The organism is Terasakiella pusilla DSM 6293 (assembly GCF_000688235.1).
Classification (GTDB): domain Bacteria; phylum Pseudomonadota; class Alphaproteobacteria; order Rhodospirillales; family Terasakiellaceae; genus Terasakiella; species Terasakiella pusilla.
The window spans coordinates 57,672-115,113 of the sequence record NZ_JHYO01000013.1; the positions used below are offsets into that span (position 1 = coordinate 57,672).

The 57,442-nt window shown below is 51.9% G+C and carries 58 protein-coding genes and 1 other RNA gene (2 of these 59 only partly in view); 25 read left to right on the top strand and 34 right to left on the bottom strand.

Annotated features, from left to right (window positions below; all coding sequences use genetic code 11):
• The 5 genes from Q397_RS0110395 to Q397_RS24110 all read left to right on the top strand — a co-directional run.
• On the top strand, positions 1–264 hold the end of the coding sequence (locus Q397_RS0110395) for a hypothetical protein (protein ID WP_028879371.1). Its footprint begins 267 nt before the window's first position; only the last 264 of its 531 coding nucleotides appear in the window; its start codon lies off the left edge, out of view; the stop codon is at positions 262–264.
• A gap of 119 nt (positions 265–383) precedes the next feature.
• On the top strand, positions 384–1,334 hold the full coding sequence (locus tag Q397_RS24105; RefSeq protein WP_051609912.1) for a sensor domain-containing diguanylate cyclase: 951 nt from the start codon (positions 384–386) through the stop codon (positions 1,332–1,334).
• Positions 1,335–1,427: 93 nt separating this feature from the next.
• A complete protein-coding gene (locus Q397_RS0110405) occupies positions 1,428–3,053 on the top strand; it encodes a hypothetical protein (protein ID WP_028879372.1) in 1,626 nt (541 codons plus the stop codon).
• Positions 3,050–3,574 carry a hypothetical protein gene (locus Q397_RS0110410; RefSeq protein ID WP_028879373.1) on the top strand — a complete coding sequence of 175 codons (525 nt, stop codon included), beginning with the start codon at positions 3,050–3,052 and terminating at the stop codon, positions 3,572–3,574. The genes Q397_RS0110405 and Q397_RS0110410 overlap by 4 nt, the downstream gene beginning before the upstream one ends.
• Positions 3,574–4,827 (top strand): hypothetical protein, encoded by a 1,254-nt coding sequence (locus Q397_RS24110; protein WP_028879374.1) that lies wholly within the window; start codon positions 3,574–3,576, stop codon positions 4,825–4,827. The genes Q397_RS0110410 and Q397_RS24110 overlap by 1 nt, the downstream gene beginning before the upstream one ends.
• Positions 4,828–4,835: 8 nt before the next feature.
• Here Q397_RS24110 and Q397_RS0110420 read toward each other — a convergent pair whose 3' ends face one another.
• The 4 genes from Q397_RS0110420 to glmM all read right to left on the bottom strand — a co-directional run bounded on the left by Q397_RS0110420 (position 4,836) and on the right by glmM (position 8,884).
• Entirely contained in the window at positions 4,836–5,603 is a 768-nt protein-coding gene (locus Q397_RS0110420; protein WP_028879375.1) for an NAD kinase, read from the bottom strand.
• Between the two features lie 51 nt (positions 5,604–5,654).
• On the bottom strand, positions 5,655–6,644 hold the full coding sequence (gene moaA, locus Q397_RS0110425) for a GTP 3',8-cyclase MoaA (RefSeq protein WP_051609913.1): 990 nt from the start codon (positions 6,642–6,644) through the stop codon (positions 5,655–5,657).
• A 96-nt stretch (positions 6,645–6,740) separates the two neighbouring features.
• A complete protein-coding gene (gene thiD / locus Q397_RS0110430) occupies positions 6,741–7,544 on the bottom strand; it encodes a bifunctional hydroxymethylpyrimidine kinase/phosphomethylpyrimidine kinase (RefSeq protein WP_028879377.1) in 804 nt (267 codons plus the stop codon).
• Positions 7,541–8,884, bottom strand: a complete 1,344-nt coding sequence (glmM, locus tag Q397_RS0110435) for a phosphoglucosamine mutase (protein WP_028879378.1) — start codon at positions 8,882–8,884, stop codon at positions 7,541–7,543. Before glmM ends, thiD begins: the two co-directional genes overlap by 4 nt.
• 110 nt (positions 8,885–8,994) lie before the next feature.
• On the opposite strand from glmM, the gene Q397_RS0110440 reads away from it, so the two are divergent.
• A complete protein-coding gene (locus tag Q397_RS0110440; protein ID WP_028879379.1) occupies positions 8,995–9,558 on the top strand; it encodes an IMPACT family protein in 564 nt (187 codons plus the stop codon).
• Positions 9,559–9,595: 37 nt separating this feature from the next.
• Here the strand turns inward: Q397_RS0110440 and Q397_RS0110445 are convergent, their stop codons facing one another.
• The 15 genes from Q397_RS0110445 to Q397_RS0110515 all read right to left on the bottom strand — a co-directional run bounded on the left by Q397_RS0110445 (position 9,596) and on the right by Q397_RS0110515 (position 23,594).
• Positions 9,596–10,447, bottom strand: coding sequence for an AraC family transcriptional regulator (locus tag Q397_RS0110445; protein WP_028879380.1), 852 nt, complete (start codon positions 10,445–10,447; stop codon positions 9,596–9,598).
• A 59-nt stretch (positions 10,448–10,506) separates the two neighbouring features.
• A complete protein-coding gene (folP, locus tag Q397_RS22005; protein ID WP_038013474.1) occupies positions 10,507–11,589 on the bottom strand; it encodes a dihydropteroate synthase in 1,083 nt (360 codons plus the stop codon).
• An 87-nt stretch (positions 11,590–11,676) separates the two neighbouring features.
• Positions 11,677–13,599 (bottom strand): ATP-dependent zinc metalloprotease FtsH, encoded by a 1,923-nt coding sequence (gene ftsH, locus Q397_RS0110455; protein WP_028879381.1) that lies wholly within the window; start codon positions 13,597–13,599, stop codon positions 11,677–11,679.
• 79 nt (positions 13,600–13,678) lie between these two features.
• Positions 13,679–14,896 (bottom strand): tRNA lysidine(34) synthetase TilS, encoded by a 1,218-nt coding sequence (gene tilS / locus Q397_RS22010; RefSeq protein ID WP_051609914.1) that lies wholly within the window; start codon positions 14,894–14,896, stop codon positions 13,679–13,681.
• Positions 14,887–15,894: a tol-pal system protein YbgF gene (gene ybgF, locus Q397_RS0110465; protein ID WP_156950688.1), complete on the bottom strand. Its 1,008-nt coding sequence runs from the start codon at positions 15,892–15,894 to the stop codon at positions 14,887–14,889. Before ybgF ends, tilS begins: the two co-directional genes overlap by 10 nt.
• Before the next feature lie 130 nt (positions 15,895–16,024).
• Entirely contained in the window at positions 16,025–16,525 is a 501-nt protein-coding gene (pal, locus tag Q397_RS0110470) for a peptidoglycan-associated lipoprotein Pal (protein ID WP_038013476.1), read from the bottom strand.
• A 115-nt stretch (positions 16,526–16,640) separates the two neighbouring features.
• A complete protein-coding gene (tolB, locus tag Q397_RS22015; protein ID WP_051609915.1) occupies positions 16,641–17,951 on the bottom strand; it encodes a Tol-Pal system beta propeller repeat protein TolB in 1,311 nt (436 codons plus the stop codon).
• Between the two features lie 186 nt (positions 17,952–18,137).
• Complete coding sequence (locus Q397_RS0110480) at positions 18,138–19,028, bottom strand: cell envelope integrity protein TolA (RefSeq protein ID WP_028879384.1); 891 nt, start codon at positions 19,026–19,028, stop codon at positions 18,138–18,140.
• Positions 19,029–19,034: 6 nt separating this feature from the next.
• Positions 19,035–19,493 (bottom strand): protein TolR, encoded by a 459-nt coding sequence (gene tolR / locus Q397_RS0110485; RefSeq protein ID WP_028879385.1) that lies wholly within the window; start codon positions 19,491–19,493, stop codon positions 19,035–19,037.
• 5 nt (positions 19,494–19,498) lie between these two features.
• On the bottom strand, positions 19,499–20,230 hold the full coding sequence (gene tolQ / locus Q397_RS0110490) for a protein TolQ (protein ID WP_028879386.1): 732 nt from the start codon (positions 20,228–20,230) through the stop codon (positions 19,499–19,501).
• Complete coding sequence (gene ybgC / locus Q397_RS0110495; RefSeq protein WP_240475054.1) at positions 20,220–20,660, bottom strand: tol-pal system-associated acyl-CoA thioesterase; 441 nt, start codon at positions 20,658–20,660, stop codon at positions 20,220–20,222. The genes tolQ and ybgC overlap by 11 nt, the downstream gene beginning before the upstream one ends.
• On the bottom strand, positions 20,657–21,712 hold the full coding sequence (ruvB, locus tag Q397_RS0110500; protein ID WP_028879388.1) for a Holliday junction branch migration DNA helicase RuvB: 1,056 nt from the start codon (positions 21,710–21,712) through the stop codon (positions 20,657–20,659). Before ruvB ends, ybgC begins: the two co-directional genes overlap by 4 nt.
• A gap of 12 nt (positions 21,713–21,724) precedes the next feature.
• On the bottom strand, positions 21,725–22,348 hold the full coding sequence (gene ruvA, locus Q397_RS0110505; RefSeq protein WP_028879389.1) for a Holliday junction branch migration protein RuvA: 624 nt from the start codon (positions 22,346–22,348) through the stop codon (positions 21,725–21,727).
• Positions 22,345–22,839 carry a crossover junction endodeoxyribonuclease RuvC gene (ruvC, locus tag Q397_RS0110510; protein ID WP_028879390.1) on the bottom strand — a complete coding sequence of 165 codons (495 nt, stop codon included), beginning with the start codon at positions 22,837–22,839 and terminating at the stop codon, positions 22,345–22,347. Before ruvC ends, ruvA begins: the two co-directional genes overlap by 4 nt.
• Positions 22,840–22,844: 5 nt before the next feature.
• On the bottom strand, positions 22,845–23,594 hold the full coding sequence (locus Q397_RS0110515) for a YebC/PmpR family DNA-binding transcriptional regulator (protein ID WP_028879391.1): 750 nt from the start codon (positions 23,592–23,594) through the stop codon (positions 22,845–22,847).
• Positions 23,595–23,946: 352 nt separating this feature from the next.
• Here Q397_RS0110515 and Q397_RS0110520 point away from each other — a divergent pair, with 352 nt between their 5' ends.
• Together Q397_RS0110520 and Q397_RS0110525 are read left to right on the top strand one after the other, a co-directional pair.
• Positions 23,947–26,109, top strand: a complete 2,163-nt coding sequence (locus Q397_RS0110520; protein WP_028879392.1) for a methyl-accepting chemotaxis protein — start codon at positions 23,947–23,949, stop codon at positions 26,107–26,109.
• 98 nt (positions 26,110–26,207) lie between these two features.
• Positions 26,208–27,122 carry a DMT family transporter gene (locus Q397_RS0110525; protein WP_028879393.1) on the top strand — a complete coding sequence of 305 codons (915 nt, stop codon included), beginning with the start codon at positions 26,208–26,210 and terminating at the stop codon, positions 27,120–27,122.
• Here Q397_RS0110525 and Q397_RS0110530 read toward each other — a convergent pair.
• The 5 genes from Q397_RS0110530 to Q397_RS0110545 form a co-directional block, all read right to left on the bottom strand.
• The gene (locus Q397_RS0110530; protein WP_028879394.1) at positions 27,119–27,931 is read right to left on the bottom strand and encodes a TIGR00282 family metallophosphoesterase; all 813 of its coding nucleotides are present in this window, start codon (positions 27,929–27,931) and stop codon (positions 27,119–27,121) included. The two genes, Q397_RS0110525 and Q397_RS0110530, sit on opposite strands and share 4 nt — an antisense overlap.
• Before the next feature lie 18 nt (positions 27,932–27,949).
• Positions 27,950–28,495, bottom strand: coding sequence for a 5-formyltetrahydrofolate cyclo-ligase (locus tag Q397_RS22020; RefSeq protein WP_038013481.1), 546 nt, complete (start codon positions 28,493–28,495; stop codon positions 27,950–27,952).
• Between the two features lie 53 nt (positions 28,496–28,548).
• A non-coding RNA gene (gene ssrS / locus Q397_RS24675) (6S RNA) lies at positions 28,549–28,709 on the bottom strand.
• 33 nt (positions 28,710–28,742) lie between these two features.
• On the bottom strand, positions 28,743–29,126 hold the full coding sequence (locus Q397_RS22025; protein WP_051609917.1) for a cell division protein ZapA: 384 nt from the start codon (positions 29,124–29,126) through the stop codon (positions 28,743–28,745).
• Positions 29,126–29,545: a hypothetical protein gene (locus Q397_RS0110545; RefSeq protein ID WP_028879395.1), complete on the bottom strand. Its 420-nt coding sequence runs from the start codon at positions 29,543–29,545 to the stop codon at positions 29,126–29,128. Before Q397_RS0110545 ends, Q397_RS22025 begins: the two co-directional genes overlap by 1 nt.
• A 197-nt stretch (positions 29,546–29,742) precedes the next feature.
• Here Q397_RS0110545 and gap point away from each other — a divergent pair, with 197 nt between their 5' ends.
• The 9 genes from gap to Q397_RS22035 all read left to right on the top strand — a co-directional run bounded on the left by gap (position 29,743) and on the right by Q397_RS22035 (position 39,053).
• Entirely contained in the window at positions 29,743–30,753 is a 1,011-nt protein-coding gene (gene gap / locus Q397_RS0110550; protein WP_028879396.1) for a type I glyceraldehyde-3-phosphate dehydrogenase, read from the top strand.
• A gap of 9 nt (positions 30,754–30,762) precedes the next feature.
• Positions 30,763–31,383, top strand: coding sequence for a thiamine phosphate synthase (thiE, locus tag Q397_RS0110555; protein ID WP_028879397.1), 621 nt, complete (start codon positions 30,763–30,765; stop codon positions 31,381–31,383).
• Positions 31,384–31,463: 80 nt separating this feature from the next.
• Positions 31,464–32,033: an elongation factor P gene (efp, locus tag Q397_RS0110560; RefSeq protein WP_028879398.1), complete on the top strand. Its 570-nt coding sequence runs from the start codon at positions 31,464–31,466 to the stop codon at positions 32,031–32,033.
• A gap of 138 nt (positions 32,034–32,171) precedes the next feature.
• A complete protein-coding gene (locus Q397_RS0110565) occupies positions 32,172–33,245 on the top strand; it encodes an EAL domain-containing protein (protein ID WP_028879399.1) in 1,074 nt (357 codons plus the stop codon).
• A gap of 119 nt (positions 33,246–33,364) precedes the next feature.
• Complete coding sequence (locus Q397_RS0110570) at positions 33,365–34,168, top strand: inositol monophosphatase family protein (RefSeq protein WP_028879400.1); 804 nt, start codon at positions 33,365–33,367, stop codon at positions 34,166–34,168.
• A gap of 162 nt (positions 34,169–34,330) precedes the next feature.
• Complete coding sequence (locus Q397_RS24115) at positions 34,331–35,443, top strand: OmpA family protein (RefSeq protein WP_169737989.1); 1,113 nt, start codon at positions 34,331–34,333, stop codon at positions 35,441–35,443.
• Positions 35,444–35,477: 34 nt separating this feature from the next.
• Positions 35,478–36,608, top strand: a complete 1,131-nt coding sequence (locus tag Q397_RS0110580) for a hypothetical protein (RefSeq protein ID WP_038013486.1) — start codon at positions 35,478–35,480, stop codon at positions 36,606–36,608.
• Between the two features lies 1 nt (position 36,609).
• Positions 36,610–37,782, top strand: coding sequence for a peptidoglycan -binding protein (locus Q397_RS0110585; RefSeq protein ID WP_028879402.1), 1,173 nt, complete (start codon positions 36,610–36,612; stop codon positions 37,780–37,782).
• Positions 37,783–37,862: 80 nt separating this feature from the next.
• A complete protein-coding gene (locus Q397_RS22035; protein WP_051609919.1) occupies positions 37,863–39,053 on the top strand; it encodes an MFS transporter in 1,191 nt (396 codons plus the stop codon).
• Here the strand turns inward: Q397_RS22035 and Q397_RS22040 are convergent.
• Together Q397_RS22040 and cyaY are read right to left on the bottom strand one after the other, a co-directional pair.
• Positions 39,050–40,051 carry an asparaginase gene (locus tag Q397_RS22040; protein ID WP_038013487.1) on the bottom strand — a complete coding sequence of 334 codons (1,002 nt, stop codon included), beginning with the start codon at positions 40,049–40,051 and terminating at the stop codon, positions 39,050–39,052. The two genes, Q397_RS22035 and Q397_RS22040, sit on opposite strands and share 4 nt — an antisense overlap.
• Positions 40,048–40,356, bottom strand: a complete 309-nt coding sequence (cyaY, locus tag Q397_RS25210) for an iron donor protein CyaY (protein ID WP_028879403.1) — start codon at positions 40,354–40,356, stop codon at positions 40,048–40,050. Before cyaY ends, Q397_RS22040 begins: the two co-directional genes overlap by 4 nt.
• 192 nt (positions 40,357–40,548) lie before the next feature.
• On the opposite strand from cyaY, the gene rpmE reads away from it, so the two are divergent.
• The 4 genes from rpmE to Q397_RS0110620 all read left to right on the top strand — a co-directional run bounded on the left by rpmE (position 40,549) and on the right by Q397_RS0110620 (position 44,111).
• Positions 40,549–40,770 carry a 50S ribosomal protein L31 gene (gene rpmE / locus Q397_RS0110605; protein WP_028879404.1) on the top strand — a complete coding sequence of 74 codons (222 nt, stop codon included), beginning with the start codon at positions 40,549–40,551 and terminating at the stop codon, positions 40,768–40,770.
• Positions 40,771–40,955: 185 nt separating this feature from the next.
• The gene (locus Q397_RS0110610) at positions 40,956–42,197 is read left to right on the top strand and encodes a DUF2336 domain-containing protein (RefSeq protein WP_028879405.1); all 1,242 of its coding nucleotides are present in this window, start codon (positions 40,956–40,958) and stop codon (positions 42,195–42,197) included.
• A gap of 171 nt (positions 42,198–42,368) precedes the next feature.
• On the top strand, positions 42,369–42,827 hold the full coding sequence (locus Q397_RS0110615; protein WP_028879406.1) for an Hsp20 family protein: 459 nt from the start codon (positions 42,369–42,371) through the stop codon (positions 42,825–42,827).
• Between the two features lie 168 nt (positions 42,828–42,995).
• Entirely contained in the window at positions 42,996–44,111 is a 1,116-nt protein-coding gene (locus Q397_RS0110620) for a GMP reductase (RefSeq protein ID WP_028879407.1), read from the top strand.
• Positions 44,112–44,126: 15 nt separating this feature from the next.
• On the opposite strand, the gene Q397_RS0110625 is transcribed toward Q397_RS0110620, so the two are convergent.
• A complete protein-coding gene (locus Q397_RS0110625; protein WP_028879408.1) occupies positions 44,127–45,521 on the bottom strand; it encodes an MFS transporter in 1,395 nt (464 codons plus the stop codon).
• 96 nt (positions 45,522–45,617) lie between these two features.
• Between Q397_RS0110625 and Q397_RS0110630 the strand changes: the two genes are divergently transcribed.
• Positions 45,618–46,043, top strand: coding sequence for a hypothetical protein (locus Q397_RS0110630; protein WP_028879409.1), 426 nt, complete (start codon positions 45,618–45,620; stop codon positions 46,041–46,043).
• Here the strand turns inward: Q397_RS0110630 and Q397_RS0110635 are convergent.
• The 6 genes from Q397_RS0110635 to Q397_RS0110660 all read right to left on the bottom strand — a co-directional run bounded on the left by Q397_RS0110635 (position 46,040) and on the right by Q397_RS0110660 (position 52,756).
• A complete protein-coding gene (locus Q397_RS0110635; RefSeq protein ID WP_028879410.1) occupies positions 46,040–46,975 on the bottom strand; it encodes a pseudouridine-5'-phosphate glycosidase in 936 nt (311 codons plus the stop codon). The genes Q397_RS0110630 and Q397_RS0110635 overlap by 4 nt on opposite strands.
• 150 nt (positions 46,976–47,125) lie before the next feature.
• Positions 47,126–48,967: a methyl-accepting chemotaxis protein gene (locus tag Q397_RS0110640; RefSeq protein WP_156950689.1), complete on the bottom strand. Its 1,842-nt coding sequence runs from the start codon at positions 48,965–48,967 to the stop codon at positions 47,126–47,128.
• A 295-nt stretch (positions 48,968–49,262) separates the two neighbouring features.
• The gene (locus Q397_RS0110645; RefSeq protein ID WP_156950690.1) at positions 49,263–49,958 is read right to left on the bottom strand and encodes a hypothetical protein; all 696 of its coding nucleotides are present in this window, start codon (positions 49,956–49,958) and stop codon (positions 49,263–49,265) included.
• A 184-nt stretch (positions 49,959–50,142) separates the two neighbouring features.
• Positions 50,143–50,595, bottom strand: a complete 453-nt coding sequence (locus tag Q397_RS0110650; RefSeq protein ID WP_084149026.1) for a (deoxy)nucleoside triphosphate pyrophosphohydrolase — start codon at positions 50,593–50,595, stop codon at positions 50,143–50,145.
• On the bottom strand, positions 50,592–51,827 hold the full coding sequence (gene argJ / locus Q397_RS0110655; protein WP_028879414.1) for a bifunctional glutamate N-acetyltransferase/amino-acid acetyltransferase ArgJ: 1,236 nt from the start codon (positions 51,825–51,827) through the stop codon (positions 50,592–50,594). The genes Q397_RS0110650 and argJ overlap by 4 nt, the downstream gene beginning before the upstream one ends.
• An 89-nt stretch (positions 51,828–51,916) precedes the next feature.
• A complete protein-coding gene (locus Q397_RS0110660) occupies positions 51,917–52,756 on the bottom strand; it encodes a peptidylprolyl isomerase (protein WP_028879415.1) in 840 nt (279 codons plus the stop codon).
• Positions 52,757–52,956: 200 nt separating this feature from the next.
• Here Q397_RS0110660 and secA point away from each other — a divergent pair, with 200 nt between their 5' ends.
• A complete protein-coding gene (gene secA, locus Q397_RS0110665) occupies positions 52,957–55,668 on the top strand; it encodes a preprotein translocase subunit SecA (RefSeq protein WP_028879416.1) in 2,712 nt (903 codons plus the stop codon).
• Positions 55,655–56,008, top strand: coding sequence for a c-type cytochrome (locus Q397_RS24120; protein ID WP_051609921.1), 354 nt, complete (start codon positions 55,655–55,657; stop codon positions 56,006–56,008). The genes secA and Q397_RS24120 overlap by 14 nt, the downstream gene beginning before the upstream one ends.
• Before the next feature lie 9 nt (positions 56,009–56,017).
• Here the strand turns inward: Q397_RS24120 and Q397_RS0110675 are convergent, their stop codons facing one another.
• Positions 56,018–57,040 (bottom strand): amino acid ABC transporter substrate-binding protein, encoded by a 1,023-nt coding sequence (locus tag Q397_RS0110675; RefSeq protein WP_156950691.1) that lies wholly within the window; start codon positions 57,038–57,040, stop codon positions 56,018–56,020.
• 285 nt (positions 57,041–57,325) lie between these two features.
• Between Q397_RS0110675 and Q397_RS0110680 the strand changes: the two genes are divergently transcribed.
• A protein-coding gene (locus Q397_RS0110680; RefSeq protein ID WP_028879418.1) for a cold-shock protein crosses the window boundary here: on the top strand, positions 57,326–57,442 show its 5' portion. The gene runs 93 nt beyond the window's last position; only the first 117 of its 210 coding nucleotides appear in the window; its start codon is at positions 57,326–57,328; its stop codon lies beyond the right edge, outside the window.

Genomic DNA, 57,442 nt, shown 5'->3' on the forward strand with positions numbered 1-57,442 from the left:
CGCCGTGATCGCGATTGCCGGCGTTTTCGTCACGGTGTCATGATTGACGGGAACTGGCATAACGGCACGGCAGTGGCCTGTCGCGAAAATAACGTGGCTTGGTATTTGATCAGCAATCAATGGGACCGTCAGCCAGATGACGTGCGTGGCCCGCACAAGCAACGCCCTCGTGGTACATGGCAAAACCTGTCTGATGAGCTGCGCGGCAATCCCCATGCCCAATCCAATGATGATTTTGGACCACGCACAGATAAAGGGTGGTAAACATCAACTCGTCAACCTTAGGAATTATCGACCATAAACTGATCATTTCCTCTTTTAACCCAATCTAAAGGTATCTATGTTAGAGATGGGTAATTAAGAAATTTAATAGGGTCAAATGTGTGTTTATCGATGACGAAGAAGGCACAGACGATGCGCTGTTGACGCATCAAACGCTGATTGACACGCAAGAACGTCTGGGCGCTTTGTTGGACCTGATGCCAACAGGGCTGATTATTCACCAGATGCAAGGGATCCTCTATGCCAACCAACAGGCTTTGTCCCTGTTGCAACAAACAGAAAGCAGCGTCACCGGCAAGCACTTCCTCGACTTCACCAACACAGAAGTCCGCGAGGAATGTGGCGAGTTATTTATGCGCAGCTTTATGCAGGATAAACCCGTGCAGTTTCCGCAAATCAAACTTATGGGGGCACCGGATGGCCCGCGCTACATCAAGGCCACCGCAGGCCGCCTCCCGTGGGAAGGAACGACAGTTGTCCAGTTGCTGCTGGAAGATATCACCGAACTGAAGCTCAAAGCCGACGAACTGGAAAACCTGACCTTCCACGATGTCCTGACTGGCACCTTCAATCGCCGCTACTTCATCGAACAGGCCGAACAGCTGATCGCCAGCGCGCTATCGGACAACACCCATTTCAGCCTGCTGATTTTTGATGTGGACTGGTTTAAACAGGTGAATGATACCTATGGGCATCTGGCAGGGGATGAAGCGCTGAAAGCCATCGTCGATGTCTGGCACGCCAACACCCGCAATGAAGTCAAGGGGGCGCGCAACCTTGATGGCAAACTCGCCCGGATCGGCGGGGAGGAGTTTGCCATTTTCCTGCCGGATATTGGGTTGGAACGCGCCTGCACCATCGCCGAACGCATCAGATCAGCCATCGAAGCCCACAACATTGAATATGGCGGGCGCACATTTAACATCACCGCCAGCTTTGGCGTCACCGACCTGCGCGCGGGAGATAAAAAACTGGACGACCTGATCCGCCGCGCTGATATTGCCCTTTACCGCGCCAAAGAAAATGGACGCAACCGCGTCGAAAGTGAATAACCCGCCAGAAAAAAACGCCCTAATCCTTCCCTACTGGACCTATGGTTGTTTTTAGATAAAATAGGGGAAAACAGGAAGGAAGGACAACACCTCATGGGATCGGAAGAACTGCTGCTGGAAGCAGGAAAAAGCGAAGAACTTGCCGCCGCACTCCATACCTTGAGTGAAACCGAGGTCAATGGTGAGCCGAAGTATACCCCGGCGATCTGTCGTGAAATTGGCAAGATGATCGTTTGTCGTACCTATGCGACCCCGTTGCTGGAACTTTGCCACCTGATTGCCGCCGCAAGCCAACTCAGCGGTCCGAAAGGGCGCTACGAGTATTTTTTCTGGGACAGCGGCCTTGCCCGATCTGGCAGCTTTTATGCCTATTGCAAACAGAACCTGATCGCTCGTCCGACCGACAGCCTCAGCCTCAATCAACAGGCTTTAACCCTTCACTTAAACGATACAAACTTTGCCATCCAATTTGGTCGCATGCCGGTTTTATCTGCTTTGCTGGAATTTTTACTCACCAGTATTGGCTATAGCGAACTGGATGAAACATTGCAGGCCGTCACCCGGAAAATCCCAAAAAAACAAGAGGTTTCCGCCTGCGCCAATGAACTCTCACGCCAGCTTTATGCCTATTTAAAAGATCATCTGCCCACCGCACAGTCTCAACGCAAATACCGCCAGATATTGGCTTATTGCGAAAATGACGTCAGTACGATCACCGACCCCCTCATCCTTGATTTCTGGCAAGATGCCTCGCGTGAAACGGACAAGTCCAGTGACTTTAAGACCTTTGAAAGCGTGACCCTTGGCTTCATCCGTCTGATACAGGCCGTCGAAGGGGCCGAAGACCTTGCCGCCCTGCGCCACACCGCCAGCATCGGCCTGGACCGTGACGCCGGAGAGATTGACCCGAATATGCTCAGTCAGACACTGGATACGGTTCAAGAAACCCTGTCTCCTCTGCTTAAACTCGCTGAGGAGCCGATGGCTCAGATTAAGTTCCTCAACAAGTTGGAAGCTCAAAACCTGGAACACTTGCTAAACGCCGGTACATTGGCCCTGCGCCTCCCTCTCTCTATTCTGCGCTGCAATGTTTTCGCCAAACCACAAGCTCGCCTGACCCAGGCCTTGCGCGCAAAAGCCAGCCCCAAAGATCTGCAAGCCATTATTGCCGCGGGGCCGGAGGAAACCTATCAAGACCGTCAGATTGCCTATCAAAACCTGATTGCCCAGATCCAGCGCAGCCTGTACGCCAGCCTATATGCCTTGAGCCAGAATCGACGACGTGAGGCCATTTCCCTCCTGTTAAAGCTCGCCCCCGGTATCGATTTCACGCCCCTTGGGACTCATCTCATTGATCGGGAAATCGGCGATAATGTGGTGACGTTGCAACAATCTACGATCGCGGATCATTTCATGACAATCTTAAAGGATGAGAACGAGGTTGGTGCTGATATTGCGGAGGTGATGAGCCAAGCCGAAACCGCTTATAAAGGCATGTCCCGCAAGGGTTTTAAAGAAGCGGCCCATACCCAGTCGGACCGAAGCGAAGCCTATATTGAAGGTGCAAACCTTCTGTTTGAAATCTCACAGGATATTGAAGCCTATCTGGAACGGCTTGAGGGCCTGCCCCTTGCCGGCAACGGTTGGCAAGCCCAATTCTCCCACGACCGCGCCACCTTTTCCACCCAATTTAGCCACATCTATGGGAGCCCGTCATGATAGATCCCTCTGATAAAGAGGCGGAAGCCCTCTTCATCGCCCTTGATACATTGGACCAAATCAGCCGACCTGATCCCGACCTGCCACGCAAAATCGGGTTCAATGAACTTTATGCCTATGCAAACGATCCTGACCATTCTCCCGCCTCGGACCTGATCGCAGCGTTATCAACCAGCCTTGACCTGCGCCGCGACCTAAAACGCTTGCTCGACAAACAAGCCCTTGCCCATCTACCACGCGTTGCGGCTGCCAGTAGCGGGGAGGTGACGGAACGCGAAGGCGATGGCTTTACCTTGCGCCTCAAACCATCCAAGGCACAGGAAGATCAGGTTTACCTGCTGATACAGGCGCTAGACCGCGACGATTCCCCCCGTCTGCTTTTTGTGGAGGACGAAGACGCAACACTTCATCGCCTTGTCATTGATGATTTTCTGGAAGGTGAAGCCCAAATTCTCCTAAATTTGCAGGATGGCATTTTGAAAGCCTTGCGAAATGTGAAAAGTAGCGTCATTCTGCGCTGATGAACGTACGCATTTATATCGCGACCACTGAAGGTCCAGTTGAAGTCCAGCGCATCACCAAGGAAGACCCCGATGTGCGCTCTGTTGTCTGTGTCAATGGCACGGCCAAAGCGCTACCTATTTCGCGTGATTATGATGCTTTTGTCAAAGAACCGACAGGCGTGATCCAGCGTTCTTTCGGGCATCCGGCCTATCGCATGGATGTCTCTGCCCCCATTACATCCGGCAATAGCTGGCAGCTTGGGGCTTTCGTTGCCCATGCCTTCCATGCAGAAGACAGGTTGGCTGGCCCAGAGGATAACGTGGATAACGCCCTTTGGCTGACGGGGGAACTGGATCGTGACCTTAACGTGCGCCCCGTTGATCACATTAAAGACAAGCTCATTGCCTCACGCGATCTGTTTACAAAAATGCGCGAAGACGATGTGCGCCTGTTTTGTTTTATCCCCGGTGGTCCGGGCTTGGTCCCGGAAGATGAATTTCTGGAAGAACTGACCATTGACGGTGACTTGCTGCGTCTGGAATCCATTGTGGATATGCACCGCATCGTGCGCCGCTTTGACCTCAACGACCCCTATCCCATCGAGGAAGAAGAAGACACAGAAGACGATGACGATCTGGATGAAGAGGGCGTCATTGATCTTTACAAACAACAAGATACCGATGCCGCCCCGATCAAGGATCACAGCCTCTTAAAAGCACTGTTGCTGGCAGGGGCTATCATTGCCATGCTGGTTGGGCTTTATCTGCAATTTGAAGATAATATCCGCGCGTTGCGGGCCAATGGCCTACAACTTGGCATCAGCGAACTGCGCGCCCATCCCGATACCGGATGCAACGCGCCTGAGAAACTGCCGCTGGTGCGCGATGGCAACAGCTTCCCCAGCAGTGCCTTAGACGGGTTATGCGCGCTAGAAATCACACTGAACAATCGTGGCACCCCGACCTATATGTGGGCCTTTGCCCAACGCATCGAAGATGGCCATTTTTTGTTAGCCGATCGCGAAAGTCTGGTGGAGCCCAAACGCCAAAAAGGCTTGATCGGCTGGCGCATCGTCCTGCCCAAACGCCTAAACAAAAGCATTGATTATCGCTTGGTCGCCCTCGCGTCTAATGCCCCGTTAGGGGATGCGATCAACCGGATGCTACGCCGTAGCCTGAGCGAGGAAAAACCCGACTGGCAAACCCTGAAAGCCCAGTTGGAAGAAGAAGATATCACGGTCTTAAGCGCGCTTCATTCCCTAGAGAAATAAGCGAAATCTTACCCGATAAACTGTTCCTGAAGGATGCGTTCTTCCAGATTATGTTCTGGATCATACAGCACATTTGAATACAGGCTGCGGTCTTCATAGACCTTGACCTTGATGACGTCGCGAAACTCGTTAAAGTCCGCCGATACCCCGACAGGGCGCTTATCATCATTCAAAATCTCAAAAGTGACGCGGGCTGAATGAGGCAGGATCGCACCGCGCCAACGTCTGGGGCGATAGGCCGAAATTGCAGTTAATCCCAACACCCCCGACCCCAACGGCAGAATCGGGCCATAGGCCGACATGTTATAGGCCGTCGATCCTGCGGGTGTGGAGATCAAGACCCCGTCACAAACCATTTCCGGCAATCGCACCACATCATCCACGCACACACGGATATGGGCGGCCTGTCCGGTTTCTCTAAACAGGGAAACTTCGTTAAACGCGATGGCATTGGCTTTTTTACCGCCTTTGCATTCAGCTTCCATGCGCAGGGGATGCAGTTCGATCGATTGGGTCCGCGCCATGCGTTCGCGCAAATCATCTTCGCGATATTCATTCATCAAAAATCCGACGGAGCCGCGATTCATGCCGAACACAGGCTTTTTCAGATCCAGATATTTATGGAGCGTACGTAGCATAAAGCCGTCCCCGCCCAGGGCCACAATCACATCGGCCTTATCGGGGCGAACATGATCATACTTACCGCAAAGCCGAGACATGGCATCTTGCGCGCTTTCGGATTTCCCGGCGACGAAGGCTATTTTTCGATGTGACATGCGTTTTTAAACCAAGTTTCCCACTGTCTGAGGCGACACTATGACAAAGCTTTAGCCGCCTGTCACGCTCATATGACGATTCAAGGCTGGTCCGTCTTGTGTTTCATCAATCACAAACTCATGACCTTTAGGTTTTAAGTTCAAGGCTGTATCAATGGCATGCTGCAACGGCTCGTTACTTTCACTGGAGCGCACGACTTCACGCAAGTCCACATTCCCGTCTTGGCCCAGACACATATAAAGCGTCCCCTTACAGGTCAGACGCATGCGATTACAGCTTTCACAGAACCCATGACTTAACGGGGTGATAAAGCCAATGCGATTGCCGGTTTCTTTCACATCCACAAAGCGCGCAGGCCCCCCTGTGGCATAATCCGTATCCGTGATCGTCCAACGTTCAGCAATACGGCTGCGTACTTCCGTCAACGGCAAGTAATGATCCACGCGGGAGCCACCAATTTCCCCCAACGGCATGGTTTCAATAAACGTCAAATCAAAGCCGTGATCTGCCACAAAGTTCAGCAGTTCATCCAGCTCATGATCTGTCTGGCCCTTAAGCGCGACCGTATTGATCTTGACCTTCAGCCCTGCCTGTTTAGCGGCTTCCAGCCCTTCCAACACCTGTTCCAGTTTGCCGAACCGCGTAATCTCGGTAAAGCGTTCGGGGTCAAGCGTATCCAGCGACACATTGATGCGCTTCATCCCCAACTCCGCCAGCCTGTCCGCATATTTGGGAAGCTGTGAGCCGTTGGTGGTCAGGGTCAGTTCTTTTAGGCGACCCGTCTGAAGGTTTTTAGACAGCTGTTCGATGAAATCGATAATGCCACGGCGCACCAAAGGCTCCCCACCCGTCAGGCGGATTTTGGTCACACCCCGATTGATAAACGCCTCGCAAATCCGTTCCATCTCTTCAAAGGACAGGATTTCCTGACGCGGCAAAAACGTCATATCTTCCGCCATGCAATAGGTGCAGCGAAAATCACAACGATCTGTTACCGAAACACGCAAATATGTAATCGTGCGGCCGAAGGTGTCCTTCATGGCATTGCTCTGTTTAATGGTCGATACGGTTTACATAAACCATTTGCACAATAACATTAATAACTTTGGTCAAAAACCATCAAATAGTAAGGGATATTAGACTTTAACCGTATGAGCGTGATTCAACGGCCCATACCCGGCGCCAAAGCCCGGTGCGGTCCGGATTGCTTCCACCACATAATCTTTTGCCCGACCGACCGCGGCTTCCACACTCATGCCTTGGGCAATGCCACAGGCAATGGCGGATGCCATGGTGCAGCCTGTCCCGTGGGTGTGGCGTGTATGGATACGGGGTCCGGCAAATTCGTGCATCGCAGCCCCTTGCTCAAACAAATAATCGCGCACGATGTCACCAGTTTCATCCAGATGACCGCCCTTCATCAAGACCGCTTTCGGCCCCAATTTAAACAACATTTCTGCCGCGCGCGCCATATCTTCAGGTGTTGCGATTTTCATTCCCGTCAGCACTTCTGCTTCCGGCACATTCGGGGTCAGGACCGTACTTTTAGGGATCAAACGTTCTTTCAAAGCTTCCAAGGCTTCTTGGGCCATCAGGCTCGCGCCGCCTTTGGCGATCATCACCGGATCAACCACCATGGGAATCGTCTCTTTGCGTTCTTCCAACACATCACAAATAGCATGGATGGTGGCAGGCTGACTCAGCATCCCGGTCTTGAGGCAATCAGCCCCCAGATCGTCCAACACAACGCGCATTTGTTCCTGAATAAAATCAGCCGGCACATCATGAATACCCGTGACACCGTTGGTGTTTTGCGCCGTCAAGGCCGTAATCGCCGTCATCGCAAACCCGTTTAGGCAGGTAACCGCTTTTAAGTCCGCCTGAATACCGGCCCCGCCCCCACTGTCGGAACCCGCAATGATTAAAACGCGGCCCTTCATGCGACACCTTTTACGGCTGCTACGATATCATCGACCACTTGTTCCACCAGCACAGGATCCTGACCTTCCGCCATCACGCGGATCAAAGGTTCCGTCCCGGATTTACGGATCAAGACACGTCCAGCACCTTTCAAGCGGTTTTCCCCGTCCGTGATCGCGTCTTTGACACCCGTTTCCTCCAGCGGAAAACGATCCCCATACCGCACATTTTTTAAGACCTGCGGGAACGGCGTAAACAGGTTACAGACGTCACTGGTCGGTTTGCCTTGTTCCACAATCACCGCCAACACTTGCAGGGCCGCAACCAGACCATCGCCGGTCGTCGCGTAATCCCCCAACACGATATGACCGGATTGTTCCCCGCCCACGTTAAAGCCGTCTTTGCGCATACGTTCCACCACATAGCGATCGCCCACTTGGGTGCGTTCCAGCGTTAAGCCTTCCGCTTCCAAATATTTTTCCAGCCCCATGTTAGACATCACGGTTGCCACCAGACCACCGCCTTTTAACAGGCCGCGGCGATGCAAGTGCGTAGTCACCAGCCCCATAATCTGATCGCCATCGACCACATGGCCTTTTTCATCACAAATGATCAAACGATCTGCATCCCCATCAAGCGCAATGCCGATATCGGCCCCATGGGTCACCACTTGTTCGGATAATGTCGCGGTTGAGGTCGAGCCACAATCTTTGTTGATGTTAAAACCGTTCGGGCTGACCCCGATCGGCACCACATCCGCGCCCAGTTCCCACAACACTTCCGGCGCAACCTTGTATGAAGCACCATTGGCGCAATCCACAACGATCTTCAACCCATCCAGACGCAAATTGGCGGGGAAGGTCTGTTTGGCAAATTCCACATAACGCCCCGAGGCATCTTCCAAACGGCGTGCGCGGCCCAGCTTGTCAGGGGAGACAAATTTATCGGACAGATCGCTTTCGATCAATTCTTCCAGTTTCAGTTCCACATCATCCGGCAGTTTAAACCCATCGGGACCAAACAGCTTAATCCCATTGTCCCCAAACGGGTTGTGAGAGGCGGAAATCATCACGCCCAAATCACAGCGCATGGAATGGGTCAACATGGCAACCGCTGGCGTGGGCATCGGGCCAACCAGCAACACATCCATCCCCATGGCGGTAAACCCTGCAACCAACGCCGGTTCAATCATATAACCGGATAGGCGGGTGTCTTTGCCGATCACGACACGATGGCGATGGTTGCCACGTACAAAATAATGCCCTGCCGCCATGCCGACTTTCATGGCGATTTCCGCCGTCATGGGATGCTGGTTTGCTGTGCCGCGAATACCGTCGGTGCCAAAGAGTTTGCGTGTCATCTACGTCTACATTCTTATGTTGTGAAACCGGAATAACTAGTTTAGCACTTGGGTTAGCCTTGCGCAAATGTTAGCCTGCATCTCCCTCGAATTTTTAGCCTTTTTTTTACATGAAAACCCTCTCCGCCCCGTTTGATTGCGAAACCGAAGAGAAACGATCGCGTTTTCTCGCCTTTCTCCTGCCCTACGACCAGTATGAGCAGGAACTGGACCGCCTGCGCACCCTTCACCCCAAAGCCAACCATCATGTCAGTGCCTTTCGCTATTTTGATCAAGATAAACGGCTGCAAGAAGGCGCAAAAGATGACGGAGAACCCAGCGGCTGCGCCGGTATGCCAGCCCTAAAAGTTTTGCAAGGCGAAGATCTGGTCAATGTCGCGGTCATCATCGTGCGCTATTTCGGCGGGATCAAGTTGGGCACGGGCGGAATGGCCAGAGCTTATGCCGGCGCTGCCAAAGCAGCTGTAGAAGCCGCCCCCTTACAGGACTTTAAACATCAGGCACAGGCCACCTTCAAGGCCAGTTTTGAGCGCACCAGCGATCTGGAACGACTGTTAAGTGCAGCACATGTCACAGACAGACGCTATACCCAAGACGGGATCGAACTTGATATCAGCGATGATGAAGAAACGGTGGAAGCCCTGAGCACCCAATGGGAGAGAGAAAACTATTGAAAGAAAGGGTGTCCCCTCTCCTTCAATAGTCATGCCCTTAGGCTAAAGCCACGCAAATGTCGGTCAAAAGCTCGCTTGGCTCGGTTGTACGGGGATCATTCAAATACATTTCCATAACCGGTTGCGCGGCAGGCTTTTCCCCGGTTGCAACCAACCAGGTCCCGAACAAATAATCATAGGCGCCTTCCAGCTCCGCATAAGGTCCTTTAAAGTGCAAAACCGCATAGCGCCCCCCTGTGATATCCAGTGTGCGCACGCCAAGGGCCGCGTCTTCGACGGGCTGAGTCACCATAAACCCCGCTTCCGAACGTAGCTTGTCTGTCGGAACCTGTGACGGATCATCAAAATAAAGGGCAACGCCTGCGCTCTGTTCTTCCACGAGCTGTTGTTTCAGCCCCCACATAAAGATGGCCTGAAAGGCCTTGTCAATTTCCATATAGTCCCCAACATGAGGGATCGCTGCCATCTTGTGATCTGGCAAATTTTTAATTTCTACAGTGAACATACCTGTCTTCCTATTTTGTGTCATGAGAGAGAAAGGCGTTTCACGCACGTACATTCGATACCGCACGGGGGCTTCTTTATAGGTCGCTTTAAACGCCCGCGAGAATGCCTCAACGCTGCCATATCCCGCCCGCTTGGCAATATCGGATACGTCCGCACTGCTGCGGATCAACTCCCCTGCCGCGCGATGAAGGCGCAAACGTTTGACCGTCTGCGTCACCGTCTCTCCCACAAGTCCGCGAAAGATGCGGTGAAAATGATAAGACGAAAAACAGGCAACCTCGGCGAGATCATCCACAGACATATCTTCATCCAGATGATCTGCAATATAGGACAGAACCCTACCGATCCGGTCGATATAGCTTTCCTGTGTGGTCTGCGTCATGGTGAAAACTCCTTTCACACATAAGCTACGTCAAGACGGCTTGATAAATCTTGCTAACCTTAAGCCACCCAAACATCCAAGGCCTGCTTCGTTTCTGCCACATCATGCACCCGCACGATCTGCGCCCCATTCACCGCCCCTTTCAGGACCGCTGACAAGGAACCGGGCAAGCGTTCTTTCGCCGGGATATCCCCGCATATTTTGGCAATAAAACTTTTGCGCGACGCCCCCAGCAAAACCGCACAGCCCAAACCATGATACAGGCCAAGCTGGTTCATCACGCTCATATTGTGATCCAGTGTCTTGCCAAAGCCGACGCCGGGATCAGTGCAGATATTGGCGCGTTTAATGCCTGCGGCTTCACAAACTTTGATACGCTCTGCCAGATAATCATAAATATCCAGCACACAATCATCATAGACCGGATTTTCCTGCATGGTCTGGGGCTGGCCCTGCATATGCATCAACATAACAGGCACACCCAATTTTGCTGCGACCTCGACGGCACCATCCCCTTCAAGGGCGGTCACATCATTAATGATATGGGCACCTGCCTTGATCGCGGCCTCCATCACGGCTGCATTGCGGGTATCGATGGAGATTTTGGCCCCGGTGTGGGTCAATCCCTCAATCACCGGCACCACGCGTCGAATTTCTTCCTCAATCGTGACAGGCGCAGAACCGGGACGGGTCGATTCGCCGCCAATGTCCAGTATATCGGCCCCTTGTGCCAGCATTTGCTGCCCATGGGCAATGGCATGGGCAGGATCAAAGTTATCGCCACCATCGCTAAAACTATCGGGGGTGACATTGACAATCCCCATGATCAGCGGACGGCTTGTCACCGTCAGGCCCGCAAAGGTGCGCACCGGCGTTTCAATCCGTTCCAGCAACTGGCCGACATGGACGGTCAAATCCTCGCCCTCCTCACTCGCCCAGTTCATCAATTCCTCATGGGACAGGCTATAGCGCTGCACCGTGTCATTCAGGCGCAAGGCAAGCCCATAGGCCGGAAAATCAAAGCCGCCATCAACATAAGGGGCCAAGGGCCGTAGATAGACCGTCTTGGACAAATCCACCGCATCAGAACAAAACCCGCGTGGCAAAACCGCAGAACCAGAATCGAGGGAAGATCGCGTCATGATGACCCCTTAAAAAGAAAGAACCCCTGTCCGATTGAACAGGGGTTCATGGATACCTGCCTTTGCAGGAAATCTCAAGCCTAAGGCTTATTCACCGGGCTGCGGCTCTGGCTCCTGACCGGACCCATCGGACGCATCCTTTTTATGGCCTGCGGTCGGGATGGAGCTACGACGACCGCCTTCTTTCGGGCCGGATGTACCGCCACGGTTGGGCGGGTTACCGTCCAGAAGATCGCGAATTTCGTCACCGGACAGGGTTTCATATTCAATCAACCCGTTGCCGATGATATCCAGTTGGTCACGATATTTAGACAGAATTTCTTCTGCTTTTTTGTACGCAACTTCGATAATCGCACGAACTTCAGAATCAATCGTCTTGGCTGTTTCTTCTGAATTGTTCTGGGTTTGCGTAACCGAGTGACCCAGGAAAACTTCCTGTTCATTTTCGCTATACGCAATCGGACCCAGCTTTTCAGACATGCCCCATTCCATGACCATATGTTTCGCCATGTTGGTCGCTTGCTTGATGTCGTTGGACGCACCGGTGGTGACTTTATCCGGCCCGAAGACCAGTTCTTCCGCCACACGACCGCCAAAGGCAACAACCAAGTCGGCACGCAATTTTTCAACAGACAGAGAGACACGGTCCGCTTCCGGCAAACGCATCACCATACCCAACGCACGACCGCGCGGAATGATGGTTGCTTTATGGATCGGATCAGACGCTTCCATATGGATCGCACACAGGGCATGACCCGCTTCGTGGAAGGCTGTCAGTTTCTTCTCGTCTTCAGACATGACCATAGACTTACGTTCGGAGCCCATCATCACTTTGTCTTTAGCGTCTTCAAATTCGGACATGGTGACCAGACGCTTGTTACGACGAGCTGCCAGCAAAGCAGCTTCGTTCACAAGGTTCGCCAGATCCGCACCAGAGAAACCCGGTGTGCCACGCGCAATTACATGAGGATCCACATCCGGCCCCAACGGAACCTTCTTCATGTGGACTTTCAGGATCATTTCACGACCGTTAATATCCGGGTTCGGCACAACAACCTGACGGTCAAAACGACCGGGGCGCAACAGAGCCGGATCAAGAACGTCCGGACGGTTGGTCGCGGCAACAAGGATCACGCCTTCGTTATCGCTGAAGCCGTCCATTTCAACCAGCAACTGGTTGAGGGTTTGTTCACGTTCGTCGTTACCGCCACCAAGGCCTGCGCCACGATGACGACCGACGGCGTCGATCTCGTCAATAAAGATGATACATGGCGCGTTTTTCTTGCCTTGTTCAAACATATCGCGGACACGGGACGCACCAACACCAACAAACATTTCAACGAAGTCAGAACCGGAAATCGTGAAGAACGGGACATTCGCTTCCCCGGCAACCGCACGGGCCAAAAGTGTCTTACCTGTCCCCGGAGGGCCGACAAGCAAACAACCTTTCGGGATTTTACCGCCGAGGCGCTGGAACTTGGACGGATCTTTCAAAAACTCGACCACTTCTTCCAATTCAGCCTTAGCTTCTTCAATACCGGCAACATCATCAAAAGTCACGCGACCTTGCTTTTCCGTCAGCTGGCGGGCTTTGGATTTACCGAAGCCCATGGCTTTGCCGCCACCGCCTTGCATCTGGCGCATGAAGAAAATCCACACACCGATCAACAGCAGCATCGGGAACCATGAAATCAGAATAGAGAAGAGAGAAACGCTCTCATCCTTTGGAACTGCCGTAATCTTAACCCCTTGGTCACGTAACGTGCCAATCAGGTTCGGATCGTTCGGTGCATAAGAATGGAACTTTCGTCCATCGCGGTATGTGCCTGTAATGGTATTGTCCTGAATAACCACATCCTGCACATTTCCTTCTTCAACGGCTTGTATGAAGTCGGAGAAGGGGACGGATGACTGGTCCATCTGCTGGTTAGAGCTTTGGAACAAATTGAACAGCGCAAAGATCAACAAGGCAATGATGACCCAAAGCGCGAGGTTCCTGCTAAAGTTCACGTTAGGATTCCTTCCTTCGAATTTCTCGTATCTCGCGTGATTAGAGATAAGCCATTTTAAGTCTGACGCAAGGTAAAACTCATGAAATCGGCGCAATATTAGGAATAAATCTAAAATCCACACCGATTGTCGCGTCTGCACGTTTATAGCGCAGATGAGGCACGACTAAAACACCCTGTTTGTCCCAAAGGGACGGCAAGGCATATAAGATTGGACGGGGCAGCGGATTCTGCCGCATTGCAGCACAGTCGCCAACCACTTGGCGCCAGCCGTCTTCTCCCAGCATCCGCACAGTAAAACCCGCCAGATTATCGGGACTCTCCACATGATAAAGCGTGGCGGCAAGATCGGTGGTGCGGACCTCCCGACAAACCAGCACGTCGCCTTTGTGATGAAACCAGCGACATCCCATCAAGGTCGCATCCTCACCTCTGCGCAAGCTGGTTGTCAGACGCTTCAGGCGGTCCAATCTGGGACGATAGACCTGCGCACTCACGCCTTGACCGATTCGGGACAGACCCCGCCATAGAATCTCTTCGTCTTCCTCTTGCAGACCCTGCGTATCAAGGCGCACATAGCCTTCCGGGCAAACGGTTACAAAGTGGTTGAGCCAGTCCCGTTCCAGCCGATCCAATGTTTTTTTGACGCGCTGCATGGTCTCGGCCGTGTGAGCCAGGCGGTAAGCATCCAACCCCAGTTCTTGCAGGACCGTCATCGCCTGTCGCGCCTTGACCCGATCAAAGGCCGTATTTTCATTGGAGGGATCTTCTATCCAGTCCTGACCTTTTTCCTGTAAAAACTCGATCAGGTCGGCTTTCGGCGTGTCCAGCAAGGGGCGCACCAACCGAATACGGCCCTTGAGTACATCAGGCTGCATGGCGGCTAACCCATCCACGCCACTGCCGCGCGCAAGTCGCATCAACACAGTTTCGGCCTGATCATCCCGATGATGCGCCAACAGCACATCTTTAATGCCCTGCTCCACACACCAAGTTTCGATCAAACGATAACGTGCAGCCCGGGCCGCAGCCTGCACCCCGTTTGTCGGTTTCTCCCCTTCCCAGACCAAGGTGTGGTGAGGAATGGCATATTTTTGCAGGGTCTTTGCGACCCACGCACATTCCCCAGCAGCTTCTGGGCGCAGACCGTGATCCACGCTCACCGCCACAAGACGATGCCCGTGGTTGTTCGCCCAATCTTTAGCTAATAAAGCGAGGGCCAGACTATCTGCCCCGCCGGAAACGGCAACACAGATGGTCTGGCCCAGATCGCTAAATGTCGACAGATTTAGCCGCATTTCGCGTTTGTGCGCTCACGTTCCAATGTTTTGGACAAATGCGCCGGTAATTTCGGGAAAGCTGAACGCAACTTGTCAAAGGATGCGCACGCCTCGCGTGTTTTTTCCATACGCGACAGGGACATGCCCAGCTTCAACAGAGAATCTGGCGCTTTAGCACCCCGTGTATCTTTTTGGTAACCTTCAAGGAAAGCTCCAGCCGCTTGGGCGTAATTGCCCTGAACATAATATGTTTCCCCCAACCAATACCGGGCATTCCCCGCCAGTTCATGGGATTTATGCTTATCCAAAAACGCCTTGAAACTGCTTTCCGCGTTTGCAAATTCGCTGCGCATCAACATCTGTCTGGATTTTTGATATAGCGCTTCCGGTGTCAAATCCGCTGCCGCTTGTGCTGCAGCCTGCTGTGCCTGTTCGCCCGGTTGTGCTGTCGATGTCTGAGCACCCGTCAAATCCTGACCGTTGAGGGTCCCTAATGTGCCGGCCTCTGCATTGCCTTGCGTAGCTGCACTTGGCGTCCCAAGCTGCTGTGCGCTCACACCGTTGGGTGTTGCTGGCGTCTGGGACTGACCTTGTGTATTGGCCGCTTGGGGCGAACGAACGGCAGGGTTGCCACCTTCCAAAACCGTCAGGCGATAGTCTACATCGGCGACCAGTTTATCAAGGCGGGTATTGAGTTGTGAAATCCGATAGGCGGTTTCTTCAATCTGACCATTCATGGCACGAAGCTGACTTTCCAGCTCATTGATGCGCACACTCAAACGCGCAGCCAATGGGCCGCTTACAGCTTCCCCTGTGCCAGCACTTGCACCGTCACTTGACGGCGTAACATCAGTTCCCCGATAAACTTTCAAGTTTAAGGCTTTGATATCGCGGTCCATCCGATCCAGACGATCGATGACATTGCGTAAATCTTCGTCCTGAGCCTGAACGGGTAAAGCGATGACCGTCACCAGAAACGTTGTGGCGAGCAATTTTTTGAGTGTGGATTTCATCATATTTTGACCTGCTTTGAGTAACGTCGCGTAGGTATTTGTGCCCCGAATCACATAAAAAAACAAGGCGTTTGCCACAAGATATGCAGCAAACGCCTTATTCGTAAGGTCTGCGATGGTCTAATTCAGGAAATTAGGAGCCAGCGCCAACAGAAACAACTGTTACAGAGCGACGGTTTTGCGCCCAAGCTGCTTCGTTGTGGCCCAGAGCAACCGGACGCTCTTTGCCGTAAGAAATTGTCTTGATGCGCATCGCATCAACGCCAAGGCTTACCAAATATTCTTTAGCGGCGTTTGCACGACGCTCACCCAGTGCCAAGTTGTATTCACGAGTGCCGCGCTCATCAGCGTGACCTTCAACTGTGACAGTTACGCCCGGGAATTTTTTCAACCAAACAGCTTGCTTTTCCAATGTAGCGCGCGCGTCTGCATTTACGTTGTACTGGTCGAAACCGAAGAATACACGGTCACCAACGTTAACAACGAAATCTTGAGCAGAACCAGCCGCCGGAGCCAACGTCTGAGCTGTAGAAGAAGAGTCGCCAGAAGCATTTGCATTGGCACCATCTTGAGGAGCGGTCTCACAAGCAGCGAGCAAAGCCACTACACCAACTAGACCGAGAAACTTACGCATGAGCAATCCCCTTATAGGACTATTATTTAAACAGTTAATTACACAGACCACACCAGCGCCCCCCGAAACAGAATAACGCCACCTAAGTCTTAGAAAGGACTATATGTGTATAATGCTAAGGAATCAAGGGGGACCATGCAGGGTCTGACCCTTCTAACGGTGTAATGACCTCTCGCTCATTATATCCGGTTAGATCAACGCTATACAATTTTGTGGTTTTCTTTTCACCGCGCAGGGTTTCGCGATAGAACATCAAAACCCGCCCATTCGGTGCCCACGTGGGGCTTTCCACCAGATAACCATCTGCCAACAGACGCTCACCGGACCCATCCGTGCGCATGACACCGATGTAGAACTTACCCCCCGTCATCTTGGTAAAAGCAATCAAATCGCCGCGCGGTGACCAGACCGGTGTTGCGTATCGACCTTTGCCAAAACTGATGCGGCGGACATTTTTTCCATTCGAATCCATAACATAGATCTGCTGGGCGCCCCCGCGATCCGAGTTAAAGGCAATCTGTGTACCGTCCGGTGAAAAGCTTGGGGATGTATCGATGGAAGAATGATTTGTAATCCGGCGGGTCTGACGGCTGGCGATATCCATCGTATAAATATCGGAGTTCCCATCACGCGCCATGGACATCACAACCTTTGTCCCATCAAACGAAAAGCGCGGCGCAAATGTCATACCGGGGAAATCGCCCAAAATGGACTGACGGCCCGTATCGATATTAAACAGATACACACGTGGCGTGTTTTTGTAATAGGACAAATAAGTGATTTCTTGCAGGGTCGGTGAAAAACGCGGTGTCAGCACAAGGTCAGACCCATCGGTCAGGAAGCGGTGCTTCGCCCCATCCTGATCCATAATCGCCAAGCGTTTAACGCGGCGGTTCGCCGGGCCACTTTCTGCCACATACACAACGCGGGTATCAAAATAACCGGTTTCCCCCGTGATCCGTTGATAAATGGTGTCCGCAATAATATGGGCCACACGACGCCAGTTATCTTCGACGGTGTTATAGGCCAAGCCGACCATCTGCACTTCTGCCGATACATCCCACAAACGGAACTGAATGGACAATTCCCCATTCCCTGTCGGGACCGCATGGCCCTGCACCAAGGCTTGGGCGTTCAAGATACGCCAGTCGCCAAAGCGCGGCAGCGTCGTCATGGACAGTTCTTTTTGGATGAACGCCTTAGGATCGATAGGTCGAAACAGGCCGGATCGTTCCAGATCCGCAGAAACCACCTGTGCGATCTGCCGCCCGATCAGGGCCGCCTGCTCAGTTTCCCCGGTAAATTCCACAACAGCCAACGGCATGGGCTCTACCCGCCCTTGTGTGATATCCACACGGAGTTCGGCAAAAGCTTGCGTGGTAAACAGCAAAGCCGCGACAAAAAGAAAACGCACAGCGAGTTTCATTACAATATCTTCCCTATTAACCGATCCGCTAAATGTACGCAGGATCAAGAAATCTGCCAACCCCCAACAGGGGTGAATCGAGCGCGATCAGAGAAATGATCAATCTTTTCGCGCTTATTTAAAACCAGAACGATACACCCGGGCAAAACAACGCCCCTCCCTGATTGAGGTGATCGCTTCGTCACGTTATAGACCCAGCAATTCTTTCGGATCAAAGACCAACAACAGGTCTTTCCATTGGTCATAAGTTTCTTGCGACAGAGGGTACGGCCAGCAACGACGGTTATTTACCGCACGCAACGCACTTTCTGCGGCCGCACGGTAGAACGGATCAGACAAATTGCTGCGTGACCCGATAGAGGCTGCACGTGGCGTGCCGTCCGGGTTCATGGTCACTTCGATCTCGATCTTCAAATTCTCGGCTTCACGCGCCCCGATTGGCGGGTTCCAACATTTGGCAATATGCTGACGCAGCGCATCAATCTCGGTAATACTGAGAGGACGCGAGGCATCACTAAACTGGCTCGGCTTTTTAATAGCGGCCTCAATTTCTTTCGCAATGTCATCCAAGTCCGGTTGATCGTCTTTCTTCTTCTCCGCCGGTGTTGCCTCATTCAAGGTCGGCGCGAGATCTTTCATCAACGAGTCGAAGTCCGGTTCTTTTTGCGGGGGCTTGGGTTTGCGCGCAGGCTCTACCTTTGCCACCCGTGGCGTTGGCTTTTCCACCACCGGCTTAGGTTCGGGTTTGGGCTTGGGTTCAGGCTTTGGCTCCGGCTTTTTGACTTCGTCCGGGATCACTTCCGCTTCCGGCTCCGGTTGAGGTTCCGGCTCGGGGGCGGGCGGTGTCGGTTTGGCAGGGGCCGGTGGCGGGGGCTTCGGTTTTTCCTTTGGCGGTTCCGGCTTTTTAGCTTCCGGCTTTGGCGCAGGCACGTTGGAGATATCATCAATATTGATGACCTCCACCACAATCGGCGCTTCCACAATCAAGTCACGATCCGGCAGCATCGGCACGCCAAAATAGGCGACCAGAATGACGCTTACATGAATGAGGATGGAGAGGAGGACACTGCGCTGCATTTATCGCTATTTTTTCTTTGCGGAATCCGCGGGGTTACGGGCAATCAAAGCAACTTTGGTAAAGCCAGCCTCGTTCAACGCCCCCATGGTACGCATGACCGTGCCGTAGTCGATTTTTTCATCGCCCCGCACAAAGATACGTACATCCAAATTATTTTTACTTACTTCCATCAACAAGGGCGCAAGGCCTTCCCGCTCAACCGGTGTGTCCTGCACAAACAGGTTGCCGTCTTTATCAATACTGACCGCCAGCGGTTCATCCTGCCCCTGAATTTCACCGGCCTTTGTTTTTGGCAAATCAACTTCAACGCCCACAGTCATCAACGGTGCGGTAACCATAAAGATCACCAGCAGAACCAGCATGACATCGACCATCGGTGTGACGTTGATTTCGGACATTTGGGCACGCGAGCGACGACGCCCGTATTGTCCCCGTCTGCCCCCATTGTTTAGTGAAGCACCCATATCGATTACTTCTTCTCATCCAGCTGACGTGACAAAATGGCGGAAAATTCACCGGAGAAACTATCCAGACGTCCCGCATAACGGTCCATGTCACGTGACAGTTTGTTATAAGCCACAACAGCAGGGATCGCCGCGACCAGACCAAGGGCGGTCGCAAACAGGGCTTCGGCAATACCCGGTGCCACAACAGCAAGGGTGGTGTTTTTGGTATTCGCAATCGCTGTAAAGGCGTTCATGATCCCCCACACAGTCCCGAACAGGCCGATAAACGGTGCCGTAGACCCTGTGGAAGCGAGGAATGTCATATTCTTTTCAATGCGATCCATCTCCCGCGAGACGGTGATTTGCATGACCCGATCAATCCGGTCTTGCAGGCGCGTGCGCATCACATCATCGCTGTTGCGCGATTTGGCCTGTGTGCGACGCCATTCGCGCATGGCGGTGACAAACACCGCAGACATGGGGTCTTCCGGCTGGTTGCCTTGGGCATCATAAAGCTGGTCTAAGGATTGACCGGACCAGAACTTATCTTCGAACTTATCCGCCATCTTGTTGAGTTTGCGCATACGGAAATATTTATCCAGAATGATCGCCCAACACCAGACGGAGGCAAATAACAGCCCGATCATAACCGATTGAACAATGATGTCGGCACGCAGGAACAGACCCAACATCGTCAGATCAGGACCAGCAACGGACCCCGCCATCGTTACCGCTTCAACCGCATTATTTTCCATGATTTTTCCCTAACATATCTTTGAAAACATTCCGTATCTCTAGCGGAATGGGCACCGGTCGTCCTTCAAGGTGAATACACGCTATCTTCACTTTAACCCCGACCAGAATATCCTGATCGCGCTTAATAAGTTGTTCCATTTCCACGGATGCGCCAGCCACCTTCGTCAATTTAGTTTCCACACGCAGCAAATCATCAAGCTTTGCCGGTTTGCGATAGTCAGCCTCTGCACGCCTGACGGCAAAGGCAATCCGATCACGTTCGAGCAATTCTGACTGATGAATGTTAAAATGACGTAAAAATTCTGTACGGGCACGTTCAGCAAATTTCAAATAATTCGCATAATAGACAATCTCGCCTGCATCCGTGTCTTCATAGTAGACGCGAATGGGAAAAACGAAGGTCGTCTCTTCCATATGTCCTAGGCTCATGTCTTATCCACTTTCTTTAACAAATCCATCTGCGCGGTCTCGCGCCCTTTGACCGGTGCATCCAGCCCCAAGTGACGGTAGGCGCTATCCGACAACATGCGTCCACGCGGGGTGCGCATCAACAATCCTTGCTGGATCAAATAGGGTTCGATCACTTCTTCAATGGTGTCGCGCTGTTCCGACAGGGCTGCCGCCATGGTTTCCACCCCGACCGGGCCACCACCATAATGATCGCAAATGCATTTCAAATAACGCCGATCCATCTCGTCCAGACCGCGATGATCCACTTCCAGACGATTCAGCGCCCCATCCGCACAGGTCGCATCCACCGGATCAATCCCGGCGACCATGGCAAAATCGCGTACACGGCGCAGCAGGCGGCCTGCCACACGCGGTGTGCCGCGCGCCCGTTTAGCAACTTCGTTTGCGCCATCGGCTGTCATATTCATAGCCATGATGCGTGCACCACGGGTCACGATTTCTTGCAGTTCATCCACTTCATAGAAATTCATGCGCAACGGAATACCAAAGCGATCGCGCAACGGTGTCGTGATCAAACCGGATCGTGTGGTTGCCCCCACCAAGGTAAAGGGTGGCAAGTCAATGCGCACGGACCTTGCAGCCGGTCCTTCCCCGATAATCAGGTCGAGCTGAAAGTCCTCCATCGCGGGATAAAGCACTTCTTCAATCGCCGGATTAAGGCGGTGAATTTCGTCGATAAACAACACATCATGGGGCTGCAAATTTGTCAGTAGTGCCGCCAGATCGCCCGCCTTCGCAATCACCGGACCGGATGTGGCGCGAAAGCCCACGCCCAGTTCGCGCGCAACAATTTGGGCCAGCGTGGTTTTCCCCAACCCCGGTGGGCCGTAAAACAGCACATGGTCCATGGCATCGCCACGGGCTTTTGCAGCTTCCACAAAAATCTTTAGATTTTCGCGGACCTGTTTCTGCCCGATAAAATCATCCAGCGTTAACGGACGCAGGGAATTTTCGGGACTATCTTCCTCGGTACGTTCTGGCGATACCACGCGATCATCATCTTCATACATCATCCGGTATCCTTACAGTACAGACAGTTCAGCCAGCGCCTCACGGATTAAACTTTGCAAATCGCCACTACCGCCCAGTTTTTTATTCGCTTTTGAGACCGCCGCCAGCGCATCGCTGCGACCATAGCCCAAGTTCACCAGGGCCGAAGCGGCTTCTGCCGGTGCGCCCCCAAATCCGGCCGCCGCAGAGGCTGTGCCTTCAGAAACGGTTGTGCCCGGCGTGGACAGCGCCAACCCATCGGCCTTGTCTTTCAATTCGGTCAAAATACGGGTTGCGACTTTGGGTCCGACACCGTTGGCACGGGTCAGCGCCTTTTTGTCCTGCGCCGCAATCGCGTGGATAATTTCTTCGGCACTCAGGGCAGACAGGATTGCCAGACCGACTTTCGCCCCGACCCCTTGTACGGTAGTGAGTAACTTAAACCAGTCGCGTTCCCCCGCATCGGCAAAACCATACAGATGAATATGATCTTCGCGCACGTGGGTTTCGATCAGCAACGAAGTCGCTTCCCCGGTTCTTGGCAGTTTGGAGAGGGTCTTTGCGGACGAAAACACAAGGTAGCCAACGCCATTGACGTCAATCACCACCCAATCTTCACCGACACTATCAACCAGCCCCTTAAGCTTGGCAATCATCGCAGGCTCCCCCATTTATCAGGTGTATTGCGATGCTGGGCATGACAAATGGCAACCGCCAACGCATCCGCGGCATCCGCACTTTCAATCTTCGCTGTCGGCAAAAGGGTTTTCACCATCATCTGGACCTGCTCTTTTGCCGCATGCCCTGTGCCCACAACCGTCTTCTTCACCTGATTTGGTGTATATTCTGAAACAGATAAACCGGCACGTGCCGGCATTAACATCACAACCCCCCGCGCCTGACCCAGCTTCAGGGTCGAGTTGGGGTTTTTATTGACGAAAGTTTCTTCCACCGCTGCTTCGATGGGACCGAACCGTTTAATGACCAGTTCGATCCCTTCATAAAGCTGGTTTAGCCGTTCCGCCAATGAAAGCTTGGCATCTGTCTTGACGCATCCGTCTGCAACATGTGTCATGCGGTTGCCGTCAATATCAATAATGCCCCATCCGGTAATGCGAAGGCCCGGATCCAGCCCCATCAGCCGCATAGCGATCAGCCTGCCAATTCAGCCATGATCTCGTCAGAAACGTCCATGTTTGTGTAGACGTCCTGTACGTCGTCCAGATCTTCCAAAGCTTCAACCAGCCCCATCAGGCTTTCGGCTTTGTCTTTATCGACCTCTGTGGTGTTGGTCGGTTTCCAATCCAGTGACGCGCCTTTGGAGTCGCCAAATCTTTTTACCAGTTCATCCAGCACAGCATGCAGTTCGTCCGGCTCACACGAAATTTCGTGGGCGTCCTCTGTTGTTTCCACATCAGATGCACCGGCTTCCAGCGCCGCTTCAAAAATCTCGTCGGCATCGGCAACGTCCAACGCATAAGTGATCAGACCACGACGCTCAAAACTAAACGCAACAGAACCTGTCTCACCCAGGTTGCCGCCACGTTTGGAGAATGTGGAGCGTACATCAGACGCTGTGCGGTTGCGGTTGTCTGTCAGACATTCCACGATCACAGCAACGCCACCCGGCCCGTAGCCTTCGTAGCGCATTTCCACATAGCCGTCCCCGTCCATTTCGCCGGAGCCTTTTTTGATCGCGCGCTCGATGTTGTCTTTAGGCATGGATGCGCCCTTAGCTGCGGCAATCGCTGTGCGCAAACGAGGGTTCATATCAGGATCAGGCGTCCCCATCCCGGCTGCAACCATGATTTCTTTAGAAAGTTTTGCAAATTCTTTGGCACGCTTTTTGTCTTGCGCGCCCTTGCGGTGCATAATGTTTTTGAACTTGGAATGGCCTGCCATGGTCCTACTTCTAATCCTTAAATCTTCTTTGGAAAATCATGAGATAAATTCTCTGATGGATCTCTTAGCACAAGTTTGCCCAAACAAACAACGCACAGCTTAAAACAAAAAACAATTTTTCGCCCTGCTTCATTTCACAAAAGTGAAACTGGACTTGGGCTAAAGTTTGGAATTATTTTAATAATTTCACACTATTAAAAGGTAGGAAATGTCACAAATACGACACTTTTATCTACCAGAAATCCTACCAGTAGTGTAATAAAATAGCAGTGAAAGAAACATCCCGCACCATACTGGATCATATCGGTGATGGACAAAGACGGGATGAAACCAAACGATCGGAACCCGAGTTATGTCTCTGTCGAATGTGAAAATCTCCGTCAAACTCCCCGCGATCCTTGTCTTCTTGTCGCTTGTTTCCATTTTGGTCACAGGCCTGCTGGCTTACACAAAGTCAGCCGACAACATGTCAAAAGCGGCAGAGGTTTCCATGGAAACCCTGATTGACAGCCGGACGGCAGCGATTAAAAATCTGCTGAACGGGGTCCAACAGGACCTGAACATCCTCTCCAGCAACCAAATGGTAAAGGATGCACTGGTGGAGCTTGCCGTTGACTATGAAGATATCGGCAGCGAATACGGCAATGCGACAGAATTTCTTCAAACTCAATACATTACCAACAACGAACATAAACCCGGTGAGCGCCACAAACTCACGCGCGGCGCAAGTGAAGATGTCTATCACGACACCCACCAACGCTATCACGCTTGGTTTATGCCCCTTGCACAGGCGCGCGCCTATCAGGATCTGTTTATCGTAGACCGTCACGGCAACGTCATTTACTCGGTATATAAAGAAAAAGACTTCGCAACGAACCTTCTCAATGGGCAATGGAAAGACACCAACTTTGCAAAAGTTTTCCGAGACATCAAAGAAAACGGGGATAACGAAGAATACGTCGCGCTGACCGACTTTAAATCCTACGCCGCCAACGACAATGAAGCCGCCAGCTTCATGGGCAGCCCGGTCAAAAACGAAGAAAACGAATTCGTCGGCGCGCTGATCATCCAGATGCCGCTTAAACACATGAACCGCGTCATGCAAAACCCGCGTGGCCTTGGCAAAACCGGTGAAACCTATCTGGTCGGCGAAGATAAATTGCTGCGCAGCGATCTGCGTCTGAGCAGCGAGCGCACGATCCTGAAGCAAAAGGTCGACTCGGAAGCAGTCACAAACGCGCTGAACGGTCAGACCGGCATGGTCGCTAAAGCCAACTATAAAGGCGTTAACGTTTTTGCCGCCTACGCGCCGCTTAAATTCATGGGACTAAACTGGGCTGTTATTGCAGAAATGAACCAGGATGAAGTCTTGGCCCCCGTTCATGAAATGCGCACCTTCATTCTGGTTGCCGCCGGTTTAACCCTGCTTGGTGTTATCGTGGTCGGCCTGATCGTTGCCCGCAGCCTTGCGCTGCCCATCTCACGCATGACAGGGATCATGCACGAACTGGCAAACGGAAACCTGAGCGTCAAAATTCTGGATAGTGAGCGCAAAGACGAAGTCGGCGACATGGCAGATGCCCTACGCATCTTCCGTAAAAACGCTGAAGAAGTCGAAACATTGCGCGAAGAACAAGAAGCCGCACAAAAACGTGCAGAAGAAAAACAACGTGCTGTCCTGCATAAAATGGCAGAAGACTTTGAACAAAACGTCAGTGGCGTTGTTGAGGCTGTCGATACAGCCGCGCAAAACATGCAAACAACCGCCCAAGGCATGTCCGCAACCGCGGCGGCGACCTCAGATCAAGCCAGCGTCGTTGCTTCCGCGGCCGAACAAGCCACCAATAACGTTCAGACCGTCGCCTCTGCCGCAGAAGAACTCACGGCCTCCATCGGGGAAATTTCGCGTCAGGTGGAACAATCCGCAGACATCGCCAAAAACGCGGTGGAAGAAGCCCGTCAAGCCACCAGCACAGTGCAAGGTCTGTCCTCTGCTGCAAACAAAGTCGGCGAAGTTGTCCAGCTTATCACCTCCATTGCCGAACAGACAAACCTGCTGGCCCTGAACGCGACCATCGAAGCATCGCGTGCCGGGGAGGCCGGTAAAGGCTTTGCGGTTGTGGCAAGCGAAGTGAAAAACCTTGCGGACCAGACCTCACGGGCAACAGCCGAGATCACAGACCAGATCGAAGCCATGCAGTCCGCGACCGGCGATGCGGTAAAAGCGATTGAAGGAATTGCCCAGACCATCGACAGTATGAGCGATATTTCCAACAGTATCTCCGCCGCCGTTGAAGAACAGGGGTCCGCGACCACCGAGATTTCCAAAAACGTGCAAGAAGCCGCCAATGGAACTCTAGAAGTGACCGACACCATCGAAAGCGTGAGTATCGCAGCGGCAGAGACGGGCAATGCCTCCAACATGGTTCTTTCAGCGTCTGATGACCTCAGCGCGCAAGCCACCGCGTTGAAAGATGTGGTGACACAATTCCTCAAACAGGTTCGTAGTAGCTAAGCTATTCATCAGACCATTTTAAATAAAACAAAGTAAGGGCCGACTTTTTACTAAGTCGGCTCTTTCTTTTTATTTAAATTCGACTTACACATGATCCCATGGAAAATTCGAAAACACATCTGGATGGTCTCGCCATGGCCATCCTTTTAATTTGTTGTGCCAGTTGGGGCCTGCAACAAATTACCGTCAAATGGATCATTGCTGACATTTCGCCAGTGATGCAGGCCGCCCTGCGTTCAATCGGTGCCTTTTTCCTGATCGCCTTCTGGATCAAGGTACGGCGCAAACCCATTTTCGAAAAAGACGGTACCCTGTGGTGGGGGATTGGCGCGGGCCTGTTGTTTGGCACCGAATTTATGATGATCTATTGGGGGCTGGAATTTACCAATGCCTCGCGTGCAGTGGTTTTCCTCTATCTCGCGCCCTTTATCGTGGCGGTCGGGTCCCAATTCCTGTTTCCCAGCGAAAAACTCAACAAGCTTCAATTCCTTGGCCTGATCTGTTCTTTCCTTGGACTGATTGTCGCGTTTGGCGAATCGTTGTTACTGTCCTCAACAGAGATGCTGATCGGTGATATCATGCTGATCGTCGCCGCCATCATGTGGGCGTCCTCGACGCTCTTGATCAAAAAAGGTCCATTGGCAAAAATTTCCCCCAACAAAACACTGCTCTATCAATTGGCGGTATCAAGCGTCATGCTGCTGGCTGTATCCAAACTGTTGGACGAGCCGGGCATCATCCGCGTCACTGATCTGACGATTTACAGTATGCTCTATCAAACCGTTTGGGTCGCAGCCATGACCTATGCAGCCTGGTTTTGGATGGTGAAACATTATCCAGCCGCAAAACTCGCTTCTTTCAGCTTCCTGACGCCCATGTTTGGGGTGGTCGCTGGCGTTGTCTTGCTTAACGAACCCCTCACACCTTCGCTGGGGGTTGCCATGTTCCTTGTCGCATCCGGCATCTATCTGGTGAACAGAAAGCCAAAAATCAAACCCGCCTACCCTCTTTAAACGGGTAAAGACGGGCTTAAACGTCCACCGACGCGGATCGGGACAATCTTTTGCGCCAGTCCCGTTTCGTCGTCACTTTCGACATAGACACCACACAAGGTCGCCGGACCATTCGCAGGTTCAAGGCGGCCTTTATTGTCAGGATCGACAAAACGCGCAATCGGCACCTCTTTGACCATCCCGATCACACTGTCATAATCTCCGCACATACCCAAATCCGTCTGATAGGCCGTGCCGTTGGGGAGGATTTGCGCATCGGCTGTCGGTACATGCGAATGCGTGCCTGCAACCAACGTCACCTGCCCATCCAGATAATGTCCCAAGGCCATCTTTTCGCTTGTGGCTTCAGCATGGATATCCACCAAAGCCGCGTGAAAGTCTTTACCTGCCTTTAGGGGCGCCAAGGCATTTTTAATGGCGGAAAACGCATCATCCGCAGGCGGCATAAACAATCCGCCCATAACTTGCGCCACCAAAAAACGTCGACCGTCTTTCAGCTCGTACGTATTGATGCCCTTGCCCGGTGTCCCTGCGGGATAGTTGATCGGGCGCAACAGGCGCGGTTCCTCATCAATAAAATTCATCACCTCGCGCTGATCCCAGGAATGGTTGCCCAAGGTAATGACATCGACGCCGACATCATAAAAACTGTTACAGATTTTGCAGGTAATGCCAAAGCCGTGCGCCGCATTTTCCCCATTGACGATGACGAAATCCAGATTGAGCTTTTCGCGCAGTTGGGGGATATGGTCCAAGATTACCTTGCGACCACTTCTGCCCATCACATCACCGCAATATAAAAAACGCATGTCTTGTCCTTCGTCTCTTTACTGACAACGGATCACACGCGTCGGCGTTACGATCCAGTCCATTTTCTGATCATATCCATCCATGGGGACACGATCGACCTGTTGTTCATCAAATGCCATACCAACACGCACCGCCGTCATCTGACACAGCGTGCGGTCATAATATCCGCCCCCAAACCCAAGACGTCCCCCGTGGGTATCAAACGCTAAAAGCGGGACCAGCAAAAGGTCTGGCACCATCAAGCCCCCGTTTTTCGGGTGCTGCGTCCCATATTTGCCTTCCACCAGTTCTTCACCTGCTTTCCAGCGGCGAAACACCAAGGGAGCGTCTTTTTCAATCACCACCGGCAAAGCACAGTCTTTGCCTTGGGCTTCCAGCGCCAAAAACAACGGCCGGATATCCAGCTCCCCTTTCATCGGCCAATAGGCTGCGATGGAACGCGCCTGCATCAGCTCCGGGGTATCAAGGAATAGAGAAATATTGAGAGGTTCAAGAGGAAGCGTTTGGCGAAGAGAAAGCATCTCTTGTCTTAATTTACGCTTCTGGGTCGACAAATCGGACACACATTCCTCTTGGCATATAGGACGGCCCCATCGAAACGGGGCAGAATTAAGCGGGTGAAGCCACAATAGCCGTAACGTTGACTAGGTCCACCATAGGCCTGCCAAAGCAGGTGGGCGCCGTGTACTTACCCCACGAGGTAAGCAGGGACAGCTCCCTATGGTTTCGTTATTGGCCCCGGGGACGCATGAACGCCGACGCACTTCGCAGCCTCACCCAAAGGTTATATAATCATGACGACAGAGAATGTCACGTCTCTTCTTGAGTAGGGTCTGTCTCTTCGACGGGTTTTTCGTCTTCGACGGCTGGTTCCAACGCGTCCGCAATCAAGTTAATCCGCTGCGCGAGCCGATCCAGATTGTCCGCAAGCATCTGATCCTTTTTTTCTCGAACCGTCGCATTATGTTCAACCTTATAGGCTTCCAGCTCGTCATTTTTCTCGCTAAGTTCATCAGCAAGCAACAAACTGGTCATGACCATCAGGCGGGTGTCACCCAATTGCCCGACAGCCGCAGCCAACTGACGCACGCGATCATCCACATAACGCCCCAAACGCGACAACTGCGCTTCCTGACCTTCATCACAGGCAATTTCATAGCGGCGACCATTAATGGTGACAGATACAGAAGCCATCAGTCTTCCTCCAGAATTTGCTGCACATTCCCAATGAGCCTTTCAAGGCGGGCAGAAAAATCACTATTCAAAGATTTCAAACGGTCGTTTTCTGCGGACAACGCCATCTTCTCTTCAGAAAGGGCGGTCTTCTCTTCGTCCAGCGCCTCTTTCTCTGTTTGCAGGTTATCTAATTTATCGCTGAGCTTTTCGAGCTGGTTATCATAATCGGCTTCGCTATGAGCGCTTAAAGCTTCAGAGAGCGCCAGATTATCTTCCTTCAACCCATCGATCTGGTTTTGCAACCGCATCACCACTTCCGCATCGACTTTGCCCTTTTGCGCTTCGCCCACCTGCTGTAGGCGAGAAACGGCCTTTTCCAGCCGTTCATAAGCAGATATTACCCGCGGTGACAATTGCGCAGAACCCAGTGTTGACACGTCCAACAGACCTTTTTGTTAGAAAGAATTGATCTAAGGTTAATGACAAAAAATGACAGCTAGGGCAAGTAGGAAGGCGCAACAAAACTTTAAAAGCCTGATTTATCGGTTTTTTTATACTCTGTTCTGGTTTTTTCTATTCTGCCCATGCTATTAAATGGGGGAGATCTGCAATGAATAAGCCTTTGGAGGGAACAATGGCAATCCGTGTCGCAATCAATGGTTTTGGACGTATTGGACGTCTGTGTCTGCGTGCGCTGATCGAAAGCAAGCGCACTGATATTGAAGTCGTTGCCATCAACGATCTGGGTCCGGTCGACACCAATGCCCATTTGCTGAAATACGACTCCGCCCATGGCACTTTAAACGCGGATATCTCCTCCACAGAAGATGCCTTGATCGTCAATGGCACCGCAATCAAATTTACCTCCGAACGTGACCCCGCAAAGCTGCCGTGGGCCGAACTGGACGTGGATATCGTTTACGAATGTACCGGTATCTTTAAAACCCGTGACAAAGCCCAGCTTCACCTTGATGCAGGCGCCAAAAAAGTCCTGATCTCTGCCCCCGGTAAAGATGCGGACATTACCGCTGTTTACGGCATCAACCATCAGGATTTGAAGAAAGAGCACAAGATCGTCTCCAATGCGTCCTGTACCACCAACTGTCTGGCACCGGTTGCCGATGTGCTGCACAAAACAGTGGGTATCCGCAAAGGCTTTATGACCACGATCCACGCCTACACAGGTGATCAAAGCATGGTTGACAGCCTGCATAAAGACCTGCGCCGTGCCCGTGCCGGTGCCGTTTCCATCATCCCGACCTCGACAGGGGCCGCCAAAGCCGTGGGCCTTGTCCTGCCGGAACTGGATGGCAAACTGGACGGCAGTTCGGTACGTGTGCCGACACAAAACGTCTCCATGGTGGATCTGACTTTTGATGCGGCACGCGATACAACTGTGGAAGAAATTCACGCCGCCATCACCGACGCTGCCAATGGTCGCCTGAAAGGCATCCTTGGTGTGTGTGACGTGCCGCTGGTGTCCATCGACTATAACCATAACCAAAATTCCTCCACCTTTGATTTGACACTCACAAATGTCATGGAAGGCAACTTGGTCCGTGTCGTTGCCTGGTATGATAACGAGTGGGGTTTCTCCAACCGTATGTCCGACATGGCTGCGGAAATGGCGAAAGCCGGTTTCTAATTTTAAAGGATGACGCACGTGCCTGCAGAACTTTATCTCATCACCCCACCCCGCCTTGACCTGACAAGCTTTGCCGATACATTGGCCGCAACCCTTGATGCGGGCGAGGTATCTTGTGTGCAGCTTCGCCTCAAGGATGTGAGTGATGATGACGTTCGCCGCGCGTGCGAAACCCTGTGCCCCATCGTACAGGACCGCGACATCGCCTTCGTCCTGAATGACCGTCCCGACCTTGCAAAAGAAATGGGCTGCGATGGCGTACACGTGGGCCAGGACGACACTCCTTACAAAAAAGCCCGCGAGATCATGGGTAAGGATGCCATTGTCGGTGTGACCTGCCATGATTCCAAACATCTCGCCATGATCGCAGGGGAACAAGGCGCAGATTACGTTGCTTTTGGCGCGTTCTTCCCGACCCAAACTAAAGAACCTAAGGCGAAAGCCGAGCCTTGGATTCTGGAATGGTGGTCCACCATGTTTGAAATCCCCTGTGTCGCCATTGGCGGGATCACCCCTGACAACGCCGCCCCCCTTGTTGAGGCGGGGGCCGACTTCCTTGCGGTTGCAGGTGGGGTCTGGGATTATAAAGACGGGCCACAAGCTGCGGTCCGGGCGTTTAACGCCCTGTAAAAAGCCTAATTGCCAAATTCTGAACTTCCTGTTAGGTTGCGCGCCAAATTGAGCATATTTGATTTCAGGAAATTAGACTTATGAAAATCAACGGTAACGAAATCCGCCCCGGTAACGTGATCAACCACAAAGACGCTCTGTGGCGTGCAGTTAAGTGTCAAGCGGTTAAGCCGGGTAAAGGCGGTGCCTTCAACCAGGTAGAACTGAAAGACATCCGCGTTGGGACAAAATTGAACGAGCGTTTCCGCGCTTCTGAAACAGTTGAGCGCGTGACACTGGAACAAAAAGAATACCAATACCTTTACGGCGACGGCGATCTGTTGACCTTTATGGATAACGACACCTATGAGCAAATCGAAGCCAATCGCTCCATGCTGTTGGAAGAACAGGCACCGTTTTTGACAGATGGCATCACTGTCACGATCGAAAGCTTTGAAGGCGAAGTCCTTGGCATCACTCTGCCGCAAAACATGACTTTCGAAATTTCAGAAGCTGACGCGGTTGTCAAAGGCCAGACCCAGTCTTCTTCCTACAAGCCTGCGATTTTGGAAAATGGCGTTAAAGTCCTTGTTCCGCCGCATATCGCTGCAGGGACACGTATTGTCATCAATACTTTTGAAGGCACTTATGTAGAGCGCGCAAAAGACTAAGCCCGCCGCCGACATAAAAATTTAAAAAGGCCGGAAGCTTTTTCCGGTCTTTTTTTATGTCTCCTGATCCAAATCCCAAACCGGCGCGTATCGACAGTACCACACTGCAACTCTGGATTCTGGACTATAGGAGGCTTTATGACCCACTGCTTGAAATGTGACAAACTCCCCACGCTGGCAACAGGTCATCTCGCTGTATATTTCTGGCCCCCGTTAGGTCACACCACCGCAAAACTCAAATCGATCCTGAAAGACTACGATGAATTTGCCCCTATAGAGGGCGGATTGACCTTTAGCATCAAAAGTCAGGATATGCCGGAGCTTATTCATAAAATTGACCTTAAGCTGAGTCAAAGCGAGAAACAGGACACCAACTGTTTGCTGCAGGAAAACCGCCGTCAACCAAACCTAGCAGATTTTCGCTGTGTCACCAGCTTGCAGAAAATGACCGGACTTTATGGCTCAAAATGGTTGCTTGATATCCTTGAACAAAAGCGCATGACCTCCATGTTCCAGCCCATTGTTCATGCCCAACACCCCAATGTTCCCTTTGCTCATGAATGTCTGCTGCGGTGGTATGATGAAAACCAACAGCTGAATAGCCCGGCCCGCCTGTTTAAAAGCGCGCAAGACGCCGACCTGATCTTCCCGCTGGATCGGGCCGCGCGTGAAATCCATATCCGCAACGCCGCCGCAGCCGATATGCCATCCAAAATCTTTGTTAACTTTGCCCCCACAGCCATCTACGACCCTAACAATTGCCTGAAATCCACTTTTAAAGTCATTCGCGAAGTCGGGATTGATCCGGCAAATATTGTCTTTGAAGTGGTCGAGACTGAGCGCATCAGTGATCCGGAACATCTCAAAAACATCCTCGCCGCCTATAAGCAACAAGGCTTTGGCGTGGCGTTGGACGACCTTGGGTCAGGTCACTCCACCCTTAATATGCTCGGTGCGCTCAAACCGGATTACGTGAAACTGGATATGGAGATGATCCGGGACGTCCACAAAGACCGTTTTAAATCCGAATTGGTGCGCAAGATCGTCGAGCTGTCGCACAGCTTTGACATCAAGGTTGTTGCCGAAGGGATCGAAACAAAAGAAGAAGCCGCGTGGCTGGTCAGCCAAGATGTTGATTTTATGCAAGGCTTTCACTTTGCCAAACCCGACAAGACCCCAAAAAAGACACTGGACAGACGCGCCGCCGCCTAGAGAATTTAAATCAGGGCTTGCATCTTGCAAAAGAAACCGTTACACCCACGCCTTCGTTTTGGCCCCCATGGGACCGAAGCCTTTAATTCTGCTCCTTGAACTTTATATACGGTGATGTCATGGCTGTTCGCTCTGCCAATCTCAATGTGATGGAAAAAGCAATTGATGCTGCCTCACGTGGTCTTCTTCGCGATTTCGGTGAATTGGAAAACCTTCAGGTTTCAAAAAAAGGGCCGGCTGATTTTGTCAGCACCGCCGACACCCGTACAGAAAAGATTCTGATCAAGGAACTCACCAAAGCCCGCCCGGAAATCGGCTTCCTGCTTGAAGAAGGCGGGGAACTTAAAGGCCAAGATGAAACACGCCGCTGGATCATCGACCCGCTGGACGGCACAACCAACTTCTTGCACGGTATCCCGCATTTTGCCATTTCCATCGCTCTGGAAGAAAATGGCGAGATCACAACCGGCATGATCTACAACCCGGTTACAGACGAAAAATTCTGGGCAGAAAAAGGCAAAGGCGCCTTCCTTAACGGCCGCCGTCTGCGCGTCTCTGGTCGTCGCCATATGGATGATGCGGTTTATGCCACCGGCATTCCGTTTAGAGGCCATGGCGATCACGGGCGCTTCCTCAAAGAACTGGAAGAAATCATGCGCTTGTCTGCCGGGGTGCGTCGCTTCGGTGCGGCGTCACTGGACCTCGCTTTCGTTGCTGCCGGTCGTTATGACGGATTCTGGGAAACAGACCTCAAACCGTGGGATATTGCAGCAGGTATCATTCTGGTCAAAGAAGCCAAAGGCTTTGTTTCCGAGTTTGATGCACGCCAAAACATGCTGAAGTCCGGCAATATTGTCGCAGCGAACGAATACCAGCATAGCTTGCTGTTGAAAATTTTACGCGATGCACGCAAGAAAGCGTAAGTCATCGTTCAACGATAGAAAAAAGGTCCAGTCTATTTAGATTTGGGCCTTTTTTTGTGTTCTTTTGTTGTTTGTCAGCGCAAGCTTCGTTATCTTGATGGCTAACTGATTCTAATCGTAAATTGGGAGTATCTCGAAAAGAGATATTGATGAATGGGTAAAATGGCTGGATTTCATAAAGTACTAATGGGAAGCGTCTGTGCAGTCGGATTAATGCTTGGCGCACAATCCAACGCGCAAGTTGCATCCTATTATGACAACAACGTCATGGTCGATCTCAGCGTGCTCAACGACAATGGCGTCGGGGCGGGTGCACGTTCTATCACCACCCCACGCGATCTCGGCAAACTCCCGCCGGCTTCCATGCCGAAATCAACCTTCCATGGCCTGCCGGACAACGCGCCGAAAAGCAGTGCACGCGTAAGCTCGACACCGCGCATGCCGATCCCCGGTCAGGAACCGCAATCGCGCATCGTCCTCAAAAAACCGGACATGACAGCCCCGAGCCAAATGGCCAGTTCTTCTGTCCAGCTCAAGAAGCCGCAAGCGCCTAAACCGGTCGCCCAAAAGGTTGTCACGCCGAAAACCACCCCGAAGCCGGTTGTAAAACAGACGGAAACTCCGAAAGTTGCGCAAATTACCAACACACCGGCACCGGTAAAAGCACCTGAACCGCCAAAACCAGCCGCCGCGCCGACCCAGCCTGTCGAAGTCGCCAAAGCTGCACCGGCCCCTGAAGCGCCAAAGCCCGCAGCAGAATCCGCACCCGCCCCTAAAGAGCTGGTGAGAAAAGAAGCCGAAGCCCCGAAGGTAGAAGCAACTCCGGCACCTGCAGCGCCTAAAGTCATGGCTGATGCGCCACCGCCGCCACCGCCTTCTGCTGTTGAACCGAAACAGGTTGAATCAGCCATGAAAGACGCCGCGGCCCAACAAACAAACACAGCCGCCTTGCCGCCCGCACAGGAAAGCAACGTGCGTATCACCTTCCAGTCCGAGCAAAGCAAAATGCCGTCAGCTGCGGAAGGGGAGCTAAAAGAACTTGCCGACCTGTTGAAAAAACAGCCTGATGATCGTGTCCAATTGCTTGCTTATGCCGGTGGGGAAAGCCTATCAGCCAGTAAGGCCCGTCGCCTGTCCCTGTCACGCGCCCTGACGGTACGCACCTATCTGATGTCACAAGGGGTAGGCAGTACCCGCATTGATGTCCGTGCGCTTGGTAACAAAACAACCGAAGAACCATTTGACCGCGTGGATGTGCAAATCGCGCCCCGATAAAATCAAGACCTAATTGACAGGCACAGGAGCTGATATGACCCGTCCTCAACGATACCTCATCCGGATGGTTTTATTCCTTGTCGCTGTCTTGGCGGCAGCCATTTTGTTGCTTGGACAATTGCAGGAAGCCTTCCTGGCAAACCCGGCCCTGAACGGTCTGATCCTTGGCGTTCTGTTGATCGGTATCGTCAACAACTTCCGACAGGTCTTGATGCTTAATCCAGAAGTCCGCTGGATTGAAGAGTTCAAATCGGATCGTTCCATCAGCGGATCGGCTCCACGCCTGCTTGCCCCGATGGCAACCATGCTGGGTGAACGCGAAAACGGGCAGTTTACCTTATCCGCCCTCTCGACGCGTTCCCTGCTTGATGGCATTGCCACCCGTTTGGAAGAACACCGCGACCTGTCACGCTACAATATCGGCCTCCTGATTTTTCTGGGTCTTTTGGGGACGTTCTGGGGGCTTTTAAACACCGTCGGATCGGTTGGCGATGTAATCAGCAATCTATCCATCGGCGGTGGCGGTGATCTGTCACTTGTCTTTAACGACCTTAAACGTGGCCTTGAAGCCCCGATCGAAGGGATGGGCACGGCCTTTAGTTCCTCGCTTTTTGGTTTGGCAGGGTCCCTGGTTTTAGGTTTTCTGGATTTACAAACAGGGCAATCGCAGAACCGTTTTTATACGGATCTGGAAGACTGGCTTGCGAGCCAGACCCGTCTATCCAGCGGCGCGCTTTCTGATGCTGCGGGCGACCAATCGATTCCCGCTTATGTCCAGGCCTTGCTGGAACAAACGGCGGATAGTCTGGAAAAACTGCAACGCACCATGACCCGCTCCGAAGAAAGCCGCAGCCAGTCCAATGCCCAGTTTATGGAACTGACGAGCAAACTTGGTACCTTGACCGACACCATGTACACCGAACATAAATTGATGGAAAGGCTGGCAGAAGGTCATCTGGCGCAAAAGAACCTGCTGGAAAAACTCGCCGACAGTCAAAGCGGTGGCGGCGGAATGGATGCGAGCAGCAAAACCCATCTGCGCAACATCGATGTTTATACGCAAAAGCTACTGGATGAAGTCAGTGCAGGACGCGAAGAAAGTATTTCCCAGATCCGTCAGGAAATCCGCTTGTTAGCCCGGACCATCGCAGCCAAGGATTCCTGATATGGCGCTGGGGCGACGCAGACGTATTCAACAGGACAATATCTGGCCGGGATTTGTGGACGCGTTAGCGACCCTGTTGATGGTCATTATCTTTCTATTGATGATCTTTGTACTGGCACAAGTCTTTCTGACAGAAACATTGTCCGGCAAGGAAAACTCGCTTGATAAGCTGAACACCCAGATGTCTGAACTGACAGAACTGCTCAATCTGGAACGTAAAGCCAATGAAGACCTGCGCGACAATATGACCACGCTCTCTAGTGAACTTCAAGCCTCTGTCAAGCTGCGCGACGACCTCAGCGGACGACTGGAAAGTCTGGAAAGTGACAATCAGAAACTCAATGAAAAACTTGCGGATGCCTTTAAAACCATTGAGGCTGACCGAGAAACAATTGAAGTCAAACTGGCAGAGATCGCCAAGATGCGCGAAGACGTCCGCGCGCTTGAGGCCTTACGCGAAGAACTGACCCGCGAGATCAAGGATCAGGCGACGCAACTGAACGAAAAAGAAGGTAAGCTGATCGAAGAGCGTGAACTTGCCGATTCTGCACGCGCCCAAAACGCCCTGATGAACAAACAACTTGCGGCCTTACGTGATCAGCTCGCCGCTATTCAGGAAGCGTTGGAAGCGTCCGAAGCCTTGAACGAAGATCAGAAAACACAGATCAGTTCCCTCGGCAAACGCCTCAACGCTGCCCTTGCGACCAAGGTACAGGAACTGTCCAAATACCGGTCCGAATTTTTTGGGGAACTGCGCAAGGTACTGGGCAACCAATCCGGTATCCGTATTGTCGGGGACCGTTTTGTCTTCCAAAGCGAAGTGCTCTTTAAGTCCGGGGAAGCCTCGCTTGGTCCCGCAGGCCAAGAACAACTGGCGCGTCTGGCCGAAACCCTGAAAGACATTTCCGGTCGCATCCCCGACAAAGTCGACTGGATTTTGCGTGTTGACGGTCATACGGATGATATTCCGATCAGTACGGCCAAGTTCCCGTCTAACTGGGAGCTTTCGACCCAACGCGCCATTTCTGTTGTTAAAGAACTGATCAAACAAGGTATCCCCGCCCATCGCCTCGCCGCAACCGGTTTTGGGGAATTCCAGCCCCTTGATGATCGTAAGGATGAAATTGCCCGTCGTCGCAATCGCCGTATTGAATTGAAGCTGACACAGCGCTAAAACATCCCTGCCCTTATTCAGACAAATTTGGGTCCCATAAAATACCCCCTTTCTAGAACAGGTTTAGGAACCGCCCCAACATGTTAGTTCTCTTCTTTGTCGTCTTTATCGATCTTGTTGGTTTTGGCATTGTTATCCCCTTGCTTCCCTTCTTCGGGGAACATTTTCAGGCCTCCCCCGATGTGGTCACGTTGCTGCTTGCGACCTATTCCATCACCCAATTGATCAGCGCCCCCGTACTGGGCCGCTTGAGTGACAAATACGGGCGGCGCCCCATCTTGCTGTTCTCTCTGTTAGGCTCCATCATTACCTATGTGTGGCTGGGGTTTGCAGAAACGCTGATGATGCTGTTTATCGCGCGCGCTTTTAACGGCTTTATGGCAGGTAATATTGCCACCGCCTTTGCCTATATCGCCGACATCACCACACCGGAAAATCGGGCTAAAGGCATGGGCGTCATTGGCGCAGCCTTTGGTCTGGGCTTTATTGCCGGCCCTGCCATCGGCGGCATCCTTGCCGGACCCGATGCGGCGAACCCTAACTTCCAGCTTCCCGCCCTAACGGCTGCGGCCCTGTCTGCTTTTGCCTTTATCCTTGCCATCGTCAAACTCAAAGAATCGTTGAGCGAGGATGCACGGGCCAAGATCGCCAATATGCCACCGCGTAAACATTGGCAATCCTTCTTTGAAACCCTTATGCGCCCCCGTCTTGGACTATTAATTGCCCTGTCCTTCCTCTGCACTTTTGTCTTTGCTGGCATGGAAACCACCTTTGCCATGTGGACACGCCGTGAATTTGGCTGGGGACCGGAACAGAACGGCTACCTCTTCGCCTTTTTAGGGATCGTCAGCGCGCTTATTCAGGGCGGATTGATCGGGAGACTGTCCAAGAAGTTTGGCGAAGGCAAGCTGGTCATGGTCGGCAGCCTTTTGCTTGGTATCGGCATCGGCCTGATCCCGTTTAGCGATAGCGTGACCCTGCTGCTGATCGCGACGACCATTCTGGCTATCGGCTTTGCACTCTCCACCCCGTCGCTCAACAGCTTGATTTCCTTTGAAGCAGGCGAGACGGAACGCGGCGGCGTCATGGGCGCCAGTCGCTCTGCCGCGACCCTTGCCCGTGTTTTGGGCCCGATCCTTGCCGGTATCCTGTTTGCCCAACTCGGGCGTGACATTCCCTATTATGCAGGTTTTGTGATCATGCTGATCGTTGCCGCTATTGCTCTGGTCAAGCTCAGCAATCAACGCGCCCCAAAAGCAGATAAAGCTTAAAAGGCGCGTCTGGCGTATCCAACCACCGTCCCGTTGCGGTTTAACAGCGGTTTTTCCAAAAGGTCGGCAACGCCGGCCTTTTCCATGTCTGCGGGGCTTACAACGCCCAGATCAACCAGCAGGGCACTCAGGATGATCTCTGCCCCCCGATAGGTACCGTCATCACACTTCACCGCGATACCGTAGCCCAGCTCCGGTACAAACGCCGCAAAAACACCTTCCGCCCCGACTTTCACAAAAAGTTTCTTCGGGAAAGCTGCCATCATGCGCGAACAATAGCGATCCGTCCCCGCCACCATGAAAGGCGCGTTAAAGATCGCTTGGGTAATCCGTTTCATGGCAACCGCCCGTTCCGGGCTGACCCGTCCATCCGGTGCGGCAAATTTGGAAAAGCCGAGCGCCTGATTTTTGAGAGGCACCGCCCAAGTGGGGATGGCACAACCATCAATGCCACAAGGGGCGTCACTCAAATCCACCTCGCAGACCTCTTCCAGTGCTTTGCGGATGGCTTGTTGCAGGGGGTGATCCGGCTCGGTATAGCCAACCGGATTGACCTTCATATGCTTCAAATAGGCTAAAAAGCCGGAATGTTTGCCGGAACAATTGTTGTGAAGCGCGTTCGGTGCCTCCCCCTCCATGGCGAGATGGCGGCCTGCTGCTTCATTCATGGGCCAATGGGAGCCACATTTTAACAGCTCTTTCGTCAGGCCCATCTTGTTCAACATGGATTGCGCGACACCCACATGCTGCACTTCGCCACCGTGGGATGCACAGGCCAGCGCAATCTCTTCATCGCTAAAGCCATAAGCGTCTGCCGCGCCACTTTCCATCATCACCAGCGCCTGAATGGCCTTGATACTGGAGCGAGGGAACACTGGCGTGTCTATGTCACCAGCCTTGCGGATGACTTGTGCGTCTTTATCAACCACGCAATAAGACCCGCGGTGGCGGCTCTCTGTGATGCCACCACGCGTTACCTCGACCAGTACCGGGTTCATGACAAGGTCACATTCAATTCTTCACATAGACGTTTGACCAAATCCGCGTCATCGCGCGTGCCGATCCAGTCACCCTCTTTATACTCGTAATGCGTCGCGCCACTTTTCGGGGACGCCATCCAGATTTGTTTATTCGGAGCATGTTTGTTGATGATGTAAGTGCCACCCGCATCCAGTTCGATGTTGAGAATCCCATCTTCAACATCCACATCGGCGTGATCTCCGATCTGTTCATCCAGCTGTTCGAACAAAGAGTCGAGGAATGCGTCGGCGATATCGTGAAACTGGTTTTCATCAAAAGACATGCTGTAAATCCTGTAATCCGTCAAAAGTTTCAACCGATATAACAATGCATTCCCCCTTCCACAAGACCAATTACAGAAATATGAAAAGAATACCTTGCACAGTGTTCCCATTCTCGTTATATAAGCGCCTCGTTTTCCCGACAACCAAGTCGTGAAGCCTTTTCTTGCGACTAAATTAATTGAGACGAAATCATGCAAAAAGATATTCATCCTGATTACCACGAAATCACAGTTCAAATGACTGACGGTTCCACGTTCACAACCCGTTCCACTTGGGGTAAACCGGGCGACGTGATGAAACTCGACATCGATCCGAAATCTCACCCGGCTTGGACAGGCGTTCACCGTCTGCTCGACGCTGGTGGTCAGCTGGCGAAATTCAACAAGCGTTTCTCCAACTTCGGCATCAAATAAGGCGCGGTTTTACCCGCTCCCTTGTCGGGACAAACCTTTTAAAGGCGGCGAACCTTCGGGTTCTGTCGCCTTTTTCTGTGGCACTAAACACCACAAGTTACAAATAATGCAGAATACATGGTTGAACTAAACCACAATGCGATGCACTATTGAGCTCCTTGGGGATAAAAACAACAAGAAGCCAAATGAGCGATTCAGGTAAAAAACTCGTATCCAAAGCCACCCTCTCCTACCAAGAGATGCAAAAGCTTGCCTCTCATGAGGACTTATTGATCCGATGCCAACTGGCAGAACGTCACGACCTAAAACCTGAAATCCTCTATTTTCTAGCTGAAGATGAAGAAATGGAAGTGCGTCGGCGCATCGCGGTAAATCCGACGACTCCGCGCCAAGCTGATCTTTTGCTCGCCAGTGATGCGGAAGAAGAAGTCCGCCTGCAACTGACCGACAAAATCGCCAATCTTGCCCCTGATGTCAGCAGTGACCAACAGAACAAAATTCAGATCCTCACCCTTGAGGCCTTGCGCATCCTCTCACGTGATCAGGCAACCAAGGTCCGCCAGATTCTGTCTGAAGCCTTAAAAGATGTGGTCGACGCCCCCGGCGAGATCATTAAGCATCTGGCCCAGGATATGGAACTGGTTGTCGCTGGCCCTATCTTACAGTTTTCCCCCGTCCTGTCTGATGAAGACCTGCTGGAAATCATCACCTCCAGCCATTGCAAAGGCGCGCTAAACGCGATCTCCAAACGCCACAAGGTATCAGAGACCATTTCTGATGCGGTGATCGCCACCAATGAAGAAAGCGCCATTGCCGACCTTTTAGGCAACCAGAGCGCCCAAATCCGCGAAGATACCCTTGATATGCTGGCTGAACGCGCAGAAGCCATCACCAACTGGCATGAACCGCTGCTGCAACGCCCCAAGCTCAGCCCCAAAGCTGCCAAAAAAATGGCGCACTATCTGGCAGAGAATCTGTTGAACACCCTGCAAGCGCGCGCGGATTTGCCCGCAGACGTGATCAACGTGGTCAAGGAACAGGTCAAAAAACGCATTGAATGCGACTCCCCTGCCGAAGATGCTCCCGATCCGATGGATATCCTGCGCGAGCTCAAGGAAAAGGACGAACTGGACGAAATGAAACTGCATGACTGGCTCGACGATAGCCAGTGGCTGATGGCCACCAGCGCCCTTGCAGTCCTTGCTGATCTTCCCCGCGTAACGATCAAAAAAATTATCGCCTCGCAAAGCGGTAAAGGCATCATGGCGCTGTCATGGAAAGCCGGATTATCTGCTGAGATGGGAGAAAAATTGCAGTTTAAATTAGCTAAAATGCCCATCCCAAACCTGTTAAAACCCGCGGAAAACGGGGAGTATCCACTCACAGAGGATGAGCTGACCTGGCACTTGGAATTGTTTGGTCACTAAAAAATTACGTTCCCCCCTTGCACAGAAAAACCCATCTTCCTAACTCCTATTCATAGCCGATAACGAGGTGCCGCCGAGCGGGCCTCCGGATCAATCGGCGGATCGTTTCCTTGCCCAAAATGGGAAGGAAATCGCTTTAAGAACTCATGTTGCTCATAGGAGAATATGGACATGCAAAACTTTGACTTATCGCCTCTCTTTCGCTCTTCCATCGGTTTTGAACGCATGCAGCGTGCCTTGGATGCCGCAACCCGTCTAGACAATGCGGCAAACGCCTATCCACCCTATGATATCGAGGTTTCCGGCGAAGATTCGTATCGCATTTCTCTAGCCGTTGCTGGCTTTAGCGAAGGCGATCTGGAAATTACCGCGAAAGAAAACAGCCTTGTGGTTTCGGCTGAGGCAAAAACAGAAGAAACACAGGAAAAACAGTATCTCCATCGTGGGATTGCCCGACGTGCCTTTGAGCGCCGTTTCGAACTGGCTGATCATGTGAAAGTCGTCGGTGCAAGCCTTGATAACGGGCTTTTGAACATCGATCTGGTGCGCGAAGTGCCCCAAGCCCTTAAGCCGCGCAAGATCGAAATCGCAACCACAAACGCCAAAGCACTAGAAAGCACTGCAGCCTAACCTGCTCAAACTCCCTCCTGTTCTAGTGTAAACTGGACGCACCGCCGGCCCCTCCCCCTACTCCCTATCGGCGGTGCGTCTTTTTCTTTTTTTAAATCTTGTCCATAAGGTCAGCTTAGTGATAGTGTCCGAAATCGGTGCCATTATCTAAGGAGAGGCTGAAGCCTTATGCGTATCGATACAGAAGTCAAACTCGACTATAAAAACGTTCTCATCCGACCAAAACGTTCAGACCTGCTTTCACGTTCCGAAGTGGACATGGAACGCGAATTCCGTTTCCCCCATGCCAAAGTAACCTGGAAGGGTGTGCCCATCATTGCGGCAAATATGGACACGGTTGGGACATTTGAAATGGCAAAGGCTCTTGCCGGTCATAATGCCATGACGGCCCTACACAAATTTTATAGTCAGGAAGACTACAAAACTTATTTTGAACAAGAAGCACCGGCTGCAGGGATCAACCCTTGGGCGCGGACCTTCTTTTCCTTCGGGATCAACGAACAGGATGTCGAAAACCTCGACGAAGCCATGAAATTGGCGGCAAACCGTCCTGAAGGCGAACCTGTCTTTATCTGTCTGGACGTGGCCAACGGTTACAGCGAACGATTCGCCCGTATCGTGGAACGTATCCGCAAGACCCACGAAGATGCCATCATCATGGCAGGCAACGTGGTCACCGGCGAAATGACAGAACAATTGATCATTTCCGGTGCGGATATCGTCAAGGTCGGCATTGGGCCGGGCTCTGTTTGTACCACCCGTAAAATGACCGGCGTTGGCTACCCGCAACTATCTGCGGTGCTTGAATGTGCCGATGCAGCCCACGGCCTTAAAGGTCTGGTCTGCGCAGACGGGGGCTGCACGGTGCCGGGTGACGTTGCCAAAGCCTTTGCAGGCGGTGCTGACTTTGTCATGCTCGGCGGCATGTTGGCTGGTCATGATGAGTGTAATGGTCAAGTGTTGACCCGTCGCTATCTGACAAATGAGCTGGACGAAAACGACAAACAGATCGTCAAGGAAGAAAAGTTCCTTGAGTTCTATGGCATGTCGTCAGATACCGCCATGAACAAGCACTATGGCGGTGTGGCGAAATACCGCGCCAGTGAAGGCAAACGCGTTGAAATTCCGTATCGTGGCGGCGTTGACGGCACCCTTATGGAAATTCTGGGCGGTGTGCGGTCCACCTGTACCTATGTGGGGGCGCAAAGCCTGAAAGAACTGTCAAAACGCACGACGTTCGTCACCGTTAGCCAGCAAATCAACGAAGTTTTCGGTAAATCCTAAAACAGACCGATTAGCTTAACGTTCAGGTCCCGGCCAGTGAATATGGTGGGCATCAATCGCAAAAGCATGGGCATGGCGCACTTCTTTGTGGCGATGCTCATGCACATGTGGTTCGGGACCTTCCCACCCTTCGTGAGTATGATCATGATGATCGTCTTCATGGGTGTGGGGGTGCTGATGGTTATGGGCTTTATGTACATGTTCACGCACCACAGGGTCATTTGTCGGCCACAACTTCAAGGCCCATAAGGTTGCTAAAAACGCAATAGAGGCCAAAATTCCAAAGGTCTGCGCCATCCCTAAGGCGGCGCCCATCCATCCTGCAAGGCCATACCCCAAAAACCAGGCGCCATGGGATAGGGCGAAATTGGCACTAAAATAGGCTGTCCGGTCGCCATCTGTTGTGGATCGCGTCACCACACGGGCCGCAGGCGTCTGGATCAAAGACCAGCCCACACCTAGTAAAAACCAGATACATAAAAGGCCGACCAAGCCCGGCATGGTCATCCCCCACAACAGCGTAGAAGCGATCAAGCTACCCCCTGCAATCATCACCGGACGATCCGGCACGGTCTTTAGCAAACGGGGCAGATAAAGCGCAACAACCATAGACCCCGCGCCCGAGGCCATCATCACGGTAGCTGTTTCCGCTTCCCCCAGCCCCAAATAACTGCGCACATAAACGACCGAGTTGACAATAACCATCGCGCCCCCTGCTGCAACCGCACCATGCAGGGCCAGCAGGCCACGTAGTCTGGGGGTCTTGAGATAAGCTTTCAGGCCAAAGGTGATATTGCCAAGGATCGAGCCATCACGTTGCGTCAAGGCAGAGGCAGGAAGGCTGGCACTCAGGACCAACAGAGCGGAGACGAGAAACGTCACCCCATTAAGCATAAACAACAGATCGAACGACCAGAGGGTCAGCAATAAAGCCGCCAGTGTGGGACTGAGCATATTTTCAAGATCGTAAGCCAACCGGGAATAAGACAGCGCCTTTGTATAGCGTTCCTCATTGGGTAAAATATCGGGAATGGTGGATTGGAACAAAGGCGTAAAACAGGCCGAACACACATTCACACCAAAAATCACCAGATACAGATGCCAAGGCTCTGACAAAAAGGGCAAGGTAAGTATGAAGCCCGCGCGCACGACATCCAGAATAATCAAGGTCGCTTTGCGCGGCAGTAAATGAGCAAACCCGCCTGCGATTGGCGCCACACAGACATAGGCAATCATCTTGATGGCAAGGGCCGTCCCCACCACCTGCCCGGCGCTCTCCCCCGCCAGATCAAAGGCCAGCAAAGCGAGCGCAACAGTCGTCAGCCCCGTGCCCACCAAAGAGGTGATTTGCGCAGAAAATAACTTCCGATAGGTTGGGTTTTTTAGCGGGCTTTCGACCGATTGGTTCATAGGATTGATTTTATCTGATTGAAAAATAAAGCAGCGGTTCACAGCGACCGTCTAAATAGGATATGGTCAAATTTCCGTAATGAAAAGCACTTTAACATGCAGATACTCTTCATCATCGCCTTTGCCATGACGGTTCTTGCGTCTTTATTTATTGGCAACGCCCTGTCCAGCGGTTATTCGCCCTATGCAGCAAGTCTCGGGGCCCTATTTTCGTTGCTTGGCCTGTTTATGCCGTTTATGAGCGAGTATAACGTCCTGCACCGCAGTTTTTCGAAAATCGGCGACAACTTCAAAAGCCTGATCAAGACGCAAGAACACCATCAAGGCGAGGTCGAAATTTTTCTGCCCGGTCAAAGACGCGCCGCACGGGAAACCTATAGCCTACAAAAAGAGACTCCGTCGCGCTTCGGGATCATTGTCGTGCTGATCATCGCCTTTGGTCTGATTTCCTATGACGCGGTTCAGCATTATGTGATCGGGGATGGATTAAAATCCGAAAAAGGGCCGATCAGCAACTTCTAAACCCGTCCTGCCAGCGCCTGTGCAATCTGTGCGCCCAGAACAGCATTCTGTCGAATAAGAGCCATATTGCTTTTACGGCTTTGCCCGTTCGACAGTTCCCCCAGACGTTTTAACAGATAAGGCGTCACGTCCTTGCCGCTGAGCGTCATCTCCGACAAAGCTTGCGTGATACAGGCTTCAACTTCATCGCGCGCCCATTCATCAGCCTTGGCAATTGGGTTGGCAATCAACACACCACCTTCAAGCCGCATACTATCTGGCCAGCGCGTCAGGTTCCATTTATGGATTAACAGGTTCGCGATATCTACCACATCATCCAGACGCGCCATATTCACAAGGCCGCTGTCGCGATAATAAAAGGCCGGAAACTCATCACATTGATACCCAATGACCGGCACGCCTTTGGTTTCCAGCACTTCCAGTGTCTTCGGTAGGTCCAAAACCGCTTTTGCCCCTGCCGACACCACACAAACATTGCTACGACCCAATTCTTCCAGATCTGCAGAGATGTCAAAGCTGGTTTCCGCCCCGCGATGAACCCCACCGATCCCGCCTGTGGCGAAGACCCGAATCCCGGCTTGTTCTGCAATCAGCATGGTCGCGGCAACGGTTGTCCCGCCTGTCTGGCGTAAGCTTAAGGCCAATGGTAAGTCACGGCGGCTCAGTTTTTTGGCTGCTTTGTCCGTGGCCAACTGTTCAAGCTTTGTGCGATCCAACCCGACATGGATCAGCCCGTCAATCACTGCAATCGTTGCCGGGATTGCGCCATTTTCACGCACGACCTCTTCCAGCGCCAAGGCGATTTCCAGATTATCGGGGAAAGGCAAACCATGTGTAATCACGGTACTTTCCAGCGCGACAACACCTTTTCTATCAAAAAAAGCCTGACGGACTTCGGGGGAAAGAACGAGTCTGCGATATGTCGGTTTCATCTTTAGCCATCCTGACGAAATCATGGAAACGTCACCCTATCAAAAGAGTGAAGCGCGCGTCCATCCCAATCCATGAGGGAGGGCCAATAAAAAAGGAGCCCCATATAGATAGCGCCCCTTTTTTGAAGGCATATCGTCTCCCTCGAAACCTTAAACGGCCCTGACGTTCTCTATAAATCTGCGGATAAAGGCATTCATACTTTCCGCTTGTTCCTCCACTTGGGTGGACGCCCCTTTTACCTGATCTGCAGCTTCTTCTGTTTCGGTTGCCAACGTACTGACACCAACAATATTTTCCGAAACTTCATGGGTTCCGCTGGAGGCTTGTTCAACATTGCGTGCAATTTCCTGTGTGGCGGCGCGTTGCTGTTCCACCGCTGCGGCAATCGCCGAGGAAATTTCATCCATTTGTGCGATCACTTTCGAGATACCGCCAATAGCTACGACAGCATTTTCGGTGGAACGTTGGACATCACCGATCTGACGGGAGATTTCTTCGGTTGCCTTGGCGGTCTGGGTGGCAAGGTTTTTCACCTCACTTGCAACCACCGCAAAGCCTTTACCTGCATCGCCTGCGCGTGCCGCTTCAATGGTCGCGTTCAAGGCCAAAAGATTGGTCTGATCCGCAATGTCATTAATCAACCGGATAGCTTCCCCGATGCGTTGTGCCGCATCAGACAGGCCGCGCATGGTCTCATCTGTTTCCTGTGCCTTCGTCACCGCTTCACTGGCGATAAGGGTCGAATTACTGGCTTGCGCACCGATCTCGGCAATAGAGGCCGCCAACTCTTCAGATGCGGAGGCCACCGTCTGCACATTGCTGGAGGCTTCCGTTGATGCAGCCGACACTGCAGCAGAGCGTTGATTTAACTGATCTGCCGCCTGTTTCATACTGTTGGAGGTGGTGCCCATTTGTGTAATTGCCGCATGAACGGTCGTCAGCACGTTATCAGAGTCTTTTTCAAACCCTTGGGTCAATAGGATAATCTGTTTCGCGCGTTCCTGCTGGACTTCCTGCTCGCGGGCTTGCTCCGCTGCCAACTGTTCAGCGCGGATCATATTGTCTTTAAAGACAAGTACACTGCGGCCCATGTCGCCCAGTTCGTTCTTCAACTCTGTCGTGGGGACATCAACCGTCTTATCGCCCTCTGCCAACACCTTCATGGTACGGGTCAGTCCGGCAATGGGTTTGTTGATCTGGCGCGCAACCAAAATGGCAACTGAAAAGACGATTAACACCGTTAGAACGATGGTAGACACAACCACAGTCCCAGTTGAACTCACCGTTTCCCGCATATCGGCATTGGCTTTTTGCGTACGCTCCTCCACTGCCTTAAAAACCGTTTCAAACGGGTCTTGGGCTTTAGCAAAGACAACTAAAAATTGAGACGTCATTTCCTCTACTGCCAAACGTTTCATCGCCAGCGCCTTAAAATCCGCATGATAAGACTTCATCAGACCCATAATGTTGTCTTGCGCGGATGGGGGGATATAACTTTCCAGCAATTGCCCGCTAAATTCTGCCAAGCGCTTATCCATGCGATCAATATATTTAGGGTCGAGACGCAGCAGAAAATCTTTTTCGTGTCGGCGCATCATCAGCATGGTCACGCTAAGCGTTTGGTTCTCATAACCCTTCAGGAGTGTCTCAACATTGTGGACCGATTGACGCAGCTCCCCCCGAAGTCCATCTTTCTCCGAAAAGCCCAGTTCTCGCCAAATGGCTACAACCTGTTGAAACGTTCCGTTATATTCCTGCACCATCGTGGAAATCTGTTTAAGCAGATCAAGTTCCGTCACAACGACCGGACTTTTCATCAGCGCCTCCAGATTTACCTGAATGTCTTGCACGACCCCTTGATGTTCTTCAACATATTTTTCTTCATGGCGCAGCAGAAAATCTTTTTCCCGACGCCTGGCATTCAAAAATTCGTAGTGGACTTTTTCGGTTGTGTTGAGGGCCGCGATATCAAGACTCAGCTCCTGCTGCATCTCAAAGACCTTGTCTTCAGATATTTTGTATCCAACCCCGATGACAATAAATCCGATCAATGCGATCAGACTTATGACGTTGATCTGATAAATCAACCTTAAGTTTGAAATGAACCTAAACACAACATACCCCTACACAACATAACTAGCTGTTTAAAGATAATTTCACTTGCCTTACTTTCCTAGAAAAGAGATATTTCCATTTGTTTCCATAATATTACACAATCATTTTAGATTGCTTATGTAAATACCCGTACGACCTAAGGGGATTTACATACGGAAAAATACGCACCTTCTAGTTGATATTTTCAACTTTATGTTGATCGGTCGAAATATGTGTAAAAGGAAGATTCGCTTCAACATAGCGATCAAATCGATCCATAAAGCCTCGATACGCAGAAGACGCATAATGGTAAAGCGGTGCCTCTTTCACCAATTCAACCGCGACAGGCAACGGCTTGATCATCTGCTGTTGATGCGCGTTGGTAACGGCAGGGCCGCTTGCCAAAAAACCTGCAATTTGCCCGGTATTATAGGCTTTAAACATGCTCTGCGTATTATAAAACGCGTTAAACGGTTTGCCTTTGGCATAGTTTTCCTGCCAGATCAGCCCCTTCACATAGCCGAACGGTTTCGTGTGATCATCGACCATGGCCGGATTTTTCCAAAAATAGCTTTTAAGCTGGATAAGCGGGACTTTCCCACGCACAAAAGGCGCAAGATACTGATCTTCAACCAATCGAAACCGCATGAGCTCCGCGTCAATGCGTTCTTCATTAAATGCAGAAATCCCGCGGCGCCCCGGCAAATCCACAAAGACTGTCTCACAGCCCAAGCGGCTGTACACATCTTGCACAATCGGCAACACCAGACGCGTCAGGGCATTCTTTTCAATATAGCCGACCCGCTTCGGACATAACTCCTGCGCCTGCGCGCCAACCGGGGCCCATACCAAAATAAAAATAAGAAGAAAATATAGTCTAAAACCCATCTGCATAGCCTCAAAAGGCCCTGAACCACCTTCTCTTTAGCTATGCATCAAAAGTTTAACTTCAAGCCGATTTTCACCCTAAAATCAATATACTTTGTAGGGCTTTTACATGATAAAATGCAATTATACACCGTATTTCAGGCAGTTAAATCACCACTCGGGCACTCAACTGCCTGAAAAAAATTTAGATCAAATCTCTTAACATGGAAACCAACGGAATATCCGCTTCCGGCATAGGCAACTCGCGCATTTTATGGGGATAGACCCATTTTAGATTTTGCCCTTCGGCCCCGTGCGGTTCGCCTTTCCAGACACGACAGGCATAAAGCGGCATAAAGAGATGAAATTTCTCGTAAGAATGGGACGCAAAAGTCAAGGGCGCCAAGCAGCTTTCCGTAATATCGATGCCCAACTCTTCTTTCAATTCCCTCACCAAGGCAGTCTCCGGTGTTTCACCGTCCTCAACCTTACCGCCGGGGAATTCCCACATACCGGCCATCGACTTCCCTTGGGGGCGTTGTGCCATCAGGACACGCCCGTCCGTATCGACCATGGCAACGGCAGAAACAAAGACAATCGGCAAACCGGGGGTGATGACCTGCTGGCCAAAACACCCCATATCGTCTGCTTCACTCATGAACGGTAATCCCCGTTGATGGTGATATAGCCATGGGTCAGATCGCAGGTCCAGACCGTCGCCTTGCCCGTCCCAACACCAACGTCTGCCAATATATCGATATTCTGACCCTTCATGTGGTTCACAACCGGTGTTTCGTCATAACCTTCCACCGCTTCGCCATCTGCCGCGATCAAGACACCACCAATGGAGATTTTCAGGCGATCACGATCGGCTTTTTCGCCCGCTTTACCAACAGCCATGACAATCCGGCCCCAGTTGGCATCTTCCCCCGCAATCGCGGTTTTCACCAGCGGGGAGTTTGCAATCGCAAGCGCGATGGTTTTCGCAGCCTTGTCGGTTTCCGCACCATCCACCGTGATGGCAATAAACTTGCTGGCGCCTTCCCCATCACGCACAACCTGTTGCGCAAGGTCGATCATGACCTCATCCAACGCCTGTTTAAAGCCATCCAGCTCAGGATCGCTCAGGGATGTAATCTCTTTGTTGCCTGCTTGTGCTGTCGCTGCCAGCAAAACCGTATCACTGGTCGATGTATCGCTATCGACCGTAATGGCGTTGTAGGATTTATCCGTGGAGGATTTCAACATCGCCTGCAAAACGTCTGCGGAAATCGCCGCATCGGTAAAGATGAAAGACAGCATGGTCGCCATATTTGGCGCAATCATACCGGACCCTTTTGCGATACCGGACAGGACAACCTCTTTGCCGCCCAAGGTCAATTTTTTGCTGGCCGCCTTGGGGAAGGTATCCGTTGTCATAATGGCTTTAGCGGCGTCTTCAAAGCTGGACGCGCCCATTGTCTGCTTCATATCCGCCAAGGCAGAAGTGATCTTTGCATCCGGCAAAGCTTCACCGATGACGCCTGTTGAAGCGGTAAAGATCTCATTGACTGAACAGCCGAAAATCTTGCTGGCCTCGCCCACAATATTTTCAACAGACGCCACACCTTTTTTACCGTTAAACGCGTTGGCATTGCCGGAGTTTACGATGATGCAGCGGGCATTGCCGTGACCGTCTTTCAAAGCTGCGCGACAGGCTTCAACCGGGGCAGAGGCTGTCAGGGACAAGGTGAAGACACCTGCCATCTTTGTGCCTTCCACCAATTCGGCAACCATCAAGTCTGTTCGGTTTTTATACTTCACCCCCACTGCACGCGTCACAAACTGGACGCCTTTTACAGGTAAAACTTCGGGGAATTGTGCCGGAGCCAAAGGGGAAATATCGGTCATGGGTTCGTTTCCTCAACGTAAAAAAAATCGTCATCTGCATCAAGGATGCAGATGACGATATAACGCGCAATTTACGGTGAGGTAAATGCTTATTTATCTTCTTTGATTTCTTTTCCGTCTTTATCAAACAGGACGATCTTTGCGTCTTTACGCAGACCTTCAATATATTTGCTGACAGCTTCGTTACCAATCTCGCCTTCGATCTGGTCTTTAACGTCTTCCAGTTTCGGCGGTTGGGTTTTACGTTCTTCTTCCAACTTGATCACATGATAACCAAACTGGGTTTTGACAGGTTCTTTAGAAAACTCACCCGCTTTCAATGCAAAGGCTGCCTTTTCAAATTCCGGCACCATCGCACCAGCGGAGAAGAAACCAAGGTCGCCGCCTTGTGGGCCACTTGGACCTGTGGATTTGGTCTTCGCCAGTTCCACAAAATCAGCGCCGCCTTCCAATTCTTTGATCACGTCTTTCGCAGCAGCTTCGTCTTCCACCAAAATATGACGCGCGTGCACTTCTTTTTGTGGCTCAAAGTCTTTGATCATAGCCTGATAAGCTTCTTCAACGCGCTTGTCCGTGATTTGTTTTTCTGCGTAATCGGCGATAAAGTCGCGGGCCAGAACCTGCTGTTCAATGTCCGCCATACGCTTTTTAAACTCTTCATTTTTATCGAAGCCGTCTTTGCGCGCCTGCTCGGCAACAATCGTGCGGTCCGCAATCGTGTTAATCAACATGCTTTGGATCATTTCCAGCGGCACAGCCATTGCCTGCCCACCCATCGCGCGTTGCGCCTGTTGTACCTGTGAATAGTAGATTTCAACCCCATTCACGGTTGCAACAACCGGATCATCTTTCTTTTCGTCAGCGATTGCTGAAACGGAAAGCGTCAGTGCGCCAGCCATAACAAGTGTGCGAAATGTCGTTTTCAACATGTAAATTTAACCTCTTGGTCGTGTCTAAAAATTTAACTTACTAGGCATAATGCACATCCATTTGTCCACGTCTAGAAGATTAAGGTAACAACATTGTAACCACTCTGCGCAATTGACAGAGAAGCGCTAACATTCTATCTCTGTCCGGTCCGTGAATTATCTCTCGCACACACTGTGACTATCTTACCTAGGGGATTTCCATGTTAGGCGCCATTGCCCGTAAACTTTTCGGCACAGCAAACGAACGCTATATTAAAGGTCTGCAAAAATACGTTGATGAAATCAACGCCCTTGAAGCAGAGGTTCAACCGCTTAGTGATGATGACCTTAGGGCACGAACGGACTGGTTAAGGAAGCGGGTTGCTGACGGGGAGACACTGGATGACGTGCTGGCAGAAGCCTTCGCAACGGTCCGCGAAGCCGCAAAACGCACATTGGGCCTGCGCCACTTTGACGTACAGCTTCTCGGCGGGATAGTCCTTCACCGCGGACAGATTGCAGAGATGGCAACCGGGGAAGGGAAAACTCTTGTAGCCACCCTCGCCGCCTACCTCAATGCCCTCAGTGGCGACGGTGTTCATGTGGTCACCGTGAACGACTATCTGGCACAGCGCGACAGTCAATGGATGGGGCAGGTCTATAACTTCCTGGGTATGACGACCTCTTGTATCCTCAACCAAATGAATGATACACAGCGCCAAGAAGCTTACGCCTGCGATATCACCTATGCGACAAACAACGAACTGGGTTTCGATTATCTGCGCGACAACATGAAGTTCTCGCTCGACACCATGGTCCAGCGTCCTTTCAATTACGCCATCGTCGATGAAGTTGACTCGATCCTGATCGACGAAGCGCGGACACCCCTTATTATCTCCGGCCCCAGCGATGACAGCTCCGACCTTTACGGGATCGTTGACAGCATCATCCCCAAACTGGTCGAAAGCGACTACGAAAAAGACGAAAAAATCAAAGCGATTTCCCTATCAGAAACCGGCGTGGAACATGCCGAAGACCTGCTACGTGAAGTCGGCCTGCTGGAAACCGGCGGCCTTTATGATTTAGGCAACGTCTCTTTACTTCACCACATTAACTCCGCCTTGCGTGCGCACCATATCTTTACCAACGGTGTCGATTATCTGGTCAAAGACGGCAAGGTCATGATCGTTGATGAATTTACCGGTCGTGTGATGGACGGGCGTCGTTACTCTGACGGCTTGCATCAGGCCTTGGAAGCCAAAGAAGGCGTTCAGGTCCAGCAGGAAAACCAGACGCTTGCGTCCGTCACGTTCCAAAACTATTTCCGCCTCTATCCGAAACTGTCCGGCATGACCGGGACAGCCATGACCGAAGCGGGCGAATTTGCTGAGATTTACAAGCTGGAAGTGGTCGATATGCCGACCAACCGCGTGATCTCACGTAAAGACTATGATGACGAAGTCTATCGCACACGTGGCGAAAAGATTAACGCCATCATCGAACAGATCATCGAATGTAATAAGCGCAACCAGCCGATCCTTGTCGGTACAGTTTCTATCGAACAATCCGAAGAACTGTCCAAAGCGCTGAAAAAGGCCAAGATCAAACACGAAGTCCTCAACGCCAAACAGCATGAGCGCGAAGCCTATATCGTCGCCCAAGCCGGTGTGCCGGGTGCCGTCACCATCGCCACAAACATGGCAGGTCGCGGGACGGACATTCAGTTAGGCGGCAACCTGGAAATGCGCGTTGCCACCGAACTGGGCGAAAACCCGACAGAAGACCAGATCAACAAGCTCAAGACAGAAATCGCAGACGCTAAAAACGTCGCGCTTGAAGCCGGCGGTCTGTTTGTTCTGGGCACTGAACGCCACGAAAGCCGCCGTATCGACAACCAGCTACGCGGTCGTGCAGGCCGTCAGGGGGACGTCGGTGCGTCCAAATTCTTCCTGTCCCTTGAAGACGATCTGATGCGTATCTTTGGCTCGGAACGTATGGACGGTATGTTGAAGAAACTGGGTCTGGAAGAAGGCGAAGCCATCGTCCACCCATGGATCAACAAAGCCCTTGAAAAAGCGCAACAAAAAGTCGAAGCCCGTAACTTTGATATGCGTAAGCAAGTCCTGAAATTTGACGACGTCATGAACGATCAGCGTAAAGTGATCTTTGAACAACGCCGTGAAATGATGGCAACGGATGATGTCTCCGAGCTGATCAAGGATATGCGCGAAGACGTGATCGACGATATCGTCAGCAAATGTATCCCTCAAAAAGCCTATGCGGAACAGTGGGACACCGACAGCTTGCACGAAGAAATCACCCGTGTCTTCAATATCGACGCCCCTGTCAAAGAATGGGCGAAGGAAGAAGGCGTGGCGGATGAAGAAATCCGCGAACGTATCAGTGATGCCGTTGATCGCAAGATGGCTGCCAAGGTCGCCAACTACGGTGATCAAGTTTGGCACTCGGTCGAAAAAAGCGTTCTGCTGCAGTTGCTCGACACCATCTGGAAAGAACACCTGCTGGCGCTCGATCACCTGCGTCAAGGCATCGGTCTGCGCGCTTACGCCCAGCGTGATCCGCTGAACGAATACAAGCGCGAGGCCTTCAACCTGTTTGAAGAAATGCTGTCAATTCTGCGCGACCGCGTCATCACCTTGCTGTCACACGTAGAACTGCAAGTCGGCAATCCGGAAGAAGAGCTGGAAGCCTTTAACCGTCATGACGAACAACAAACGACGGAAAGCCACGAGCAAGTCTCTGCACTCGCATCCGAGCAAAAGCCGGAATATGGCGCAGCAACCGTACGCAGCAACAAACCCTCGGACCACATTGACCCGAACGATCCGGGCACATGGGGCAAAGTGTCACGTAACGAAGCCTGCCCTTGCGGGTCTGGCAAAAAATACAAGCACTGCCATGGCGCCGTCTAGATATCTGCCGGTTCTGGTTGCCTTATTGACCCTGCCCGTTTCGGCGGCACAGGCAACAGGCGACCAGAAGGGCAAAGAACTCTACGTCAAACATTGTGCGCCCTGCCACGGGGCCAGCGGGGAAGGTGACGGAGTCGTTGCCGCGCACCTCTCGCCACCGCCAGCAGATCTTGCACAAGCGCTCAAAACAGAGCTGGTGTCTGACGAGTATCTGATGTGGACCATCCGCGAAGGGGGGCGCAATGTCCACACCGGCATGCCCTCTTTTGAAGAAACAGCGCAGATCAACGAAGCCGACGCCCAAGCGATCGTTCGTTATCTGTGGGAAACTTTCAAGTAAGCCAGCGTCTCAACGGACGGGGAGTGCATAGAGCAGTCCCCCGTCTTTCCAGAGCGCATTCAGGCCCCGTTCCATCTGCAAGGCACTTTCTTTGCCCAGGTGACGGTCAAAAACCTCACCATAATTGCCGATTTCCCGGATCACATCTGCCATCCAGCCATTGCGCATCCCAAGCTCGGCTCCAAAACCGGCCTTTACCCCCAACAAATATTTTACCGCGCGCGGTGGATTAGCCCGATAGGCGGTAACATTTTTGCGGGTGATCCCCTGTTCTTCCGCTTCGATCATTCCATAGACCATCCAGCGTACCAGATTGAACCACTGAGGGTCGCCTTCACGGACAACCGGCCCCAAAGGTTCCTTTGAAAGATTGGTATCGAGGAAAACATAATCTTCCGGGTTTGGGGAAACTTCACGTAGAATCATACTCAGGCCCGAATAATCTCCCGCATACAGGTCGCATTGACCAGAGAAAAACAGGTTATTCAACCCCTCACGGGAATTAAAAACCAGCACCCTGATGGCCTTGCCTGTCCGATAGACATAGTCCCGAACGGTTTCATAGGTCGTGGTGCCTGCCGCTACACATAAGCTGGCTTTTGACACATCATCCAACCGCGCCACCTTCATGGATTTATGCGCCAGAATCGCCAGACGGTCATAATAAATGATATTGGTAAAATCGACGCCGTAGCCCTCATCGCGCGAAAAGGTCCAGGAAGTTGACCGGATCAACACATCAATTTCGCGGCCCTTCAACGCGCCAAAACGATTTTTCGCATTGAGCGGCACAAACGTCACAGCCGTAGGATCATTGAAAATAGCAACGGCCAACGCACGGCAAAAATCAACTTCAAAACCGACCCACTCTCCCTGGGCATCCAGATGCGCAAACCCATAATGCTGCTCATCCACACCGCAAAGCAGCAGGCCACGGCTTTGAATTTCCTCAAGAGTTTGAGCGCCTAACGGGGTAGATAAAGCCATCATAGAAAACAAAAACAAGATCACTCTTACAGTCAATACCTTCACGGCCTCTTCCTACATTTCCCCAAGCATCAAACTTGCACATTCTTTCATATTGGCAAACCCTATCAGGGATTACAAAAGATCAAAAACAAAAACTTTCAAAGATTGTTTGACTATCCCCTAAAAATAGCGCATATTGCAATTTCAATAATTCGCTACGTTACGTGTTTCCCTAAAGTCGGCCTTGTGTCGTTCTCCAAGTCTCTCTGAACATTGTGATTTTAATTGAACGTCTGAGCACACGTTGTGTCAGGCGTATTTTGTTTTTCCAATGTAAAGGATATTATAATGGCTATTGGAAACGTAAAATGGTTTAACCCGACTAAAGGTTTTGGCTTCATCGAACCGGAAGACGGCAAACAGGACGTATTCGTCCATATTTCTGCTGTTGAACGCGCAGGTCTT

Bases quoted from the DNA above. Each gene is read 5' to 3' on its own strand.
- Q397_RS0110405 (WP_028879372.1), top strand. From the start codon at position 1,428: ATGGGATCGGAAGAACTGCTGCTGGAAGCAGGAAAAAGCGAAGAACTT.
- Q397_RS0110410 (WP_028879373.1), top strand. From the start codon at position 3,050: ATGATAGATCCCTCTGATAAAGAGGCGGAAGCCCTCTTCATCGCCCTT.
- Q397_RS24110 (WP_028879374.1), top strand. From the start codon at position 3,574: ATGAACGTACGCATTTATATCGCGACCACTGAAGGTCCAGTTGAAGTC.
- Q397_RS0110420 (WP_028879375.1), bottom strand. From the start codon at position 5,603: ATGTCACATCGAAAAATAGCCTTCGTCGCCGGGAAATCCGAAAGCGCG.
- moaA (WP_051609913.1), bottom strand. From the start codon at position 6,644: ATGAAGGACACCTTCGGCCGCACGATTACATATTTGCGTGTTTCGGTA.
- thiD (WP_028879377.1), bottom strand. From the start codon at position 7,544: ATGAAGGGCCGCGTTTTAATCATTGCGGGTTCCGACAGTGGGGGCGGG.
- glmM (WP_028879378.1), bottom strand. From the start codon at position 8,884: ATGACACGCAAACTCTTTGGCACCGACGGTATTCGCGGCACAGCAAAC.
- Q397_RS0110440 (WP_028879379.1), top strand. From the start codon at position 8,995: ATGAAAACCCTCTCCGCCCCGTTTGATTGCGAAACCGAAGAGAAACGA.
- Q397_RS0110445 (WP_028879380.1), bottom strand. From the start codon at position 10,447: ATGACGCAGACCACACAGGAAAGCTATATCGACCGGATCGGTAGGGTT.
- folP (WP_038013474.1), bottom strand. From the start codon at position 11,589: ATGACGCGATCTTCCCTCGATTCTGGTTCTGCGGTTTTGCCACGCGGG.
- tilS (WP_051609914.1), bottom strand. From the start codon at position 14,896: ATGCGGCTAAATCTGTCGACATTTAGCGATCTGGGCCAGACCATCTGT.
- ybgF (WP_156950688.1), bottom strand. From the start codon at position 15,894: ATGATGAAATCCACACTCAAAAAATTGCTCGCCACAACGTTTCTGGTG.
- pal (WP_038013476.1), bottom strand. From the start codon at position 16,525: ATGCGTAAGTTTCTCGGTCTAGTTGGTGTAGTGGCTTTGCTCGCTGCT.
- tolB (WP_051609915.1), bottom strand. From the start codon at position 17,951: ATGAAACTCGCTGTGCGTTTTCTTTTTGTCGCGGCTTTGCTGTTTACC.
- Q397_RS0110480 (WP_028879384.1), bottom strand. From the start codon at position 19,028: ATGCAGCGCAGTGTCCTCCTCTCCATCCTCATTCATGTAAGCGTCATT.
- tolR (WP_028879385.1), bottom strand. From the start codon at position 19,493: ATGGGTGCTTCACTAAACAATGGGGGCAGACGGGGACAATACGGGCGT.
- tolQ (WP_028879386.1), bottom strand. From the start codon at position 20,230: ATGGAAAATAATGCGGTTGAAGCGGTAACGATGGCGGGGTCCGTTGCT.
- ybgC (WP_240475054.1), bottom strand. From the start codon at position 20,660: ATGAGCCTAGGACATATGGAAGAGACGACCTTCGTTTTTCCCATTCGC.
- ruvB (WP_028879388.1), bottom strand. From the start codon at position 21,712: ATGTATGAAGATGATGATCGCGTGGTATCGCCAGAACGTACCGAGGAA.
- ruvA (WP_028879389.1), bottom strand. From the start codon at position 22,348: ATGATTGCCAAGCTTAAGGGGCTGGTTGATAGTGTCGGTGAAGATTGG.
- ruvC (WP_028879390.1), bottom strand. From the start codon at position 22,839: ATGCGGCTGATGGGGCTGGATCCGGGCCTTCGCATTACCGGATGGGGC.
- Q397_RS0110515 (WP_028879391.1), bottom strand. From the start codon at position 23,594: ATGGCAGGCCATTCCAAGTTCAAAAACATTATGCACCGCAAGGGCGCG.
- Q397_RS0110520 (WP_028879392.1), top strand. From the start codon at position 23,947: ATGTCTCTGTCGAATGTGAAAATCTCCGTCAAACTCCCCGCGATCCTT.
- Q397_RS0110525 (WP_028879393.1), top strand. From the start codon at position 26,208: ATGGAAAATTCGAAAACACATCTGGATGGTCTCGCCATGGCCATCCTT.
- Q397_RS0110530 (WP_028879394.1), bottom strand. From the start codon at position 27,931: ATGCGTTTTTTATATTGCGGTGATGTGATGGGCAGAAGTGGTCGCAAG.
- Q397_RS22025 (WP_051609917.1), bottom strand. From the start codon at position 29,126: ATGGCTTCTGTATCTGTCACCATTAATGGTCGCCGCTATGAAATTGCC.
- gap (WP_028879396.1), top strand. From the start codon at position 29,743: ATGGCAATCCGTGTCGCAATCAATGGTTTTGGACGTATTGGACGTCTG.
- thiE (WP_028879397.1), top strand. From the start codon at position 30,763: ATGACGCACGTGCCTGCAGAACTTTATCTCATCACCCCACCCCGCCTT.
- efp (WP_028879398.1), top strand. From the start codon at position 31,464: ATGAAAATCAACGGTAACGAAATCCGCCCCGGTAACGTGATCAACCAC.
- Q397_RS0110565 (WP_028879399.1), top strand. From the start codon at position 32,172: ATGACCCACTGCTTGAAATGTGACAAACTCCCCACGCTGGCAACAGGT.
- Q397_RS0110570 (WP_028879400.1), top strand. From the start codon at position 33,365: ATGGCTGTTCGCTCTGCCAATCTCAATGTGATGGAAAAAGCAATTGAT.
- Q397_RS24115 (WP_169737989.1), top strand. From the start codon at position 34,331: ATGGCTGGATTTCATAAAGTACTAATGGGAAGCGTCTGTGCAGTCGGA.
- Q397_RS0110580 (WP_038013486.1), top strand. From the start codon at position 35,478: ATGACCCGTCCTCAACGATACCTCATCCGGATGGTTTTATTCCTTGTC.
- Q397_RS0110585 (WP_028879402.1), top strand. From the start codon at position 36,610: ATGGCGCTGGGGCGACGCAGACGTATTCAACAGGACAATATCTGGCCG.
- Q397_RS22035 (WP_051609919.1), top strand. From the start codon at position 37,863: ATGTTAGTTCTCTTCTTTGTCGTCTTTATCGATCTTGTTGGTTTTGGC.
- Q397_RS22040 (WP_038013487.1), bottom strand. From the start codon at position 40,051: ATGAACCCGGTACTGGTCGAGGTAACGCGTGGTGGCATCACAGAGAGC.
- cyaY (WP_028879403.1), bottom strand. From the start codon at position 40,356: ATGTCTTTTGATGAAAACCAGTTTCACGATATCGCCGACGCATTCCTC.
- rpmE (WP_028879404.1), top strand. From the start codon at position 40,549: ATGCAAAAAGATATTCATCCTGATTACCACGAAATCACAGTTCAAATG.
- Q397_RS0110610 (WP_028879405.1), top strand. From the start codon at position 40,956: ATGAGCGATTCAGGTAAAAAACTCGTATCCAAAGCCACCCTCTCCTAC.
- Q397_RS0110615 (WP_028879406.1), top strand. From the start codon at position 42,369: ATGCAAAACTTTGACTTATCGCCTCTCTTTCGCTCTTCCATCGGTTTT.
- Q397_RS0110620 (WP_028879407.1), top strand. From the start codon at position 42,996: ATGCGTATCGATACAGAAGTCAAACTCGACTATAAAAACGTTCTCATC.
- Q397_RS0110625 (WP_028879408.1), bottom strand. From the start codon at position 45,521: ATGAACCAATCGGTCGAAAGCCCGCTAAAAAACCCAACCTATCGGAAG.
- Q397_RS0110630 (WP_028879409.1), top strand. From the start codon at position 45,618: ATGCAGATACTCTTCATCATCGCCTTTGCCATGACGGTTCTTGCGTCT.
- Q397_RS0110635 (WP_028879410.1), bottom strand. From the start codon at position 46,975: ATGAAACCGACATATCGCAGACTCGTTCTTTCCCCCGAAGTCCGTCAG.
- Q397_RS0110640 (WP_156950689.1), bottom strand. From the start codon at position 48,967: ATGCAGCAGGAGCTGAGTCTTGATATCGCGGCCCTCAACACAACCGAA.
- Q397_RS0110645 (WP_156950690.1), bottom strand. From the start codon at position 49,958: ATGGGTTTTAGACTATATTTTCTTCTTATTTTTATTTTGGTATGGGCC.
- Q397_RS0110650 (WP_084149026.1), bottom strand. From the start codon at position 50,595: ATGAGTGAAGCAGACGATATGGGGTGTTTTGGCCAGCAGGTCATCACC.
- argJ (WP_028879414.1), bottom strand. From the start codon at position 51,827: ATGACCGATATTTCCCCTTTGGCTCCGGCACAATTCCCCGAAGTTTTA.
- Q397_RS0110660 (WP_028879415.1), bottom strand. From the start codon at position 52,756: ATGTTGAAAACGACATTTCGCACACTTGTTATGGCTGGCGCACTGACG.
- secA (WP_028879416.1), top strand. From the start codon at position 52,957: ATGTTAGGCGCCATTGCCCGTAAACTTTTCGGCACAGCAAACGAACGC.
- Q397_RS24120 (WP_051609921.1), top strand. From the start codon at position 55,655: ATGGCGCCGTCTAGATATCTGCCGGTTCTGGTTGCCTTATTGACCCTG.